This is a genomic window from Paenibacillus sp. FSL R5-0345, from assembly GCF_000758585.1.
In the GTDB taxonomy this organism is placed as follows: Bacteria; Bacillota; Bacilli; order Paenibacillales; family Paenibacillaceae; genus Paenibacillus_AQ.
Genome location: NZ_CP009281.1, coordinates 4,839,357 through 4,897,027 on the forward strand (window position 1 = coordinate 4,839,357; position 57,671 = coordinate 4,897,027).

At 43.6% G+C, this 57,671-nt stretch carries 44 protein-coding genes and 1 pseudogene (2 of these 45 cut by a window edge); 6 read left to right on the forward strand and 39 right to left on the reverse strand.

Going from position 1 to position 57,671, the window contains the following annotated elements; genetic code table 11:
* The 3 genes from R50345_RS21540 to R50345_RS21550 form a co-directional block, all read right to left on the reverse strand.
* A protein-coding gene (locus R50345_RS21540; RefSeq protein ID WP_197069700.1) for a glycoside hydrolase family 3 protein crosses the window boundary here: on the reverse strand, positions 1-1,139 show its 5' portion. 559 nt of this gene lie to the left of the window's left edge; the window shows 1,139 of its 1,698 coding nt (coding positions 1-1,139); the start codon lies at positions 1,137-1,139; its stop codon lies beyond the left edge, outside the window.
* A gap of 39 nt (positions 1,140-1,178) precedes the next feature.
* Positions 1,179-2,531, reverse strand: a complete 1,353-nt coding sequence (locus tag R50345_RS21545) for a glycoside-pentoside-hexuronide (GPH):cation symporter (RefSeq protein WP_042129991.1) — start codon at positions 2,529-2,531, stop codon at positions 1,179-1,181.
* A gap of 247 nt (positions 2,532-2,778) precedes the next feature.
* On the reverse strand, positions 2,779-5,244 hold the full coding sequence (locus R50345_RS21550) for a GH39 family glycosyl hydrolase (RefSeq protein WP_156114845.1): 2,466 nt from the start codon (positions 5,242-5,244) through the stop codon (positions 2,779-2,781).
* A 276-nt stretch (positions 5,245-5,520) separates the two neighbouring features.
* On the opposite strand from R50345_RS21550, the gene R50345_RS31720 reads away from it, so the two are divergent.
* The 3 genes from R50345_RS31720 (at position 5,521) to R50345_RS21560 (ending at position 7,881) form a co-directional block, all read left to right on the forward strand.
* On the forward strand, positions 5,521-6,825 hold the full coding sequence (locus tag R50345_RS31720; RefSeq protein ID WP_197069701.1) for a histidine phosphatase family protein: 1,305 nt from the start codon (positions 5,521-5,523) through the stop codon (positions 6,823-6,825).
* A 152-nt stretch (positions 6,826-6,977) separates the two neighbouring features.
* A complete protein-coding gene (locus R50345_RS31400) occupies positions 6,978-7,127 on the forward strand; it encodes a hypothetical protein (protein WP_156114846.1) in 150 nt (49 codons plus the stop codon).
* 19 nt (positions 7,128-7,146) lie between these two features.
* Positions 7,147-7,881: an SDR family NAD(P)-dependent oxidoreductase gene (locus tag R50345_RS21560; RefSeq protein WP_042129993.1), complete on the forward strand. Its 735-nt coding sequence runs from the start codon at positions 7,147-7,149 to the stop codon at positions 7,879-7,881.
* Between the two features lie 56 nt (positions 7,882-7,937).
* Here the strand turns inward: R50345_RS21560 and R50345_RS21565 are convergent, their stop codons facing one another.
* Entirely contained in the window at positions 7,938-8,126 is a 189-nt protein-coding gene (locus R50345_RS21565) for a hypothetical protein (RefSeq protein ID WP_042129995.1), read from the reverse strand.
* Between the two features lie 74 nt (positions 8,127-8,200).
* Entirely contained in the window at positions 8,201-8,824 is a 624-nt protein-coding gene (locus tag R50345_RS21570) for a nucleotidyltransferase family protein (RefSeq protein WP_042129997.1), read from the reverse strand.
* Positions 8,825-8,921: 97 nt separating this feature from the next.
* Here R50345_RS21570 and R50345_RS21575 point away from each other — a divergent pair, with 97 nt between their 5' ends.
* Entirely contained in the window at positions 8,922-9,122 is a 201-nt protein-coding gene (locus R50345_RS21575) for a hypothetical protein (RefSeq protein WP_042129998.1), read from the forward strand.
* A gap of 123 nt (positions 9,123-9,245) precedes the next feature.
* On the opposite strand, the gene R50345_RS21580 is transcribed toward R50345_RS21575, so the two are convergent.
* Positions 9,246-10,130 carry a LysR family transcriptional regulator gene (locus R50345_RS21580; RefSeq protein WP_042130001.1) on the reverse strand — a complete coding sequence of 295 codons (885 nt, stop codon included), beginning with the start codon at positions 10,128-10,130 and terminating at the stop codon, positions 9,246-9,248.
* 110 nt (positions 10,131-10,240) lie between these two features.
* On the opposite strand from R50345_RS21580, the pseudogene R50345_RS21585 reads away from it, so the two are divergent.
* Positions 10,241-11,630, forward strand: a pseudogene (locus R50345_RS21585) (MFS transporter).
* 6 nt (positions 11,631-11,636) lie between these two features.
* On the opposite strand, the gene R50345_RS21590 reads toward R50345_RS21585, so the two are convergent.
* The 12 genes from R50345_RS21590 to R50345_RS21645 form a co-directional block, all read right to left on the reverse strand.
* On the reverse strand, positions 11,637-11,969 hold the full coding sequence (locus R50345_RS21590; RefSeq protein ID WP_042130003.1) for a hypothetical protein: 333 nt from the start codon (positions 11,967-11,969) through the stop codon (positions 11,637-11,639).
* Positions 11,970-12,124: 155 nt separating this feature from the next.
* Positions 12,125-13,054 (reverse strand): hypothetical protein, encoded by a 930-nt coding sequence (locus R50345_RS21595; RefSeq protein ID WP_042130005.1) that lies wholly within the window; start codon positions 13,052-13,054, stop codon positions 12,125-12,127.
* A 95-nt stretch (positions 13,055-13,149) separates the two neighbouring features.
* Positions 13,150-14,361, reverse strand: a complete 1,212-nt coding sequence (locus R50345_RS21600; RefSeq protein WP_042130008.1) for an MFS transporter — start codon at positions 14,359-14,361, stop codon at positions 13,150-13,152.
* Positions 14,348-15,532 (reverse strand): MGDG synthase family glycosyltransferase, encoded by a 1,185-nt coding sequence (locus R50345_RS21605; protein ID WP_042130009.1) that lies wholly within the window; start codon positions 15,530-15,532, stop codon positions 14,348-14,350. Before R50345_RS21605 ends, R50345_RS21600 begins: the two co-directional genes overlap by 14 nt.
* Before the next feature lie 204 nt (positions 15,533-15,736).
* A complete protein-coding gene (locus R50345_RS21610) occupies positions 15,737-16,750 on the reverse strand; it encodes a zinc-dependent alcohol dehydrogenase family protein (protein WP_042130011.1) in 1,014 nt (337 codons plus the stop codon).
* The gene (locus tag R50345_RS21615) at positions 16,747-19,350 is read right to left on the reverse strand and encodes a beta-mannosidase (protein ID WP_442950196.1); all 2,604 of its coding nucleotides are present in this window, start codon (positions 19,348-19,350) and stop codon (positions 16,747-16,749) included. Before R50345_RS21615 ends, R50345_RS21610 begins: the two co-directional genes overlap by 4 nt.
* Positions 19,351-19,399: 49 nt before the next feature.
* Complete coding sequence (locus R50345_RS21620) at positions 19,400-20,461, reverse strand: BtaManbiosPhlase (protein ID WP_042130012.1); 1,062 nt, start codon at positions 20,459-20,461, stop codon at positions 19,400-19,402.
* Positions 20,462-20,496: 35 nt separating this feature from the next.
* Entirely contained in the window at positions 20,497-21,441 is a 945-nt protein-coding gene (locus tag R50345_RS21625; protein ID WP_042130014.1) for an MTP-1 family protein, read from the reverse strand.
* 17 nt (positions 21,442-21,458) lie between these two features.
* Positions 21,459-23,114, reverse strand: coding sequence for an alpha-glucosidase (locus R50345_RS21630; protein WP_042130015.1), 1,656 nt, complete (start codon positions 23,112-23,114; stop codon positions 21,459-21,461).
* Between the two features lie 23 nt (positions 23,115-23,137).
* Complete coding sequence (locus R50345_RS21635) at positions 23,138-23,977, reverse strand: carbohydrate ABC transporter permease (protein WP_042130016.1); 840 nt, start codon at positions 23,975-23,977, stop codon at positions 23,138-23,140.
* A complete protein-coding gene (locus R50345_RS21640; RefSeq protein WP_231574293.1) occupies positions 23,964-24,842 on the reverse strand; it encodes a carbohydrate ABC transporter permease in 879 nt (292 codons plus the stop codon). Before R50345_RS21640 ends, R50345_RS21635 begins: the two co-directional genes overlap by 14 nt.
* A gap of 2 nt (positions 24,843-24,844) precedes the next feature.
* Positions 24,845-26,158, reverse strand: a complete 1,314-nt coding sequence (locus R50345_RS21645; RefSeq protein ID WP_042130019.1) for an ABC transporter substrate-binding protein — start codon at positions 26,156-26,158, stop codon at positions 24,845-24,847.
* Between the two features lie 335 nt (positions 26,159-26,493).
* Here R50345_RS21645 and R50345_RS21650 point away from each other — a divergent pair, with 335 nt between their 5' ends.
* The gene (locus tag R50345_RS21650) at positions 26,494-27,504 is read left to right on the forward strand and encodes a LacI family DNA-binding transcriptional regulator (RefSeq protein ID WP_042132358.1); all 1,011 of its coding nucleotides are present in this window, start codon (positions 26,494-26,496) and stop codon (positions 27,502-27,504) included.
* 283 nt (positions 27,505-27,787) lie between these two features.
* On the opposite strand, the gene R50345_RS21655 is transcribed toward R50345_RS21650, so the two are convergent.
* The 21 genes from R50345_RS21655 to R50345_RS21755 form a co-directional block, all read right to left on the reverse strand.
* A complete protein-coding gene (locus tag R50345_RS21655; protein WP_042130021.1) occupies positions 27,788-28,417 on the reverse strand; it encodes a polysaccharide deacetylase family protein in 630 nt (209 codons plus the stop codon).
* Positions 28,418-28,515: 98 nt separating this feature from the next.
* Positions 28,516-30,000, reverse strand: coding sequence for an alpha-N-arabinofuranosidase (locus tag R50345_RS21660; RefSeq protein WP_042130023.1), 1,485 nt, complete (start codon positions 29,998-30,000; stop codon positions 28,516-28,518).
* Positions 30,001-30,029: 29 nt separating this feature from the next.
* The gene (locus R50345_RS21665) at positions 30,030-30,887 is read right to left on the reverse strand and encodes a carbohydrate ABC transporter permease (protein WP_081954147.1); all 858 of its coding nucleotides are present in this window, start codon (positions 30,885-30,887) and stop codon (positions 30,030-30,032) included.
* Positions 30,888-30,898: 11 nt separating this feature from the next.
* The gene (locus R50345_RS21670) at positions 30,899-31,768 is read right to left on the reverse strand and encodes a carbohydrate ABC transporter permease (RefSeq protein WP_042130024.1); all 870 of its coding nucleotides are present in this window, start codon (positions 31,766-31,768) and stop codon (positions 30,899-30,901) included.
* Positions 31,769-31,838: 70 nt separating this feature from the next.
* Positions 31,839-33,149 carry an extracellular solute-binding protein gene (locus R50345_RS21675; protein WP_042130025.1) on the reverse strand — a complete coding sequence of 437 codons (1,311 nt, stop codon included), beginning with the start codon at positions 33,147-33,149 and terminating at the stop codon, positions 31,839-31,841.
* A 116-nt stretch (positions 33,150-33,265) separates the two neighbouring features.
* Positions 33,266-34,846: a response regulator gene (locus tag R50345_RS21680; RefSeq protein ID WP_042130028.1), complete on the reverse strand. Its 1,581-nt coding sequence runs from the start codon at positions 34,844-34,846 to the stop codon at positions 33,266-33,268.
* Positions 34,847-34,853: 7 nt separating this feature from the next.
* Entirely contained in the window at positions 34,854-36,551 is a 1,698-nt protein-coding gene (locus R50345_RS21685) for a sensor histidine kinase (protein WP_231574294.1), read from the reverse strand.
* A gap of 661 nt (positions 36,552-37,212) precedes the next feature.
* Positions 37,213-38,328 carry a glycoside hydrolase family 88 protein gene (locus R50345_RS21690; protein WP_042130030.1) on the reverse strand — a complete coding sequence of 372 codons (1,116 nt, stop codon included), beginning with the start codon at positions 38,326-38,328 and terminating at the stop codon, positions 37,213-37,215.
* Positions 38,318-40,177, reverse strand: coding sequence for a DUF2264 domain-containing protein (locus R50345_RS21695; RefSeq protein WP_042132360.1), 1,860 nt, complete (start codon positions 40,175-40,177; stop codon positions 38,318-38,320). The genes R50345_RS21690 and R50345_RS21695 overlap by 11 nt, the downstream gene beginning before the upstream one ends.
* 29 nt (positions 40,178-40,206) lie before the next feature.
* Positions 40,207-41,829, reverse strand: a complete 1,623-nt coding sequence (locus tag R50345_RS21700; protein WP_231573862.1) for a response regulator transcription factor — start codon at positions 41,827-41,829, stop codon at positions 40,207-40,209.
* The gene (locus tag R50345_RS21705) at positions 41,780-43,645 is read right to left on the reverse strand and encodes a cache domain-containing sensor histidine kinase (RefSeq protein ID WP_081954149.1); all 1,866 of its coding nucleotides are present in this window, start codon (positions 43,643-43,645) and stop codon (positions 41,780-41,782) included. The genes R50345_RS21700 and R50345_RS21705 overlap by 50 nt, the downstream gene beginning before the upstream one ends.
* Before the next feature lie 38 nt (positions 43,646-43,683).
* Complete coding sequence (locus R50345_RS21710; RefSeq protein WP_042130034.1) at positions 43,684-45,048, reverse strand: ABC transporter substrate-binding protein; 1,365 nt, start codon at positions 45,046-45,048, stop codon at positions 43,684-43,686.
* A 139-nt stretch (positions 45,049-45,187) separates the two neighbouring features.
* Positions 45,188-45,970, reverse strand: a complete 783-nt coding sequence (locus tag R50345_RS21715) for a carbohydrate ABC transporter permease (protein WP_042132362.1) — start codon at positions 45,968-45,970, stop codon at positions 45,188-45,190.
* A 63-nt stretch (positions 45,971-46,033) separates the two neighbouring features.
* On the reverse strand, positions 46,034-46,933 hold the full coding sequence (locus R50345_RS21720) for a carbohydrate ABC transporter permease (protein WP_042130036.1): 900 nt from the start codon (positions 46,931-46,933) through the stop codon (positions 46,034-46,036).
* 293 nt (positions 46,934-47,226) lie between these two features.
* Entirely contained in the window at positions 47,227-48,609 is a 1,383-nt protein-coding gene (locus R50345_RS21725; RefSeq protein WP_042130039.1) for an MATE family efflux transporter, read from the reverse strand.
* A gap of 18 nt (positions 48,610-48,627) precedes the next feature.
* Positions 48,628-49,059 carry a MarR family winged helix-turn-helix transcriptional regulator gene (locus tag R50345_RS21730; RefSeq protein WP_042130040.1) on the reverse strand — a complete coding sequence of 144 codons (432 nt, stop codon included), beginning with the start codon at positions 49,057-49,059 and terminating at the stop codon, positions 48,628-48,630.
* A 154-nt stretch (positions 49,060-49,213) separates the two neighbouring features.
* A complete protein-coding gene (locus R50345_RS21735) occupies positions 49,214-52,144 on the reverse strand; it encodes an insulinase family protein (protein WP_042130042.1) in 2,931 nt (976 codons plus the stop codon).
* A 70-nt stretch (positions 52,145-52,214) separates the two neighbouring features.
* On the reverse strand, positions 52,215-54,359 hold the full coding sequence (locus R50345_RS21740; protein ID WP_042130044.1) for an S-layer homology domain-containing protein: 2,145 nt from the start codon (positions 54,357-54,359) through the stop codon (positions 52,215-52,217).
* Positions 54,360-54,520: 161 nt separating this feature from the next.
* Complete coding sequence (locus R50345_RS21745; protein ID WP_231574241.1) at positions 54,521-55,357, reverse strand: IS3 family transposase; 837 nt, start codon at positions 55,355-55,357, stop codon at positions 54,521-54,523.
* Positions 55,273-55,671, reverse strand: a complete 399-nt coding sequence (locus tag R50345_RS32015) for a helix-turn-helix domain-containing protein (RefSeq protein ID WP_042123336.1) — start codon at positions 55,669-55,671, stop codon at positions 55,273-55,275. The genes R50345_RS21745 and R50345_RS32015 overlap by 85 nt, the downstream gene beginning before the upstream one ends.
* A 136-nt stretch (positions 55,672-55,807) precedes the next feature.
* Positions 55,808-57,671: the 3' portion of a beta-galactosidase gene (locus R50345_RS21755; RefSeq protein ID WP_042130046.1), read on the reverse strand. Its footprint extends 134 nt past the window's final position; 1,864 of the gene's 1,998 nt are visible here — the last part of the coding sequence; its start codon lies off the right edge, out of view; it ends in the stop codon at positions 55,808-55,810.

The window sequence follows — 57,671 nt, forward strand, 5'->3', positions numbered from 1 at the left end:
CACTTCTCATGCTCTTCACATTTCATCACTGAAAGTGCGTCCAGACCTGGAACAAGCTTATCTTCTTGTTGCTTACGATGTAAACCAAGAGAAGCTTTAAGTGCTAGAATACGTGTAACTGCTTCATCGACTCGCTTCATCGTCAAAATTCCATTCTCGATTCCTTCCTTCATATACTTATAATCTTCAGGCATGTTGCGGTTAAAGAGAAACATATCACAACCTGCAGCAATCGATTTAGGAACTGCGATTTCACGTTTCATCGCCATCGTGAACCCTGCCATTGTAGCAGCATCCGTCACGATCATCCCATTAAAGCCAAGCTTGTCACGCAGTAATCCGTTTAACAATTCAGGTGACAATGTAGCAGGCATTAACTCTTCATCACGAATGTCAGGCGAGAGTGCTCGTGAATAAGCTGGCAACATAATGTGACCAATCATCACCGTCATTGCGCCTTCATCAATCAATCCCTTATATACCATGCCGTATGTTTGATCCCAATCCTCTACTGAAAGCGAATTGATTGAAATGTGTAAATGTTGATCCCTATCATCCACACCATCCCCAGGGAAATGCTTAATGGATGCAGCAACGCCGTTCTCTTGTACCCCTTTAACATAAGCCTTACCCATACGTAAAACCCTCTCAGGATCAGAGCCGTAGGTACGTATATTTGTAATCGGATTTCTAAAATTCATATCGATGTCTACAACGGGCGCGAATGCCCAGTTGCAACCTACTGCTTTCCCTTCCCGCCCTGCAATCTGCCCAAGGCGGTACCCCATCTCTTCGTTGTCAGTTGCTGCAACCTGCATTTGCTTACCAAAGTAGGTACCTTCAGAAGCGATCCCATTACCTCCAGCTTCCAAATTCGCCGATACAAGCAAAGGTATTCGAGAATTTTCTTGCAGATAACGATGAGTGGATTGAACGCCTACACCCTCCCCAGGCCGATACATAATACCACCTGGCTGATAGTTCTCAAGCATATCTTGTAATTCAGTTTGATCATCATTCATCCCTAGGGGGCAGAATAGCTGCCCAACCTTAGCATCCAAATCCATTGACTCCAGCGTGTTCTTAACCCACTGAATATCCTCATTTTGTAAATAAAATGGCTTTCCCTTCAAGTCCATTATGATATACCCTCCACTTTAATTAATTATAATTCTTATTTAGGCTTCAATTCCCGTGTTGCCTCTACGAGCTGTCAAGTCACTAATCATTTGGGGCTCATCTTTATCTAGCTTATAGAACAGGAATAATAGAATAACAACGATATTCGCAATTAAGGGTAACCATACAAAATTGAATTCAATTGCTAGCAAAGCCGATGGCGCTTGCACTTGATTCGGTGCATATTTCCCTAAGGCTAGAACCCAAGCTGCAATCGCACCCCCGAGCCCCATTCCGAACTTAGCACCAAAACTGCTTGCGGCAGATAGTAAGCCTGGTGCCCTTACTCCTGATTTCCATTCTCCATAATCAATCGTGTCAGCAATCATCGCGAACAGTAGACCAAATGCAAAGCCCCCACCAAAATTACTGATTATGACACCCGTTAATGCAACAGGAACAGACATCATCTGTGCACCTAGATAGATAATGACTTGCCCCACGATACCAATGCTCATACCTATAAAGACCGCATTACGTTTACCTAATTTCTTACTTAAGAAAGGAACTAGTACAATCGCAAGCAACATTAGAACATTAAGGCCATTAACAAGCGGAATTAAGTCTTCTCTACCTAGGTTATATTTAAAGTAATAAATCGTAGCAGGACCCTTTGCTGTAACTCCGATAAATACGAACAGCCCAGTAGCCAAAAGGATCCACCAAGGTGTGTTCCCTTTAATTGCTTTTATTCCTTCTTTAAAAGGGACTGGACGATTGCCGTCAATTTGAACACGTTCCTTTACATTTTTAAATGTAATCAGAAAAAATACGACCGCTACACCAGCATAGATCATCATCGTTAACATAAAACCCTGTTTTTGATTGCCTTTTCCTAACGCATCAACAAGAGGCAGAGTCGCAATACTGACAAATATAGCGCCTACTTGCGCCAGAATCATACGAACCGATGACACTACCGTTCTTTCCTGTGAATCACTTGACATGCTTGGCAAAATCGAAGTGAGTGGCAAGTTAATACCTGCGTATAAAACATTCAGTAGAATATAGGTAACATACGCATAAGCCAATTTTCCTGTATCCCCGAAATCCGGCGACAGAAATGCAAGAATTGCAATTGCCGCGAACGGAAACGATAACCAAAGGAACCAGGGTCTGGATTTCCCATATTTTGAAGTCGTACGGTCAATCAACACTCCAAATATCGGTCCGTCGAACGCATCAATAATTCTCGCTAAAAGGAATAAGGTTCCTACAGCTGCGACATTCAACCCATATACATCTGTGTAGTAAAACATTAAATATAAGGTAACCGTTTGGAAAATAAGATTAGAAGCCGTATCTCCTAGACCATAGCTAATTCTTTCTTTCCATGAAACTTGTTTATTCATACACATACCCCCTGTAAATATCATAGTAAGGAAGCTTCGAGAACCGTAAATGTAATCCCTTACATTTGTGATTATAGACAATTTTTATCCATTCAACTTTCCGTTTCTTAATCAAAAATAGACCAAATTTCATGATTTTTTTATCAGTAAATTAAACGCTTTCAATAAAATCATAAAAAAGGGCTGACCCAAATCCATGAAATGGATTGCTTGGGTCAGCCCTTTCTGAGTGTAATGATTAAAAGTACTATGCATCATACACAGGCCATAGTTCATATAATCGAACCTCATGAGGGTTCAATTCACATTTAATATCAAGCGAGCCTTGGATATCAATCGTCTTCCTCACTTGATTGGGTACAGCCTTACGATTCAAATAGGCCACTTCATCTGCATCTAGTGAACTTGGAGCACCCATCTCAAGCCATGTATCATAGGCGCTGCCGTGATCCCGATTTATAGTAGTTTGACGAAGCTTGTATATACCACTTGGTATTCCTTGGATTGCAAAACTCATCTCTAAATTATTCGTGTCTCTGAAGACGTGATATCGATTCAAGGCGTCAATTCCTAGTGAATCAGACGTACCATACAATCGATCAAAATGACAATAATGGTAGACCATCAATTGATAGCCTTGCGACGATTTAGTGAGACAATATCCAGCGCCAAGCTCCATTAGGCGATCACCAAGCTTACCTAACAACTCATAAGCATAATAACCTGGCTTTTGGATTCCATTGCTCGTTATTAAGCCTAATCCACCATGAAACGTTTCCTCTGCTGGTGGCAGCTCCTCCAGTAAGTCCGTCAAGGACCAGTAAGCTAAGCTCTGCAGTTCATCTAGATTCTCAAGTACATTCTTCACAATATAAGCTGCTTTATAACAGGTATCATTCGTCAAATCGCGATGAAATGGTGTTGAATTCCATTCCGTTACATGAATATCAGGCAGGTGCGAGAGCTTTGCTTTCAGTTTATTTTTTAACAAATGAATCGTTTCATTCAAATAATTATCATTACTTAAGTGTATCCAAGATATTGGTTTATCTATTAATCGCTGCTCTCGTACTGGATAACTGTGAAACGAAATAACGTCGGGAATACAATGATTTGTGATACAGAAATCTAAATAATGATCTAACCAAGACTCTTGATATACCGTTTCTGAAAAAAGATCCGGACCCCCCATTTGGAATTTAGGGCAGCTCACTTTAACAGCTTGATAAGTCTGAATATACATTTCTCCATAATCCTCAAATGTATCCGGCCAAAAAATTTGCAGATCAGGTTCATTCCAGCATGCAAAATACCAATGCTTCATCTCTTCTTCGCCATACCGGTTTTTGCAGAACAAGAGTAATTGTTCCACGAGCTTTCTCCACTTTCCTATATCCTTGGGTTTACTTAGATTACTCTTCTTATAGAAGAAAGAAGACTCACTACTCGCTAAATCTTTAGGCATGAAACCAAATTCAATATAAGGGCGAAGTCCAATGCTTCGTATGAAATCTATTAATTGTCCGACATAGAAGAAATTAAATATCGGATTGCCTTGTGTATCCTCACGATAGACCATCATCTCATCATCAAATATCCCATGAAACCTAATATGACTAAACTGGACCTTTCCCTGAATCAACTTTAAATGGGATTGCACTTCACTCATTAAAATTTCCTTCGCCTTGCTTATCGTACATATTTTTCGCCAATAAGGTTTAAACACCTTACTCTTACTGGAGAGCTGCACCCTAATTTCTTTTGTGACTACACCTTTTTCAAGCGTCTTATCGGCGATTTGCTGACCAGATGAAGGTAGATACTTGAACAACGCCTCATACGCATTCTCACGATCAAAATCCAAGTAAGTTGCATAATCATTTGAAGTCGGGCCTTCATGCGCTTCATGCCTTTGCAAATCCTTACGGTATTGGATCGGTGTTATTTTATAAACTTCCTTAAACACCTTGTGAAATGACTTCAAACTCGGAAATCCATGATCCATAGCAATTTGAGTAATAGAATGATCCGTGTAAGTAATATCTCTGACAGCATGCCTCAATCGAAGCTGATTGACATACTGGCTAAAGGACTTCCCCATACTTTTCTGAAAAAAACTAGATAAATACGGAACCGATAAGTGTTCCTGCTCCGCAATATCGAACAAGCTTAGTGATTTCATATAGTTGCCTTGGATGTAGTTCACAATACTTAACATACGCTCTGTATACTTGGAACCAATTCGACTACTACTATCTTCGCGACTCTCTCTGAATTTCCAAAGAAGTACGTATATCAGCTGTAATAATAACGACTTTATTTTGATCTCATAGCTATAATTTTCTTTGTTATACACCCACATCATTTCGGCTAATAAAGAGCGAATTTCATTAAATTTCTCTTGTTCTTCCTCTCCATATAGAAAGGATTTGCATAGGAACCTAACTTGATCGATTTCTGCAAATTCAGTTTTAATGAATGAAATGGGAATTTGCAAGGCAAGTACCAAATTATTCTCATGGGATTGGATGGAATGAACTTCATTGCTGTTGATGATCAAGACATCCTCTTCTTGTAGAGTAAATCTTTTCTTTTCAATATAGACATCGACTTTCCCTTTCAGAACGAACAGTAACTCAATGCTGTCATGCCAGTGGTCCTCCACAAATTGCGCATTATGAAGAAATATATTAATTGGTAAATCATTGTTCATTTGAATGCTTTCATAAACGTAATCCAAAGCCACCGTTCACCTCTCTTCATCCGTTGCTCGTATATTCATTTTTATATAATAGCTTTTTTTAATTTGGATATATAAGTACATCTCACATTCATACGAAACACGAGAAAATACGCCTTAATTTTGCTTAAAAAATGGATATTTTGAATTTGATCCCCTCGATATAATTACAATGTTAACGCTTTCAAAATAGATAGTAAAGGGGATATATGTATGAACAAGCGTTTATCTAAGTTATTTACTGTCATGATGACTTTCTTCGTTTTAAGTTCATTTAGTGTAGGCAATGTAGGTGCAAATGCAGATAATACCGCTAAAAAGGAAGACCAAGGGATTACTTTCTATCTGGTACGGCATGGAGAAACGATATTTAATGTACAAGAACGTATGCAAGGGTTCTCCGACTCTCCTCTAACAGAGAAGGGAATTGAAGTAGCCGAGAATCTAAGCAGAGGCTTGAAGAACATTCCGTTCGTTGCCGCGTACAGCAGTTCGAGCGAACGGGCAAGCGACACGGCCGATCTCGTTCTTGAAGGCCGCAATCTCAAGCTGATCAAAGACAAGCGTTTGAGAGAAATCAATTTCGGTGACTTGGAAGGCGCTTATCAAACAGATGTTATGAAGCATACAAATGTTGCTTCGTTCAAGAAATTCGATTACACCTCGATGAACGGTGAGAATATGCAAGGCGTGTTCGAGCGGGCTAAAGCATCGCTGGATCAAATGGTTGAAGCAAACAAAACAAAAGGCGGGAATGTGCTTGTCGTTTCGCATGGCATCACCATTCTCGATTTGGTCATGGGTCTCGACCCGAAAGCATGGGATATGAGCAAGGGCGGCTTGCCGAATTCCAGCGTAACGAAGATTCAGTGGAAAGACGGCAAATATACGGTGCAAAAAGTCGGCGATCAGAGCTATGCGGAAAATGGTCAAAACAAGCTCACGTTCTACTTCGTTCGTCACGGCGAAACGCTGTTTAACGTGCAAAAACGGATGCAGGGCCTCTCGGATGCTCCGCTCACGGAAGAAGGCATCAAGGTGGCCGAGGACCTGGCACGAGGCTTGCATGACATTCCGTTCAGCGCAGCATACAGCAGCTCAAGCGGACGTGCGATAGATACGGCCGATTCCATTTTGGAAGGCCGAAACATGATTCTGAAAACGGATAAACGCTTGAGAGAAATGAACTTCGGTGACTTGGAAGGCGCTTATCAAGCAGATATTATGAAGCATACAAACGTTGCTTCGTTCCAGAAACTCGATTACACCTCGGTGAACGGAGAAAACATGGCTCAGGTTTTTGCCCGGACAAAAGCGGCAGTAGACCAGATCATTGCCGATAACCAAGGGTCGAAAAAGAATATCATTGTCGTTTCCCACGGCATCACCATTTTGGATTTGGTCATGGGACTTGATCCTAACGCTTGGGATATGGGCAAAGGTGGTTTGCCGAATTCCAGCGTGACGATCGTGGAATGGGAGAACGGCAAATTTACGGTAGGAAAAGTTGGCGACACCAGCTATTTGGAAAAGGGCAAGGCACTTTCACATTAAGAAGTAGAACTGGTGCACACCTGTCTGCACAAGACAGGTGTGCACCAAATTAAAGGGAGGGGGCAGCTAGACTGCCCCCTCCCTTTCCCCTTCCCACTGAATTGACTTCCTGTTCATTTGAATAAAGATCTCAAGGAAATGAATTGGGGAACATGGAAATTACGGTAGCTTCAGGTGGTATATTCGGAGCTATGCTTCAACCTATGGCAGGTAACTTAATCGCTAGCGAAGGCTGGAGATATACCTACATCTTTTTGGGCATATTAGTAATGGCAGTTGTTATTCCAACAGTTATCTTTTAATTCGTTAGGAGAAAATAAAATGAGAAGATTAGATAATAAAGTGGCTATTATTACAGGTGGGGCTTCCGGTATTGGTGAAAGCATGGCAGATCTGTTTGCTCAAGAAGGCGCTATCGTTATTGCCGCAGATATCAATGAGGCAGCGCTAGAGAAAGTAAGCCAGAAACAGAATGTTTATGGAATGAAATTGAATGTTGCCTCAGATGAGGATTGGAAAGTGCTGGCAAAGGAAGTACATGATCGTTTTGGTAAGATTGATATTCTTGTCAATAACGCAGGCATCTCTTCTGAAAAACCATTTGATCAAATCGATATTGAGGATTGGCAGAAAATCAATTCCATCAATGGTTATGGCCCGTTCGCTGGGATTAAACATGTCACGCCTTATATGGCAGCTCAAAAGAAAGGTTCGATCATCAATATTTCTTCTTATACAGCTCTGATCGGTCAAGGCTTTAATCACTACTCGGCATCCAAAGGTGCAGTTCGTGCATTATCTAAAGCGGCTGCTACAACCTTCGGCCGTCAAGGCGTACGGGTAAACACTCTATTCCCTGGAATTATTGAAACGCCAATGACTCAAGCTTTAAGTACTTCAAAGGATTTGCTAGACCAATTGATTCAGGCAACACCTTTGCAGCGTTTGGGTCAAGCCATCGATATTGCCCAAGCGGCGTTATTTCTGGCAACAGATGAATCTTCATACATTACAGGTTCGGAAATAGTCATCGACGGAGGATACTCAGCTCAATAACGATAATGACAGCCCTCAAGTTAAATGAGGGCTGTCATTTTTTCATTACAAGACCATTAGAAGATCCATATGAGTAAGAAAATAACTGCAATTATTGCCACCACGATGAACAGATTGATTACCTCGCTCCAAAATCCAGGAACACCTTGTGTATGATATTTTTGCGCATTGACATCATGGTTTGCTTTATGACCGCCAGGGTCCGTCACATTCGGATTAGGTCCTGGATCAAAAAAGTCAGACATAGAAATCAACACCTTTCTCGATTATAAACCATATTATACAAGTTAATTCCCTATTTAAAAATAATCTCCATTGCTCAAATCATTTGAGAATAAAAATAAGGTAAGTGTTTCTTTGATAGAGCTTTTTCGATTAGTTCTTGATCGTAGCCATATTTTTGCAATGCAGTAATAATCGCTTGTGTCCTGTCTGATCGTTGTCTTCTTAAATTTGATTCTAGCTGTATTTCTAGAGGAACTGTAGGAATAGTATACCGTCCGATTGTCACATTCCTAAAATGATTCCAAATGAATTGTCCACCTTCCCATATTCCATCGCCATCCATAGAATCAGGAATGCCCGCTGAATTGGAGATATGAACGACTTCCACTTTAAACCCATCGATGATCCAACTCCCCTTTGTCCATGAGAAGCCCGAAGAAAAGGTCTGAGTGTATGCAGGTTCTTCTAAAGAGGATAACCAGCTCTCCCCATGAGGGAATTCACATTTATCCAGCAAGGAATATTCCTTCAGAAGTTCTGCAAATTGTGCAATCCCTTCTTTATTTTTTGTATAAATATCAACGTCTCCCGGAGTCATTTCACAGCCCTGTAAAACCGAACCCACTGAGCCCACCAAGATCCATTCTAATTTCGAATTTACTTCCGATGAAAAATAAAGCTCACATACCTTTGACAATGCTGTTTCCCAGCTATTCATAATTCCACCCCAAATTGACTAGTAAGTTCGAGTACATGAAACCTCAATAACCTCAGGTGCGTTAAAGAACTATACAAATTCACAGGAGGTTTTTAAAATGAGATACAGTGCTGCAGGCGCGCGAATAACCTGTCCTTGTTGTCAAAACGATACCTTTGATCTGGATTATAAACTGCTTAACACAAGCGGAGCATCCTTTCTAGGATTTGACTGGGCGAATAAAAACGCTGCTATACTTATTTGTAAGAGATGCACCCATATCTCATGGTTTATGGAAGAACCAACATCAGATAACTAAACACTACCAGATTTTTCTACATCTTCATTATAAAAAATTTCTATAGACTATGCGTCCTTGAGCTGGATGCAATTGTTCTTTTGCATCCAGTTAAATACCTCTAGATACCCATCCCCAATTGTCTCAAACCTCTTTGGATAACGATCCGAAATATTCTACAACTACCTCACGAAATTCCAAAGCAGCCCGAGAAATGTACCGACTCTTGTGCCATATTAAAGCAATTTCCCTTACCAATTCATGATTCTCTATCTGGAGATATTTGATGTCTTCCCTTGAATTTCTTGCTGTACTTGGTATGAAGGCAAGACCAATCTCAGCTTCCACAAGCGTGATCAACCTTGCAGGTTCATCCCCCTCATACACATATTTAGGCGTAAATCCAACCGATTGGCACACAGAGTCTATTAAATCCCGAGTTCCGTAACCACTCTTAACCCCGACGAACCATTCATCTCTTAGCTCTATCAAAGATACACTGCTTCGATCTGCCAAACGATGTCCCTTAGGAACCGCTACAAGGATAGGGTCGATAAACACGACTTGGCATTCAATGTCGTCCCCTTCTATAGGGGGTGAGGACAAGCAGAAATCCACCTCTCCTCGATCCAAAAGTGTAACCATTTCCTTGGTAGTCAGCATCTGCACGTGAAATTGAATATCAGGTCGCTTTTTCCGAAACTCGCGAAGGATGTTGGGTAATGTACTGGCGGTGGTCACCGCTAATTCGAGCATGTTATGTTCCGGGTGAGATAAATCGCTAAGCTCCTGCTTCCCCTGTTCCAATTCAAACAAGGCTCTTTCTGCACGGCGAAGGAATCTGCTTCCGAACTCATTCAGACGCAGGTTCCGCCCTACTCGATCGAATAAAGGGACCCCTAGATCCTCCTCCAAACGCTGGATTGTTTTGCTGAGTGATGATTGAGTAACGTGCAGATTCCGGGCAGCTTCTGTCACATGTTCCAGTCGAGCTACCGCGAGAAAATATTGCAGCTGTAGAAGTTCCATTTCGCACCCCATTCATTCCTTTAAGTCAATGAGAATATAACATAAAATGCGTTGGAATGAATAATTAAAATCAAGTAGGATGACATTAATACGCTTTAGGGGGACCCAAAATGAGTGTTCGGAATTGGTGGTTAATGATTTCAGTGGGTCTAGGGATACTATTGAACCCATTAAATTCTTCAATGGTTTCTGTGGCTATTCCAAGATTGCAAAATGTATTCCAACTTGACTATACAGGTGTTTCCTGGATTATTTTTTCTTTCTACATTGCTAGTAGCATCGCTCAACCTGTCATGGGAAAGGCCAGCGATTTATTTGGTAGGAGAAAAATATTTCTTTCCGGGCTTATAGTAGCCTTCATTGCCTCATTATTAGCTCCTTTCGCACCAAGCTTCGCGTGGCTCATCGTGTTTCGTATTGTGCAAGCTATTGGAACAAGCATGATGGTTGCCGTTGGGATGGCCATAGTGCGAATTCATGTAACGGAAAAACAAGCGACAGCGCTGTCTGTTTTGTCCATCTTCCTATCCGGTGCGGCAGCCATCGGCCCCTTTATTGGCGGGGTTATCATACACTGGTGGGGCTGGCCTGCTATCTTTTTCGTCAATATTCCATTTGTGGTATTGAGCTTTCTATTGTCTTGGAGAAATATTCCTAAGGAAAACTCTTCATTAACCGTTTCATCGGGCATGTCCCTTCGCAAATGGTTCAATTGGATAGATGGATCAGGGATCCTGCTCTTCACAGTGGGACTGGTTGCCCTGCTCATTGGATTACTCTCAGCAAAATCATCCGGGCACATCGCTGTAGGAAATGTCGTTGTTTCACTGATAGGACTTGCTCTGCTAGGGGTATTCGTACGACATGAGTTAAAAGCGGCTTCGCCTTTTATCCCTTTACGCACATTCGCCAAATATCCTGCGATGACTTGGGTTAATGTGGAGTTCATGCTCGTTAACGTACTTTATTACTCACTCTTTTTCGGAGTTCCGTCCTACTTGCAAGTGGTTCGCCATCAGCGAATATCAAACAGGGATACTTATGCTAACCTTAGGCCTATGCTCTCTAGTTACTTCTCCAATAGCAGGACGATGGATCGATAAATCCGGACCAAGACCGGCATTGCTAGTGTCTGCAATATTGATGACTGCGGGATCAGTATGGCTCGTGACCTTGAATCAATCTTCACCGGTTATTAGCGTGTGCCTGGCGTTGGCTGCATTCGGGATTAGCAATGGGTTGAATAATGTAGGCATGCAAGCAGCTTTGTTCCAAAGTTCACCCAAAGAAATCATCGGAGTAGCATCCGGATTATTTAATACATCAAGATATCTGGGAACCATTCTCTCTTCCTTATTGATAGGAATCATAATGAGAGGTAAGTTCAGCTTTGAGGGATTTCAAGTCCTTGGGATTATTCTCACGATCATTGCATTGGCTTTGGTATTCATGAGTCGGCGGCGCCGGAAGTCTGGGGATATGCGGGAGCAATTCAATTGATTAACTTTAACTATTAATAAGTTTGCGAATTTCTTTATAATCTTCCTCCGTTATCAGTCCATCATAACTTGAGAAATCTAAAGTGAATCGCTGACCATCTGTGTATTCATATTGAATAATATACAATCCAGAGCCTATGTCCTTGCTGGCGCCTAAAATACTAATCACTTCTTCATAAGTCATTTTAGCTGTCACTTTGCTTAATTGCTCTTTTGTAGCTGTTTTTATTTCAGTGGGTTCTGATGAATTTTGCTGTACCGGATTCTTTGAATTTTGACAGCCAACCGTGAACACCGCGAGCATTAGTAATACCATTGTTGCAGTTAATAAAACTCTCATTCAAACACCTCCGGATTGTGGGGCTTCCATAGGACTAATATATGCGAAAATAGCTTTTTAATAAAGAAAGTCCCTATGACCAATCACATCATAGGGACTTTCTAATTGCATTCTTTTAGTTGTTCCACACTTACATATTCAACGCAACGGGATCTTTAATCACGATGTCCGTATTCATCGCCCTCTTTCACCTGCTGCACTTGTTTACCTGAGAGGTCAATAGACTCTGGTGTAGTCGCATTGAATGCGGAGAGCTGAACATCCACACTAGCAGCCAAAGTATGGGAGGCTCCTTGCGCATCCTGACCCACAAACGTTAGATCTAACTGTTGGTGCTGAAGCTCATTAGCCGGAGTGATATCAGCATTCAAACGGATGCTTTGAATCTGTACACCGTTCGTCAGAGCAATTGCTTGGAAATCAAACAGGTTATGCTGAATTAAATCCTCTGGATCATTTGAATCGACAATCGTTTCTTTACTGGACTCATGATCTTTCTCTTCCCAAAGATCTTGAACAGAACTGGGGCTAACGCTGCACCACTGCCGGGATTTGTGCATTGTCAAGATGCATCGAGATATGCTTGGACCGTCTTTATCGGTAGTAGAGGTGATCTCATTCTTCAAATTGCCGATCAAAGCATCCATGATCGTCTCTTCTTGGCTGCTAAGCCAAACTGCTTCCTTCGGTTCTGCTCCTGTTTCCTGATCCTTCTTATCCTTAATATCCTGCTTTACGTAATAAATATCGGAAGCATCGCTCTTCCAGACCTGTCCGTCAGGCTGACTATAGAGGTTAAGTTCATGGGAACCTTGTGACCCACTAATCTTCACAGCGCCTCTTACGGCTTCATTCGGCAAGCTTACTTTTATACTTCCTTGTGCCTGACTCAGAATACTCCCGTTATCTTTAAGCATCGCATCAGCTTGTACGGTAACAGTTTGCATATTCTCTGCAGTATTCTTAAATGCGGCTTTGTAATCGTCATACCCAGAGGTTCCCGCAAACGCCGTCATTCCGGTAATCAGCATGATCGCCCCGCTAATCCCTGCTGCACCTCCGGTAAGTAGCCATTTCTTCTTCATTTTTGTTCTTCCCTTCATTACTTATTTAGTCTTGTATATTAAGCTTAGGTGCAATTCCTAAATTCGTTGTGAAGAGTCTATTAAATAAATCTTAACTACGATACATTTGGAAGCTTCTCCATCCCTCTGTTTCTGTGAATAAATAATCGGGCGGGGGATAGCAAGTAGACAACACTAATCAATCCAAACAAACAGGCACTGACTTGAAAAGGCAGCAATTGATTCCCTGTGCTTCCCAGCCACCCTCCAATTAGAGGACCAATAACCACCCCTAAACCTTCTATGGAAAACAATAATCCCCAGCTGATCCCCACGGAATCTTCGGGAATGTAACTGGCCATTAACGCATTCCATGAAGGAAGCAAAGCAGCATAAGCACACCCCAGCAGAAGCGCGAGCCCAATGGCAGCGGAGAAGGAGTTAATAGAAGTTAGACCGAACAAGGCAAGCGCAAACACGCCGAATCCAACGACAAGGAACCATTTGCCTCCAACTTGATCAAACCATTTTCCCATAGGGACAAGAAATAGAACTACACCTGCTCCTCCCATAAATAGCACGATAGACAGCTGTGAATGAGACAAACCCAGATGTGAGATCGCAAAGCTTGTTAAAAAAGGGACCAATATCCCGCCCGCTGTAGTCTGCAGCAGCATGCCGGGGACCAAAAATCCCCCCTTCTTCACTTTGTTCCATAGAGATACAAACTGCCCGCCTACAGATATATTCACACTCTGCACCGAGACATTTTTCATCTTTACAAGACCTACCATAATCCAGCCCGCTACAAAAAATAATCCAATGACAGCAAGGGACAGCGACAACCCGCCGCCAATTAATAAATTCATCATTACAGGACCCAGACCTAAACCAGCCATCCAGTATACGTACAGGGTTCCCATCTGCTGTGCTCGTTTTTCTTCTGATACCTGGCTCATACATAAGATCCAGATCGGTGAGAATCCGGCACCCAAGCAAGCAGAGGCTACAATAAGCATCCAAGAACTATGCGTTGTCACCATCACTAACAGTCCAACGAATCCAAGAAAAAACCCTCCATGAAGCACGGTGCGCCCAGGATATCTATCCAAGAGATAGCCGATGAAGCTTTTGATCAAGCTGTCCGTTAAATAGTGCGCGGAGACCGCAACACCGACTACTGACGTTGTAAGCCCCAAACTCGTCAATACATACGTAGGTAAGAAAGCGATCAGGACAGCCCCTCTTATCCATTCTATAAAAAAGAGAATCATTGCGAGGCAGGTAAACGTCTGCTGTGGTCTTTCTTTTTGGCTAATAATATCCATGAATTGTCTTCGCCTGCCCTTCAACAACCGCAGATTTTGCTAAAGGAACAGAAGGCTGACGCAATTTAATAGCTTCTAAAGCTTCAGTAACGATAGCATCCGAGGCTGATTTTCGCGAAAAGACCTTCAGCTGCTGTTCCCTTTCATCTCTATACGCCATATGCTCCAATCGCTGAAGCTGCTCTACTAATTGCTCCTCATTTCGTGCGATCTCAATCAAATTGTGCCCGGCTAACCATTCTGCATTACCTGCCTCCTGACCAGGGAGTGGTCGATAGACGATAACCGGAAGTGCTTGAGCCATCGCCTCAGTCAAGGTAATTCCACCTGCTTTGGTCAATAGACAGGAAGCTATGCACATCAGTTCCTGCATTTCTTCCGTATATCCCAAGATGTGAACTCGGGGGTTCTCTTGAAAAAGCTCTACCGTAGCTGCTTGAAGCTTATGATTATTCCCGCACAATACGATGACATCGAAGCTCGATTGAAGCAGTACTCGTTTTATTAAACTGCTAATGTCACTTAATACGCCGTAAGCCCCTGCCGCCAGTAGTAGATATTGACGATCTCCGCTTAACCCATGTTTGCGTAAAAGCGCTTCACGATCCTGAGTCTGCTCAAATACCTCGCGAATTGGAATCCCACTGACCACAAGCTTCTCTTCAGCGACCCCTGCCGACATCAGCGTTGTCTTCATGTCTTCTGAAGCGATAAAATATTTTGTCGTTTGTGGATGAAGCCACCTGCCATGAACTACATAATCCGTCATAACTGTGAACAGAGGCATTCTACTACCTGTTGTGGATGCTAGCTCAGCAGCAGCCAAATAAGGAAAGGTATGAATAATAATATCCGGCTGTATCTCGTCGATGATCCTTTGTACTTTTCGTTTGCCCATAGAATGGATGAGTCTACCCATGAACTGCTCTGGTCTCATCTTGCTCGTCATTGTGTACAAGAATCCATAAAATTCTTGCGTATACCCCGTGTTGTTTAAATAGAACCTTCGGGATAGCTCATTCAAGGTAGGGTGGACTGCAGCGAATAGATCCAGAGTTGTAATCCGACTAATCCCCCGACGTCTAAATGAATCTTCGATGGCCTCAGCCACTTTCATATGCCCGTCCCCAAATGCCGACGTAACAATAAGTACTTTAGGATCTGTGTTCATGACAAAGCTCCTTTTTCTCATGGCCTCCTTTAACTCTAACTCTGAATCGTAAACTGATAGTGAAGGGATTCTTAACTGAATATTAATTTCAATATTTTCTAAAAAGAGACCTCGTCACAGCCAGTTTTTGCCCACAAAAAAAACGATGACCTTTGGCAAAATAGCCAATAGTCATCGCTTGATATACGCTACTATGATTTAGCACTACCTCTCGTGCACAATAACCCCTTTAGAAACACGCAGATTCGTATACTCCTCCATGATCTCTGGAACATCTTTCAACGAAAACCGGTGGCTAATCAATGACTCAATCTGAACGATCCCCTTCTCAATTAACGCAATCGATTCCTCATGGGTATAAGGATTAATAAAAGAGCCCATGATGACCAGCTCTTTCGTGAAAATTTCGAATGGGGAGACTTGAATACATGTGTCAGGGGAAGCAACACCAAACATTAATACTTGTCCACCCTTACGTGATGCCTTAACCGCCAGCTCCATGGAATCCGCCCGGCCTACACATTCAATCACAATATCAAATTGATGATGAAGAGCTTCCATCACACCTGCTGCTGCAGGAGATACCGCTTCATCCGCACCTAATTCAACTAATCGGTCATGTTTGAACATTTCCGTCTCACTGACAATGATCCCTTTAACACCCGCAGCTTTTACGAGCTGCAAGAACAATTGACCAATAAAACCACCACCGATAATCAGGACTTGGTGAGCCCTACGAATGTCGAGCTTCTTATAGCCATGAAGAACACAACCTAGAGGTTCAATCATTGCCCCTTCGATCCAGCTCATTTCATCAGGTAACAAGTAACAGTTCGCGGCAGGTACTACGCAATATTCTCCCATGCCTCCATCACGAGTTACTCCAACAGCCTGCAAGTTATCGCACAGATGCACTTTTCCATTCCGGCAAAAATAACAGTTCCCACAATAGATGTTAGGATCCACGGATACACGGTCCCCAACCTGAAGAGCCGTAACCTCGTCACCCACAGCAACCACTTCCCCTGCGAGCTCATGCCCTAACACAACCGGAGCGGTCACCTCCGCAGACCCAGGATATCCATGATAAATATGCTGATCTGTACCACAGATCCCGCAGCATTTCACACGAAGTTTAACTTCTTTGAGGCCTACAGCTGGAGCTTCCCATTCCATAAAATCAATGCGCTTATTTCCCTGAAATACAGCCGCCTTCATATTAGTACATCTCCTTCAGTTCTAAGCTTCTGTATAGATGCATCATTCATCGCCGTCACACGTAGGGTTTCCCAAGGAAGTTCCCCTGCAGCAGCATGATGTACATGAACCGTCTTCTCCTCACCTGGGATCAGATCAAAGAAATTATCATCCATGATCACCCAAGGAGCATCCAGTTCAATCATCACCATCCGGGCAACACGATCCGAGATCAAACGGATATGTCCTTTTACTTCATCCACAGAGATCTGAATATGTGCTTCTTGATAATCCATATCTTTATAATCTCTTAAATAGAGAACATACTCTTCTGTCATCTGTTTCTTCGAACGAAGCACGGCCACAACCTCGCGCGGACTATACTGTTGCAGCACCTCAGCCTCAGGTAAATTGGCAAAATTAATTTTACCGTTCGCTTCAACGGTCACATCGAATGCACGCTGATATACAATCGTACCATCCATCTGATAGATTGTTAATTCCGCCTCATCCTCATAAATCTCACGCCGATCATTAACAGCCCATAACTGCAGCTGCCCATTCGGATCATGATCTACACATAAGAGTACCGGTGCAAAGAATTTACGCGCATAGTGATAGCTTGCTTTTGGCAAGCCATAGTAATCGATGACAGACCAGCTTGTTCCCGGCCAGCAATCATTAAACTGCCAGAACAAAGCCCCGCTCGTATCCGGCTTATTACGGCGATAATGCTCAATACCATATCTTAACCCTTCTGCCTGGGTAAGCATCGAGAATTGAATATATTCATAGATATCCTTCGGAATTCCAGTAAAACCTTCCATGAGCATAATGCCCTTTGGATAATGGATATCTTTATTACGGTATTTCATTTCATCGCTATCCCAGTAGAACTGATTGTCCGGCATGTTCTTCGCTAAAGTATAACGATTGGAAGCGGCATGCAGTCCGAATTCACTGGCGAATTTCGTGAAATCTGACTTGAATCGTTTGAACGATATCCCTTCAACACTATAATCCTGTGTCTGTGGTTCACCAAATTGACGAGGCTCATTATTCCCATGCCAAACTTGCCAGTTATGTGTATCGCCCACATCACGCGAATTATGATCATTTCCGCCAAAAGGGGAACTAGGCCAAAACGTTCGCGTTGGATCGAGCTGCTCCAACACCGCAGGCATGAGCTCATGATATATTTTCTCTCCATAAAAAGGATGTGTAATCTCGCCGCTAGAGGAGAGTGCCTCATACAACCAATCATTCTCGTTATTCCCGCACCATAAGGCAAGACTCGTACGACTGCGAAGACGTGTTACGACCTGCTCAATTTCTCGGTGAACATTATTCATGAAATTACGATTATAATCTGGATACAACGCACAAGCGAACATGAAGTCCTGCCAGATTAAGATTCCTAACCGGTCACATTCATCAAAGAAAATATCCCGCTCATAAATGCCTCCGCCCCAAGCGCGAATCATATTCATATTGGCAGCCTTGGCCATTTGAAGGAGATGCGTATATCGGCTATCCGGTACGGTCGCAATAAAGCTATCAATAGGGATCCAATTTGCACCTTTGGCAAAAACCTTTACACCGTTCAATACAAACGTAAAAGCATGGCGCCCCTCTTCATCAAGCTGCATTAACTCGATCTTACGAATCCCAAATCGCTGCTCATAAGTATCGATTGGCTCCCCATCTGCAAATAACGTAACACGTAATTGATATAAGAAAGGCGTTCCTAGATCATGCGTCCACCATAGCTTCGGATCTATCACCCGCAAAGTAACTGAATGATGAAGCGTGCGTGCTGTAATCGCCCCGTCAACCGTAATCCCTGAAGCTCTGTCTAAAGAGACATACGCTTCCGCAACGCGCTCTGTACCTTCTAAGAGTTCCACACACGCCGTATATGAACACTCGCGATCAAAGGCATGTGCGCATAAATCCACATCAACGATACCTACTTGATCCTGGATCGAAGTTGTTCGAGCAAACACATGATCTAAATGTGCATGACGGCGTTTAATTAAATGCACCTCTTTCCAAATCCCTGCACAGACCAGACGTGGACCCCAGTCCCAGCCAAAATGACTCTGCGCTTTACGTGTCCAGATCCGCTTCTTGCTAAAGCCTGACCAATAATATTGGATCTTATCGCCTGCGTGCACATGAATAGGATCAATTTTTACGGCAAGCGTATTCTTCCCTTGATTTAATTCACGGGTTACATCAAAAGAATGGCTGATGAACATATTATCCGTTGATCCAAGCTCCACACCGTTAAGATATACGGTCGCATAGGTATCTAACCCTTCGAACAATAGCTCCATCTTCTCACCAGGTTGAGGATCAGAATCGTATGAAAAGACCGTTCGATACCACCATACCTTTTCTTCAACCCAACGGCATTTCTGATCTTGGTGGCCAAAGAAAGGATCCTCAATGATGCCTTTCTCCCGAAGCGTCGTATGGATATCACCGGGCACTGTGGTGGTCATCCAGAAATAATCAATGAACTCTGGGGATGCAACTTCAAGATCCCGGACTTCCCCGACATTAAAATCACGAAGTTTCCAGTTTTCAGTTAATTTGATATTCATTATCTTCGTCATCTCTCCCAAATTAAAACGCCAAAACCACTACGGTTTTGACGTTTTATTGTTATACGTATACCAAGCTGTCTAGAATTTCTTGTACACTAAGTTCTGCGCAAGCCATTGATGTATCCGCAACTCCGTAATACATTTTGACGACATCGCCTTCCACAAGTGCACCGCAAGAGAATACAACATCTCCGAAGAATCCATTCTTCTCATAATCCGCTTCCGGCTCCATAATCGGAGCATTGGAACGCGCAATCACTTTCGAGGGATCATTTAGATCTAACAAGACTGCCCCCATGCAATAGCGATGTTCCAGTGTTGCCCCGTGATACAACTCCAGCCAACCTTTATCGGTCTTGAATGGAACCGCACCGCCGCCAATCCGGCCACTATCCCACATCCCGTCACGCAAACCGATCAGATGCTTATGATTGCCCCAATATAATAAATTGTCCGATTCTGCAATCCATATTTCAGGATTTCCCGTGCTTTTCGTCGTTGGACGGTGCAATGCATAATATTTGCCGTTAATTTTCTCTGGGAAAATCAATACGTCTTTATTATCCGGCCCAAAGATCATGCCGTGATGAGTTACATTCACGAAATCTTTAGTTGATACCAGCGATTCTCCAACGCCCACTGGGGAGACTGCCGAGAAATATATATAGTAGGTATCCGCAATTTGGGTTACGCGGGGATCTTCTACCCCGAAGGTTTCCAGTGAATTGGAAGGGTACACAAATGGCTTCTCATCCACCGTAAAATGATGTCCATCCTTACTTCGAGCAATTCGGATATAAGATAATGAAGTCAAGTACTGGAATGTAGCACTGGCGGATCTATTCTTGATCACACGCGGATCAGAGAAATCGAAACGCTCGTCATCCGTATTCAGATCCAAAATATCTAATTCATTGGTCTCCGGATTATAAATCGGAGCTTTCACAATTTTAGGGTCCTTACTGATTGGACGTTCTGCTACTCGAAGAAACATTAATATTTCACCATTATAGCTAGCGATACCGGCATTAAATGCACCGATCACTTCAAAGTCCTCGTGATACGGCTTGACGTCCGCCGGTGTAATCAGCGGATTTTGTTCATAACGATAGATTTTCATGTTGTAATAACTCCCTTAACCAAATGGATTTCATGCTATAAAATTTCAAATTGAGCAAATGGATCAGGGATTGTCGCACGTTGTGCTTCGGCATCGCTGATTCCTGCATATATGTGAGCTGTGCCGTCTTGATGACGTACGAGCCCGCCGCTGAATACGACATCTTCTAAATCAGGACGTTTGGCAACACCTGGCAAGAACTGATTGCGTACAGCGATTAATTGAATATCCGAATAATTACCTGTTTCCGGATCGATAGCGAATACCATGGGGTAGTAGTGACGATCACCCGCCTCATCAAAAGATGCGATATGCCCAAGGACACCGAGAAGCCCGTTCTTCAGCAAGTGTGCTTCATTCGCGCCGCCCCACTCTTCATCAACGAACTGCCCTTCCAACAACGGTGTTTCTTCGATCAACGGAATGGATAACGCCTCCAACGAGGCAATGCGGGTAAAACCGATTTTCCCGCGTCCTCCTTTATCTCCTTGAGGGCGGGTCAGCACTCCAATGCTATCTTTCAGGTCAACCAGCCGCAAATCTTTCATACCATCCGGACCAATAAAGAATAATTCTAAGCTAGCGATGTTCTTCCCGCGGTAGAATACTGTACGCCACATTAAGGCATCAGCTTTTACCGGATGCGGGTAAATTTGAACACCTCCAACAATTAATTCGCCATTGATTTTCGTAAAAAACGGATCTTGAAGTTTAAGAATAGGCGCTCCTTCACGAGGAGCCCACTGTCCATCACGCTCGACGAAAAAAACGACATTGGAATGCTCGCTGTCACGGGCTTCAACCCGACCTGCTATCACCCATTCACCTTCATCTTGGAAAGGTGCTGTAATGTTATAGACATCTTTGTGATCTACACCGGTGAAATTTAATTTCTGCGTATCTGTTACGAACACGTCTTTCATCGCGTATTCCATGAGCAATTGTTCACATGTTTTCACAGCAGTTTTGTGCAGCTTCATAATAATAACGATCCTCTCTAATCAAATAATAGCGGCTCGCACATCCATATTGCGGCTTCATTCGGCAATAAGGTGACCAAGTCTGTGCCGCTCACTGTCTCTCGGCGGCTTGATAATATACAGGCTGCTTGCCCATCCAACAACATACTAGGATCAATCTGTACGCTTTGCTTGTCAAAATTCAAAGCTACGAGTGCTCTAGTATTGAGTGCTTTCAACGTTCTTACATATAAAATAAGATTGCCTCTGCGTTCCAGCACGTCATAATCTCCGAACTGAAACACGTCCTGTGTATTGCGCAAGCGGAGAAGCTTTTTATAATAATGAAGTAATGAATTCGGTTGACTTGATTCGGACTGCACGTTTAATTGCTCATAATTTGGGCCCATGTCAATCCATGGTTTCCCTGAAGTAAACCCGCCCTGGGGACCTGCGTTCCATTGCATCGGAGAACGGGATGCATCTCTTCCCTTCGCATTCGCAATTTCCAAGGCTTCTGCCCGGGTAGCCCCCCGCTGTAGTGCAATTTCATATGCGTTTAATCCTTGGATATCCCGCATATCCTCCAGCTTATGGGCTACGAAATTCCGCATCCCAATCTCTTCACCGAAATATAGGAAAGGTACCCCTTTTGCGGTCAAGGCCAGCGTGGCCATCAGACGAGCCCGTTCCTCCTCAATCTCCGCATCTCCTTCGCCAAAACGCGAAATCACGCGATCCATATCATGACTGCCGAAGAATAACGTTGGAATCTGATCCTCACGGTGTACCTGCTCCATCGTCTTAAGCTCCGTGAATAAATTTTCTGGACTAAATTCCTTCTGGCTTCCCAAATTGAAATTAAAGACCACATCCAACTTACCCGCTCCGCTGTAATGCCTCAGCATGTCCATGTCTTCAGATCCGACCTCACCTACCATGAACATCCCGCTATGCGCATGAACAAACTCACTAATTTCCTCGATGGCCTCTATAATTCCATTTTGATTCTGGTCATGCACATTCTTTTGTTCACCCGTTAATTCATCCATCGGGTTATCCGGAAATTGATCGGACACCGACAAGAAGTTGATCACATCTAGCCGGAAACCGCTAACGCCTTTGCCTAGCCAATAAGCCATGACATCCTTCATCGCTTCTTTTACTTCCGGATTCGCCCAGTTCAAATCGACCTGTTCTTTCGCAAACCCATGATAGTAATACTGTTCCGTAGCAGCATCCCATTCCCACGCTGTTCCGCCAAAAAAAGACTCCCAGTTATTTGGAACCCCGCCGTTCACAGCGTCCTTCCAAATGTACCAATCCCGCTTCGGATTTGTTCTTGAGGATCGGGATTCCTTGAACCACGCATGCTCTGAAGACGTATGATTCAAGACAAGATCGGCAATCACTCTGATTCCGCGAGTCTTTGCTTCCTGAATAAAGCGTTCAAAGTCTTCCATCGTTCCATAATCCGGGTCAATCTGGTAATAATCCGCAATGTCATACCCGTTATCTACTTTTGGAGACTTATAGAACGGTGTAAGCCAGATGCCCCCGATTCCAAGATCCCTCAAATAATCCAGCTTGGAAGTAAGACCGTCGAAATCACCAATCCCATCTCCGTTACTGTCACAGAAGCTTGGCATATACACTTCATAGAATACCGCCTTTTTCCACCACGGCTGTTCCAATCGCTATCCCCTCCTGTGCTAGCCTATTTCAAGTTAAATTGCATACCTTCCTGGAATTTCTTGCCGAAGATGATGAACAAGATAATGATTGGCAAGGTGAGCATCACTGCACCGGCATACATCGGACCTGGATACGATTGATACGGACCAAACATCTGAGATAATAAAACGTTCAATGTTAACATGCCGTCACTTCGGACGACGATCATATCCCATAGGAGCTCTGTCCAACGTTCCATTAGCAGGAATAGGAATACAACGGTCGTAATGGACTTCGACATAGGCATCATAATCTTATACAGGATTTTGAAATCGGATGCCCCATCCAGCTTGGCGGCTTCAATGAAAGCGTCGGGTACCGCCTTAAAGAAGTTGGTGTACATGAAGATCCCCCATAAACTCATCGCCTTGGGAATAATGAGCGCCCAATACGTATCGAACAGTCCTACTTTTTGAATAATCAAAAAGTTAGGGATGATCAGAATGATTGCCGGGAAGAACATATGAAACAACACAAAATTGTTAATAGAGTCTCTCCCGCGAAATTTCAGCTTCGAGAGCGCATAAGCGACCATAATCGCGAACATCATCATTAAGGCTGTAGATATCAGGGAAACGAACACACTGTTAAAGAAGGCGTGAATCCATGGTCTTGTAATCCCGGTCTCACCACCTGTAAAGAGCCATTGATACGAGCGCAGCGTAAATTTCGTCGGTATCAGCTTCCGGTCTACCTGTGACCAATCTGCAAGTGAATTCAATACCATATATAAATAGGGGAATACCATAATCACGAGCAGTACGATCGCAATCAGATAGCGGATCGACAGCCGGAGCTTGATGTTTGAATTAGACCCAACCATTGCGCTTACCCCACATTTCCAGAATTTTTCGGATCACGAAGATGGATATAAATGTCGCAACCGCAGCCATAATAGCGATAGCTGATGCATAACCTGCCTGCAGGTTCTTAAATGCTTGACTGTATATTTCCATTTGCCATGTATTCGTTGCATAGTTTGGTCCGCCGCCTGTTAATTGGTAGACCTCAGTAAAGATACCGAATGTTGCACCAAAGGATAAAATTAAGGTTGTATAAATCGCAGGGTACAGCAAAGGCAAAGTAATTTTCCAGAATCTTTGGCTGTCCTTCACACCATCAATTGCCGCTGCTTCATATACTTCCTGATCAATACTTTCTAAACCTGAAGTAAGAATTAACGCATAGTAACCTGTAAATTTCCAAGCCATAATCATCGCAACGACGAATAATGCCGAAAAAGATCCGCCGAGCCAGTCAATATCAAGACCTAACCGTTCACGCAAGAACGTCTGAACAGGACTTGTATGTGACAAAAAACCTTTAACAATAAGGGATGCAACAACCCCTGAGGATAGATATGGTAAAAAGAATCCAATAAGAAATACGGATTTTAATTTAGGTAAGCCCTTTACAATTACCGCTACAAAAAGCGACATCGCTGTGACAATCGGTACAAACACGATCATAAATTTGTACGTTACCCAAAATGCCGATCTTACCCCTGGTGTGCCTAATGCTTTGGTAAAATTCTTGAATCCTACAAAATCATAAGTTGGTGAAATCAAGTCCCAGTTAGTAAAAGACAAATATAGAGACCAGATAAGCGGGCCCAAGAAAAAAACAGTCGAAAAAATAAGGTAAGGGCTGGCAAAAAGCCAGCCTAACCGATTATTATTTTTTTCAATCATTATTGAAGTTCCCCTTCAATCGCCTTCTTCATATTGTCCCAACCCGTTTTTGGATCAATCTCACCACGAACGATTTTGTTAAAGGCCTCTTGACCAATAAAGGTTTGCAATTCGTTGAATTTCGGATTGTCCATGGATGGAACAGCATTCGGGATTGCTTTTGCATACTCTTGCAATACAGGCGTTTTTTCAAATACTGGTTTAAATACTTCATTAGTACCTACATCATCACGTGCTGGAGGCAAGTTTGTTTCTTGGAAAAAGGCAACATCGTTTTGGTCATCTGAATATACCCACTTGATGAATTCTATTGCAGCAGCCTGTTGTTCTGGGCTTGCCGATGCATAGATAACAATCCCTTTAGCATCCGCAAATGTTTTAGCATTCGCTGGATCCATACCGTCAGGTACAGGAGGCAATGATACTTCAAAGTTCTCCTTGTACTGAAGCTCTGGATATTTCTCAGCCCATGTGCTGAATGTCCAAGGTCCTACATCCGTAAATACGCCCACGCCATTTTCAAAAGGTTCTGTTACATTCTGAGACAACAACCCTTTCTCCTTACGAAGATTGTCCACGAAAGTAAGAACGTCTACACCCGCTTTTTCATCGCCAACAAACTGGCTACCTTCAATGAATTTGTTGCCATCTGAAGCTGCATTGTACAGCATAAAGAAGTCGAACCATCTTTTCCAAGAGGTAGGGTCTGCTAAGTCAGGTTTCGCCCAAAGATATTTATCCGGGTATTTTGCTTTTAATTTTTTCGTTGCCTCAATCACTTCACTGTATGTTCTTGGAACTTCGTTCACACCAGCTTCTTTCAAGATATCCGTTCTCCATCCGAACAACATCGCATTCGAGTAGATCGGGAGAACATATTGATGACCATCCGCAAATTCCCAAGGCTCAATCGTTTTGGTCATATTACGTTTTGTGACAATATCACTGAAGCCTGCTATTGTATCCAAAGGAACTAACGCTTTACTGTTCGCAAGTTGTGCTGCAAAACCACGGCTAATATTCTCAGTCATCGTTGGAGCACTTCCACCCGCGATTGCAGCTTGGATACTCGCCTCAGAAGTAGGGGACTCCTTGATCGCACTTACATTGATTTTTACTTTAGGATTAACAGTCTCATACTCTTTGGCGATTTTTTGCCAATATGCTTGTTGAGTCGGGTTAGGTGCAGCCCAGAACTCAATAGTTGTTACTCCATCTGCTGAAGTGCCTGAATTACTACTCTTCGATCCACAACCGGCAAGAATCGTGAATACAAGCGTAAGTGACATTAATACTGCAAGCTTTTTCTTCATAAAATAAAACCTCCCTAAAGTATAGATGCACTTTCGTACAGCATTTAGTAATCTATAAATCAATTTTTGTAACGTTACAAAATTACTTAAAACGATGTTTTGTAAGCGTTACATTTGCTATTATTATAGTTTTAAGCGAAATTGTCAACCTGTTCTTCGATTATTTATACAATCGACACAATTACACATACTACTCATTAACTTTACAATAATATTTTGTAATGTTATAATAATTTAGAATTGTAATGTAGTTTTGCGGCATAATCTTTAGTATTATGAGAGACAGTATGGAAGAATATTCATTACACTTCTTATTAGAAAGGACGTATCTTCGCATGAAGGTGAAGGTAACTATGCAAGATATCGCCGATCGATTAAATATATCTAAGAACTCTGTTTCTCAGGCTCTGTCTGGTAAAGACGGTGTCAGCGAAGAAACAAGGCAATTAATTATCGATACAGCGAATGAGATGGGTTACATCTATTCGCGAGGGCGTAAAAGCACTGAAGAAGAAGTAGGAACCTTTGCCATCTTGGCATCGGAATTTGCATTTTCCAAACGCAACTTTTTTGGAGAAATTTATTTAAGCATTGAGAAGGAAGCAGCGAAGCGAAACAAGCGTATGGTTATTCAATCTATTGATAAGCATTCTTCTGAGAATTTAATCCTGCCTCCTATTTTATTGGATCAATCCGTTGAAGGGATCTTGATTCTGTCCCATATTACGAACCCTTATATTCAGGCAGTGACCAATACAGGTATTCCCACCGTGTTAATTGATCATCATCATCCTGATCTTATGGCCGACAGTATTCTCACTAATAATCGCTATGCCGCTTATACAGCGGTGCAGCATTTAATAGAATTGGGACATACTCATATTGGTTTTATCGGCAATATACAGTTCTCTCCCAGCTATTACGAGCGCCTGGAGGGTTATCGCCTGGCCTTATACCAGGCTGGAATTGAATACAACCCGATGTGGGTAATTGATCGTGTAACAGAAGAAATGGATGATGTATTCAACGCTGTACAAGCGCTCGATAAGCAGCCTACGGCATGGTTCTGTGTCAATGACGGATTTGGATTCTTGATCAATTCCGTTGTGTACAAGCTTGGGTATCGTATTCCCCAAGATGTATCCATTGTCAGCTTCGATAATGGACAATTGTCACGAATAACCACACCGTTGACTACAACGATGAATGTAGATTTGTCTTACTTTGGACGTAAAGCTGTTGAACAGCTCTTCTGGCGTATTGACCATCCTGATGAACCTTTTGTTGAAATTCTCCTTCCGTCTAATCTGATCGTTCGGGAATCCACACAACATCCAATTGGATAGAGATAATACATCAATCTAGTAAAAACGTATAAAATAAAAAACCTCACCCAAACCAATTCAAATGGGTGAGGTTTTTCAGATGCTTTGGAAGCGTGAGTGATAGAATATCTTAAGCAAGCAGAGAGTACAGCCATCACACAATAAAGCAGGACCCCTTCCTCGATTTTATTGAGGAAGGGGTCCTGCTAGTAGGTTATGAAGGAATCATTAATCGCTAAAAGCGAAACAATCAGAAAATCCGGAGACAAAAGCGGCTGGAAATTTGATTGCCTTCGGCTAATCTTTATAGCTGGAGATCAGCAATCCCAAACAGTTCACTTAAAGTCACGAATCGATAACCCTCGGCATCAAGCTCTTCCACCAATACCCGGACAGCTTCAATGGTTTGAGCTCGTTCGCCATACCCGTCATGAAACAAGAAAATGCTTCCGTTTTCGATGGTTGGTCTCGTATGGTCCAGAATAAAATCGACACCGGGCTGTTCCCAATCCTTGGCCTCACCGTTTACAGCGCCAATCGAATGGTATCCAAATTCTGCAGCAAGCATAAGAATATCATCGTTAACACCAAAAAAAGGTGGTCTAAAGTTCAATACATGCTTTCCCGTCACTTTACGAATCGTATCATCCGCCCGCTGTAATTCAGCTCTTGCTTCGTCTAAAGTCAGTGTTGTCAAATCAGGATGGGAGTAAGTATGATTGCCAATCTCATGTCCGGCCATATGAACCTGTGCTGCGATAGCCTCGTACATATTGAGCTCTTCACCGATCATAAAAAAAGTCGCTTTACCATTATGTTTATGGAAGATATCCAACAACTCTTTCGTATATAATGGATGTGGCCCATCGTCGAACGTAAAAGCGACTACCTTTTCCTGAGTTGGGACCTTATGAACTAATGATAATTTAGCCATTATATTACTCCTTCCGGTTCACATCCTATAAATGCTCATGTACATCCATTATTGCTGCGGTATAATGCCATGTCAACGCGCATCTAAGCGCACAATCCTTAATTGAGTGTCAACACGACCACGGACATCGGCGGCAGCGTTGCCAGTAAACCGTCGTCACTTACACTCGTAACGCCGTTAAATGACTGTGGCTTCACCCTCTCCGGTTGCCCAAATGTGTTGTGAGCATTCATATCGGTATGCGTCAGTACCCGGCCGCTAACATTCAACATCCCCCCCAACCCACGTAACCCTAGAGATACATCTACTTGGTGATGGGGGTCGATGTTACATAGGCTGATGTCGATCGTTCCGTTAGGCCGCTTCGATGCCGATGCACTGACTTGCGGAAGCGATTCATCGCCCACACGGTATTCGCCAATCTCCAGGTGAATCGCGAGCGCCTCTGCATCCTGGTGCACCTTAAACATTTCGAACACGTGATAGGTTGGCGTCAGCAACATCTTATCACCTTCCGTTAGAATCATCGCCTGTAGCACGTTGACTGTCTGGGCAATGTTCGCCATGTGGACACGGTCGCAATGACGGTGGAAGACGTGGAAATGCAGTCCCGCAACAAGCGCATCACGCAGCGTATTCTGCTGGTACAAGAAGCCAGGATTTGTACCCGGTTCTACTTGGAACCAGGTACCCCACTCGTCGACAATTAAGCCCACACGTTTCTTCGGATCGTGTTGATCCATGATCGCCGTGTGTCGGGTAATGAGCTCGTCCATGTGGAGCGCGAGCTGCATGGTCTCGAACCATTCCGCTTCATCAAAGCCAGTCGCCGGCCGCTTGATCTCAAATCCTCCAGGCACCGTGTAGTTGTGCAGACTGAGACCATCCATAAGTCCACCGGCTTCACGTATTAACGTCTCCGTCCAGTGGTAATCATCAACGTTAGCACCGCCAGCGATCTTATAGACTTGATTATGTCCGTAATTACGGACATACGTTTGGAAACGGCGGTATTCGTCGGCGTAGTACTCCGCCCGCATGTTGCCTCCACAACCCCAATTCTCATTTCCGACGCCAAAATATTTGAGCTTCCAAGGCTTCTCCCGGCCATTAGCCTTCCGCCATTTGGCCATAGGTGATTCGCCATCAAAGGTCATATACTCCACCCACTCCTGCATCTCCTGAACGGTGCCACTGCCAACATTTCCGCAGATATAAGGCTCCGTGTCCAGCAGTTCACAAAGGTCGAAGAATTCATGGGTACCGAAGTGATTGTTCTCCACAACACCTCCCCAGTTCGTATTAACCATATGCTTGCGCGCCTCACGTGGACCAACGCCATCCTTCCAGTGATACTCATCAGCATAGCACCCGCCCGGCCATCTGAGCACCGGTATGCTAAGACCTCGCAGCGCCTCTAGAACATCATTCCGAATACCACGGGTATTAGGAATCGGCGAATCCTCGCCTACCCAGATTCCTTCGTAGATACAACGTCCAAGATGCTCGGCGAAATGCCCATAAATATGACGACTGATCGTACCGCACGACTGATCAGTGTTGACAGTAATAGTAGCATTCATTAAAAGATCCCCCTTCTATTTTTCAACCCTTATCCCTTGATTGCGCCTGCGATCATACTCTTCTGTACCTGTTTGTTGAGCAACAAGTAGATTACAATCGTTGGAATCGTAGCAATCATGAGCCCCGCCCCAATAATCCCCCACTGTGTGATGTAGGTCCCCACCATGGACATCATACCCACTGTTAAAGTCTGATAGAGTGAGTCATTGATAAACGTAGTCGCAAACATCAGCTCGTTCCAACAAGATAGGAATGTAAATATCGCAACCGTTGCAATAGCAGGACTTATAAGCGGCAACATAATGGAAAAGAACGTTCTGTAAATGCCGCATCCATCAATGACCGCTGATTCTTCCAATTCACGGGGAAGTCCCTTAAAGAAGCTACTGACGATGAACACGGCCAAAGGGATACCGAAAGCAACATAAGGAATAATCAAGGACCAATAAGTATTCAGCAAATGTAAGTTCTTCAGGACCATAAACAGCGGCAGCAGGGCCGCATGAATCGGCACCATCATCCCTAGGAGGATCAGGGTCATCGTTAATTCACTGAATTTCCAGTTCATCCTCGCGACGGCATAACCAGTCATAGAAGCAAGAATCAGTACCAGAATAATGGATACAGACGTTACCAACACGCTGTTAAAAAAATAAGTTAATACATTACCGTCTGATAAGGCTTTAACATAGTTGCTCCAGAGAAATTCCTTAGGAAGGCCTACGACATCACCACTGAATATTTCACTATTATCTTTAAGCGAGAAAAATGCCAGCCAGATAAGGGGATAAATTTGTACGATTGCCACAATGATTAGAAACACTTGCAGTAGTATTTTCCCAAAATAATTCGACCTTTTTCGCAACACCACTTTTGCAGTACTCACTTTTCTCACCTCTATTCAGTCTTAAAAAATTTATTAATAACTACTGTAAACACTAAACATTCCAGAATTATGAAAACAGATACCGCACTACCATATCCATATCTGTAAGTGTCAAAAATAGTTGTATACATCAACGTGCTCGGTACTTCAGTGGAGAATAAAGGACCTCCGCCCGTCAATACATAAATTAGATCGAATACCTTAAAGGCACCAATGACTGAAAAGACAAGACATACTTTCAGAATAGGCCTCATTAGTGGAATGGTAATGGAGAATGCAGTTCTTATACGGGAAGCTCCGTCAATTTTTGCTGCTTCGAGAATATCTTGTGAAACGGACTTTGCCCCAGCATACATCAGTAACATATGATAGCCGACATACTGCCAAAGCGTTGGAATAAAGGACGCCACAAGGGCGGTATCTTTTTTACCAAGCCAATCTTGTGCCAGATTTGAAAGACCCACGCTTTCCAGTAACCAATTCAAAAGTCCGTAATCCGCATTATAAATTTTGGACCACAGTTGCGCGATTACAACGGTTGAGATAAGCACTGGAATGAAGTATATTGCACGATAAAATCCTTCACCCTTGACCGAAGAGGCCAATATAAGAGCAAGTAAAAGCGATATAGGCAACTGAATGAAAATTGATGCTGCCGCGAACAGCATAGAATTTTTTATGGAATTTAATGCTCGTGAGTCTGTGAACATTTCCACATAATTGTCTAGTCCGATAAACGTACCTTTACCGATGCCATTCCAATCTAATAAACTATAGTAACTGGAGATAAAGATCGGAACTAATACAATGGAACAAAATATGAGGAGGGTAGGCAGGACAAATATAGCAATGGCCCTCTTGTTCGAAAATACAGAGTTCATCAGGGTTCTCCTCTCAAAAATGTGGCCAGAGACAGTCTCTGACCACATCTCGCTTCATTTTTTTCACAGATCAGAGGCTTAATTCCGTTGGTTTAAGCTGTGCCATCTGTTTACAGAATTCATCAGGAGTGATGTCTCCTGCCAAGAGTTGCGCGATTAAGTTCTTGTGAGCTTCCGCAGAATCAGCCGGGAGAATATTGTCCCACCATGCAATAAAAGAAGTTGCTGTTTTCATAATATCTGCTGCTGATTTATCAAGTGTGGACAGACCAGAAGTATCAAGAGCGTCAATGTTCCAGCTAGGAAGCCCTGCTCCGGCAAGGAAGCCTTGTGTACCGAGCTGCTCGCTTAGATACATAAGAAACTCAACGGCTTCTTTGGGTTGCTTCGTGGTATTGCTGACATAAAAGCCATCCACCGCTCCTCCGAAAATTTCAGTACTCTTTCCCTTACCGTCTTCAAATACCGGGAATGGAATCACCTTGACCTTGCCTTTGACGGCCGAGGATGGATCTTCGATACCTGCATTTACCCAGTTGGCTTGAAACATCATAGCCCCTTGTCCTGCATTAAACGCTCCAAGCATTTCATCATAGCTCATGCTGAACATACTGCTATTGAAGAAGCCTGTTTTTCCAAGTTCCTGCATTTTAGTAGCTGCAGCAACGAAATCTGGTGAATTCCATTTGGAAGGATCCTTAAATGCCTCAATAACAGCATCATTTCCTGCCTGGCGCATCGCAATCATATCGTACCAATACATACCGGGCCAGCGGTCCTTCTCTCCAATGAGAGCCGGGGTGATCCCCGCTGCCTTTAGTTTCTCTCCCGCATCGAGCAGCTCTGAATAGGTTGTCGGAATTTTGGCTCCTGCTTTATCGAACAACTCCGTATTTACAAAAAGATTAGCGATATGGGTATAGACAGGCAGTGTATAGATTTTTCCATCAACCTCGATAGCTTCAGACATACCTGGAGCCATCTTCGATTTAATTTCGTCCGTTAAATAGCTGCTAATTTCAAGCACATTGCCGGATTCGATATAAGGCTGCATGAAGCTGCCTCCGCCCATTCCATAAAAAATGTCAGGTGCTTCACCTGCGGCAAGTGAAGTCTTAATTTTGGTTTTATACTGCTCGCCAGTCGTTCCTGATCGTACAACTTGAATTTCTGGATGCTCTTTGTTCCACTTCTCAACGATTTCCGGCAATAATTTTGCAGATGGATCAGTATTACCTACGGATTGGTCCCATAATGTCAACTTAACACTTCCACTTTTAGACTGAGTTCCTCCAGATGATTCGGATGAACATGCAGTTACACTGCCTACGATTCCTATAGCCAACGTTATGCTCATCGTCTTTCTTAATAACGCTTTCATCAATAAACCCCCCAAATGAAATTTGTTCTTTCTAGTATTAGTTTAGGGAAGATACCATGATAACTCCATTCAAAATACCAACATGTACCTTTCATTATTCGAACATATCCTCTTAATCATTTACCGTTTCTGTACTGATTCATCGACATCCCCGTAAATCTCTTAAACAAGATGCTAAAATAGTGCGCATCCTTGATTCCAACCTGCTCACCAACCTCGTATCCTTTTAAATCCGTATTCTTCAGCAGGCTTTCCGCCTTTTTCATACGCATGTTCGTAAGATACTCCACAAAGGTCTGCCCTGTTTCTTTCTTCATAAGTCGTCCCAAATGACCTGGACTGACGAAGAAAGTCCCAGCTGTACTAGCTAATCCTAGTTTGGGATCATCCAAATTCTTCTCGAGATACTCTTTCACCTGACTGATGAGGTCCCCTTCTTTTGTTTGGTTTTTTGAATATATAATTCTTGATACGTGTAGGACATAACTCTCCAATAGGTTCATTAATTCCGGTAAATTGTCTGCTGTGAGAATAGAGACCCATGTTTCTTTATTGGACACTTCTTCATCCTCGACCTGTTGCTCTATCGCGGCACGTTGGCATTCATTGATCACATCCATCGCTGCTAGACGAAACTGAGCTATACTGGAGAAAGCAACATCAAAGATCTGCGTTAGACTTTGAATTGCCTGCTCGCCCGAACCGACGCTGATGTAGAACTGCAGCTGCTGAAGACGATCTGGATTCGACTGGTAATGTGCCTCCCTGTTTCCTACAATATCCTCGAAGCAAACAACCTGATTATTTCCAACAAAGACCTTGTATTGCACCGCACGACATGCTTCCTGATATCCAAGGTGCGCTTCTTCTATATGTATACGTTTGCGCCCGATCCCGATGTTAACATAGCATTTGTAGGATTCGCACAGATTGGTTATAAGTGATTCACAATCGCTGACAAGATTCGTAGCTTGGTTAAATGAAATGACTACAATTTGGTTTCGAGTATCTGTTAAAATAATCACTTGATTGTCGTTCTGGAAGAACGATTCCACTTTGTATCTGCATTCCATTCCCAAGAGAATCAACTGTTCTTCTGATTGCTTCACGGATGATGAGGTAATTTCTAAAATGGCGATTTGAAAGGCCTCTTTGCTTAGGAACACCGGCAGTTTAAAATAGTCCGCTTTTTCATGAATCTCTTCTTTGGAAAGATCGCCCTTTAACCACTGATATAAATATTTTTCTCTGAGATATGGAAAATTCCGCTCTAAATCTTCTTTCAATCTCTCTAATTCCTTATCTCTCGTACGCTCCTCGTATATTTTATTTTTCAGCTTATCAATCACATTGAGCAGATCTGAAGCACGAATCGGTTTTAGAATGAAATCAGAAATTCCCATTTTGATGCTCTGATGTGCATATTCAAATTCGTCATGACCTGTAACGATAACAATTTTTATATCCGGATACTTTGCTAAAACTTCCCTGCTAAACTCAATTCCGTTGATAGAGGGCATATAAATATCCGTAAAAATAATGTCCGGTCTCTGTTCATCCACCATATCCAAAGCTTCGAGTGCATTGGAAGCTTCTCCTATAATAGTCAGGCCTTGCTTTTCCCAGTCAATACGCATCCTAAGCAGGTTCCTTATCAAATATTCATCATCAACAATCAAAACCTTTAATTTTTCCATTGCGTTTCTATCCCTTCGGTATAATTATCGTTATTGTCATCCCTTTTCCTAATTCGCTTTCGATTTTAATACAGTTTTTATTTCCATAAAAAATACGCAAGCGCTCCATAGTTCCCCATAATCCAAAGCTCTTTAATTGATCCTTTCTTTCAAGAATTTGCATAATCTCTTCTTCCAACATCCCAACACCATCATCAGATATGGATATTCTCACTTCATCTTTCATACTTCGCGCGCTGATTGTAATCGTTCCTCTCGTTCCTTTAGGCCGAATACCATGATAAAGCGCATTTTCAACCAATGGTTGTATAACCAGCTTGGGTATAGGATATTGAAGGCAGTCTTCATCCACGTCGAACTGAGCCTCAAAGACATCCTGATAACGTATATTTTGGATTTTCAAATAATTACGAACCATTTCAATCTCTTCACCGACCGTGATAACGTCTAAGCCCTTGCTGACACTCATACGATAATAGTTTCCCAATGCCTCAATCATTTCACATAGCTGATCGTTTAATCCAGACAACGCCAACGAAGTAATGGAGTCCAGCGTGTTATATAAAAAATGCGGTTTGATCTGGGATTGCAGTGTATTCAATTCAGCTTTACGAATCATCTTCTGCTCTTCGACGATTCGGGTCAGAAGCTGATCCATTTCCTCAATCATGTGATTATAACCGTTAAACAACTGTTCGAATTCATAAATATTGCGTTCTACTTTTACTTTCATAAAATTACCCCTAGGAGCTTTGTTCATGGATCGGAGGAGCTTATGTATCGGATTAATAATACTGCGCGAAATGATGAAGGAACTAAAAAAGAAAATACTTCCGTTGATAATCAATAGAAGCAATGCCAAGAGTACAAGCGATTTATTCCGCGAATCAATCGTATTGTAGGGTGTAATACTTACAAATTTCCAATTAAATTCTCCACCTGAGAGATAAGAGAATCTATACTTCTGTGAACCAGAATTCAATGTAAGAGATCCTGAGTTGCTTTTCTGAAATTGTTGTTCCAGGCTCTCTCTGTTTGTCATAAGGATCTCTTTATAGACTGCATTATGTTGATCTTGGGTGGAATCGGATACGATGATATGATTATTTTCATCTAAAATAGCAATCTCAAAGGAACTCTGATTCAGCAGATTGGAATACGCCTGTACAAAGGCGTCGTCTTTGATATTAATGACCAACACCCCTAGGGGAGAAGTGTTATCAATATCCCGAATTAATCGTATAAAAGATACGAAATTTTCATCGGCTCCCATTCTTGAAAAAGCTCCGCTGCCATTTAATCTTAGAATATATTTCCCTTTATTACTTACAACTTGCTCATACCATGAGGCATCCTTTATGTCCGCTTCCATAAAAGTTGGTAATTCCTGTGTTCCGACGGAAAAACGATGCCCCGTATTGTCGAAAATATTAACAGAATCAATTATAGGAACCGCTTGCATAAGATTATACAAATAGGCGCTAACTTTAGATTGTGTATCCAGATTGGAATACACCCCTCCCTGCCTTAACAAGTTTTGCAGATTACGATCGGAAAATATCATTTTAGAGTAATTGTTTACGTTTTCAATCATTAAATCAACGTTTGTCTGTATAGAAGTAATCGTTTGCAAAGAAGCCTCGTTAATTTTCTTTTGGGCTGAATTAGTAGATATTTGATTCAACACCCCATAACTGAAACCCACCGTAAGCAAAATGACCAAAAAATAAGCGAATGGTATTTTAAATGCTAATTTTTTTGAGTTAGTGTAAATTAGAGACTTTATACTTCTTATAATCCGTACCATCAACGTTCGATCCTCCATTTGTATACCGTAATCTATCATTACTATTCTCCTAGCACCGATAAAAGCAATAATATAACATATATTTATCCGGAGCTAGCACTAACTCATACTGTATAATCTTACACAGAGTAAGCTCTAGCGGTTCGAATGGGAGGTCCTGCATTGCAGACAATATCCAGGCAATCGTTGTTCTGTAATTCTTCATGAACAAAGGAGAAATTTACGATATCATTTATTTGTCCTAGCATATTGCTTAGAAAGCTTCCGAATCTCCGCTTGAAATTAGTACACCCATCGTACAACAAAGAAGCCCCTTCCTCGGATTATCGAGAAAGGGGCACTGCTAATAGGAAATGACGGGCTCCATTGACCGCATTTCTAATATAACTTTTCTTGAAAATAACATAGAAGTAGAGTTGCAAAGAGACCACTTGGAACAGCAGGAGCATAGCGACCGCCTAGTTAGCTTTCCGTAAGAAGGAAAGCTTGCTTCGAAAGCTTCCATCGAATAGGTGAAATTTTGTGGATGCTTTGGAAGCGTGCGTGTTAGAAGCTCATACTACCAATAGCCTCGGATGCCGGTCTGCATGCGGATCAATGCTTCTAAATAATAATAATCTCCCCAAATCATATGACCATCAGGCACGCGTCCGCCTCTGACATGATAGGACCCATGCTTTAGAAGTCCCTCCGCCTCTGGATCTTCAGATGTCTCATAATGTTCCACCAGAGATTTCATGCTGCGGAGTAATGCCTCTTCATAAATAGCGCGGTCCGGGTCATCTGCGTCCAGAATGTCCAGCAGTTCCAAGAGGCCGGAAGCCGCGATCGCAGAAGCTGAGCTGTCACGAGGGGTCCCCCCTTCCACAGGCACATCGAAATCCCAATAAGCTACACTATCCTCCGGAAGATGGCTTATAAAATAATGAGCCAGATTTTTGGAAGTAATAAGAAAATCCTCATTCTGCGTATAGCGATACGCCAGCGCAAAACCGTATATTCCCCAGGCTTGACCACGAGTCCAGGTCGATCCATCTTCATACCCTTGATGAGTTCCTCCACGAATCGCACTCCCCGTAGCCGGATCAAAGTAAAAAGTATGATAAGAGGAATCATCTCCGCGCACAAGAAATTTTCGGCTCTTTAACGCATGCTGAAGGGCTATATCATAGTAGCGATTGTCCCCCGTTTCCTCCGCAGCCCAGAACAGCAGAGGCAAATTCATCAAACAGTCAATAATGATACGCCCCCCGTTCTCAGGATCACTCTCTAGACCCCAAGCCTGGAGGATTCCAGCTGTTTCACGCCAGCGTTTACACAACGTATCTGCAGCCTGCAGACCGACAGCCCGCGCCGCTTCACTGCCTGTTATTTTCCACTCCGCTACTGCAGTTAGTGAATACAAAAAGCCAATATCATGATGATCTAAGGCGATGTGCTGATCCAAACGATTCTTGAAGTCCCCTAGCCATGAGGCTGCCGCCTCCTTAAAGAATGAATCTTTACCATATTCGTAGGCAAGCCACATCATGCCCACATAGAATCCCTCTATCCAATCATCATTGTCTCCCCATTCGTACTGTTGCCCCTCGGCGATATGGGGCAATTTGCCCGGATGGTTAGTAATGTTACTCCCAATTTTGTGAATCGCATCCTCAATGGCCTTAGTCCACATCTTTGTTGCTCCTTTCCAATAAATCAACAGTATGCAAAAGTGCATCGTTACTAGGATCGTATACAGCAATCCTTCCGTCTGACTGCCACTGAATAAGCGGCGGCGAAGCCAGACTAGCCTGATTCTCCGGAGTATTCGTTGCTCCAAAGACAGCAGATATCAGTACTTGATCTCCCGGCTCCAGTCTGGAGCATAAGCTTGGAAGAAACGTCCGCGGCTTCAGCAGATTGGTATTCGGCTCAGGCACTACACATTCCCCACGGTCAAAACCGCTTAGCATATGTATGGCACTGATTCCCCAGGGCAATTGCACCGAGACAGCAGTGTTAGATACATGAATGATTTCCCGTTCACTACGGGTGAAGCCGGCAGACTGGCCAATGGCAAATCCACCCTCCGCTACGTCGAGACACCGGGCGCTGTGAATGCTGTGAATACGGACATGCCACAGACCTGCTGAAATAATCCATGTCTCTACATGTACATCGCTCCAGGGATGCCAGCGTGAATATACATAATTCTCTCCAATTTCCCACGTCTCGCAGAATCTGCGTACCCGGTAATATTCATCGCATTCACACAGCGCTAGTGTGGAGTCATAAGCACCTTGAACTAAGCCATAACCCGCCTTCGGCACACTGAAGCCGAACAGCGTGGAGTAAGCAAACTTGGAATATTTAGCCCCACTATGGGCCATATCAAAGTTAGCCATCTGACCAGAGGTATAGGCAATAACATGCTTATTCCCTTCCGGACGGCTCACCAGCATACGTGCCTCTTCGAGTGGCAATAGCTCTTTCAATACAGGCAGTGGTTCTTCTTCCGCTTGCCAAAAAGGATGATCATCTGGCAAGGCAAGAATAAGCATAGCTTTAAAGGCCCAATACGGTGATCCGGGGGCGTTGTAGTTCTCTGTCATTACTAGGTTCGGATACGCATATCCGATACTTAGAAGTCCGTCTATTCCCACAATAGGTTTATCAAACCACCAACGAAAATGACGCATTATAATTCCTTTGAGAACGCCATATGAAAAAGGAAGTACATCGGCATATACCAGCGCACTCCAGAAAGAGACCTGTGCAAAATGATAGGTCAGACTACGTCCGAAAGGAATTGCACTTCCGTCCTCAGCAAACCAATAAATAAACTCTTTGGCAAATTGCGCGGATCTTTCCCGGTAAACTGCAGCCCTCTGAGGATCTTCATCCGCCATCAATTTAGCATATATCAACGTATAATAGTGCATAGCAAAAGCAATATAATAGTCCCTCTGATCGGTCAGCCCATCGGAATACCAACCATCACTCAAGTAGTAGGTATCAATCTTGTCCAAATAATCATCCATTATCTCTTGATCGTAGGGTAACCCAAGCTTCTTAAAGCCCACATTCACAAGTACCGTGAACATTAGCCAGTTATTCGGGTTAGATCGATCGACATGGTTGATCTGATTCAACCAGTTATATACATGCATTTTCTGTGTATCATTCAATGGCTCCCACATCTTATGTGGTGCAAGAGCAAGCCCCAGTCCTAGTACAGCTTGCTCAACCATTCGCTGATCTTTAGTCGAGAATTCACCCCAATATTCATCATGCTCTGGGTCTGTCCCGTTGATGATCCCCTCGAGGAACATCGGCCAAAGTACACTTTCACCGCCGCCGCTAGCATGGGGGACAAGCCCCCATAAAGGACGGGCAAAGGCTTCCATAAGCGCGGTAGCTTCATTGTAAATAGATCCTGTAGCCCCCATCTCAATTCCTGCACATCCAGCAGTAAATCGACTCTCTAGCGGAGCATATAGATCATTTAGGAACATCTGTAATTCCTTTTTAGTACCCTTCATTTCCACAGCTGGGTCCCTCCTATCCACACTCAATGCCAAGCTGCATATTCACTTGGCCTCATGCCCATTTCCCGTTTAAACAACTTAATGAAATAACTTTTATTCGCATATCCCAGATACTCGGAGATTTCTTCCACAGTCTTTCCTGACTGATTAAGCAGCTCTTTTGCCTTCTGAAGCTTTAGCATATTTACATATTCAATGAAATTCTGGTTTGTTTCCCTTTTGAAGAGGCGGCTGAAATAGCTGGCATTCAAGTTCAGGCGTCCAGCCATGTCTTCTAGTGTTATTTTCTCCGTTACATGACTAATCACGAACTGCTGGGCTTTGATAACCTCACTCCGTTTGGACTTAATGGAGAATATACTTATTTTCCGAGCTAATTCCTCCAAGTACTGAACTAACCAATCTTCCAAGTGCTCAAGAGTTTCAATGTCACCCACCACGTTAAACAGCTTCTCTTCAGCCATAGGCAATGGTGATTGCAGCAGTTGTTTCGTCTTCATCTGCAAATCCATCAGCAAGCGGAGTACACATTCCTTGACTTCATTTGGATGGAATTTTTGCGAGGCCACCCATTCTCTCCATTCCTTGATATGAACGCGAAGCTCCGTGTCCCTGTTCAGAGCAATATCATCATTGATAACAGCGTACACACTTCCATATTCGGCATAAATATCTTCCTTTGAAAAGCAAATCTCTTCAAAACGGTGGATTCCTGCCGTAGGAAGATAAAAGCGTTGAATCTTCTCCCTTAGCATCCGCTGCAGTGTTCCTCGAATCTCTTCAGGACTGCGCGCCTCAGCGCCAAAGATGCAAGAGACGGACAGCTTTAGATATTTCTGCACGGCAGAAGCTGCATTTTGAATAGAATGATAGATTGCTTGGTGGTCTTTAGATGGCTTGTCACTGCAAAAGAGAATGACAATTTCCTTATTACTGTATCTCGAAATAAATAGACTGTGATCAGCCTCAAGCACTTCCTGCATGATATTCTCAACTGCAAAAGAAATCGTATATTCACTCATCCGGCGTACCCTTGAAACTTCCTCCGGACGGTCAATCACAATAACCAGCGGAATATAATTTTTGGCATGGATCATAATTCCGTTTGACCGGGCCTGTTCGATCCAAGCCTCCTTGTCCCAGGATTGATACAGTGTATCTTTTAGAAACTTTTCCTTAAGTGCGGCACGGTTTTGAGACTGCTTTTGCTTATAAACGAGCATCTCTGTATGCTGCTGCCTATTCAGACCCACTTCCGTCACAAGCGTTCTGAGTGCTTGCACCAGCTGATCGATATCCAGTGATTCCTTTAAAATATATTCTCCTACGTTTAATTTCAGCGCCTGCTGAGCGTATTTGAATTCGTTGTGGCAGGACAAAATAATCGCTCGGATTCCAGGATTCACTGCTCTGAATTTCTCAAGCATCTCCAGTCCGTTCATCTTGGGCATACCAATATCGGTAATAATCAAATCCGGTGGATTCTGCTGTGCTTTTTCCCAAGCCTCAAGACCGCTATAATAACTTCCTATGAGTTCAATACCGATCTCACTCCAAGGTACGGCCTGCGACAAATAACGGATAACCGGATAGTCATCATCCACCAAGATTGCCGTCAGCATTCTCCACACCTGCCTTTCCATCATCCAGAGGAAACTCCAAACAAATCTCCGTACCCACATCAGGTTCGCTTTGGATATTCAGCTTGAAAGAAGCGCCATAAATCATACTGAGACGTTGGGCCACATTGCGTAAGCCTATACCGGAGAAACCTTTTCTGTCTTCTTCTGCTATTTGCTCGCTGCTGTATGCGGTTTCATGAAGTCTTTTTAAATTTTCCGGTGACATGCCGATGCCATTATCCTTAATCGTGATCACCAGCGTTCCTGTAGTTGCAATTATATGAGCACCAATGTAAATCTCACCACCAAACTGCTCGAAACCATGAATAATAGCATTCTCGATCATAGGCTGAATCATAAACCGGGGTACCAGCGCTTCAGCACTTCCATCCGCTAAATTCATCTCTAGTCTGACCTGATTCGCGTGGCGAAAATTCATCAACGTCACATAATGAGATATCGTGTCTGTCTCCTCGCGAAGCGGGATAAACTCATTGTCCCTGTTAAAGGTCATGCGGAGCAAAGACGACAGCGAACCAATCAGCTCAGCGTTCTCCTTGTCTCCTTGCATCAAAATATTTAACCGGATCGAATTCAGTAAATTAAACATAAAGTGTGGATTGATCTGTGCCTGCAGCATTTCTAGCTCGGCTTTTCTTTTTCCCATTTGCTCATAAGTGATTTGTTCAATCATAGACTCGATACGGTCTAGCATTTGGTCGATGGTGCGGGCAAGCTGAGCTGCCTCATTCTTCCCTCGAATGAAGGAACGTTCGTCCAATTGACCACGACCTATTCCCTTTACAAAAGCACTTAATTTTACGATAGGTTGAGTTAGTTTAGAGATAAGGACGGTTAAGAGCACGGAAAACAAAGTAAAGAAAAGAATCTGCACAGCCAAGCTGATAAATAAAATCTGTTTATTCTTCGACAAAGCAGCCTTCATTGGAATAATGCTTACCATCCGCCATTTGTTGCTGCTCAGCTCCTGGTCAACATATAAGAATTTCTCCCCATCGATTTCGACAGTGTCAAGCCCGCCATCTTTCTTCCACCATGTCGTCAATTCACCAATTCGGGCCTTGTCAGCATGCGACACGACAGTGCCTTTATCGTCCAAAAGCATCATTTCTTTACCGTTATCATTATTTAGATAAGGGCGGAGTTTACGCTCATTGATGTTAATAATCATATATCCGATCGTACTGCTGGAAGTTGATTGAATGGGTCTCGCAATGGTTACCCAATTAGTTGAGCCCTTATCCGAGTAATTATAGTAAGTATCGTGTTCTGCTTTCCAATAGGTCGAGATAGGTTGAATTTGTTTCATCAGCGACATCCATTGCTCGTTATAAAAGGTTGTCGGATTAAAGTCACTATAAGGATAGCTGGTATAAATAAATCCATTTTTTCCGATTAGCGTCACTTTCAAATATTCGGTTAATACGAACATATCATCCAGCATCCGCGACATACGGTTATACTGGATGATCTCCTTCGCTGAACGTAGCGACTCTGGATCAGCGGACATCATCTGCCTAATTTCATTGTTCTGGAGCACGAAATTGGACTGCTCTAGCGTCTGTTCAAAAATGGCATTCATATTGGCACTGGACGCATTGAGCGATTCTCTTGCGCTGCCAACGGCCTTCTCCAGAATCAGATCCCGAGTTAAATAATCTGTAACCATGTAAATACAGACCAGTGGAATCAATACGCAGATCAGTGAAGACCAGACAAGTTTCATTCGAAGTGATTGATGCTTTCTAAACACGGATGACAGGCCCCATATCTGTTTGAATTTGGAGCAGGAGGCAGAAATGCTTTCCTGCCCCCACATTATAAGCCCCCTTGGGGAAGCGTACAATCAGTCTCCGCCTACTTTCCGCTGTTGTTCTGAACGACTTCCGAGATTTTTTTATCAATATTGTTAACTGTCACATCCAGATCCTGTTGGCCAAGGAGATACATCTCTGCTTCTGGAATAACGTTGTTCTTAGCTTCATCCGCATATTTAGCGGGAACTTGCGTCGCACCAGGTGTCGAGTTCTCCATCGTAAATTTCAGGGAATCGACATCAATCTTAGATGGATCCTTGGAACCATTCACAATCGTATCCACCAATTTATTCGTATCTGATTTCGCCCAGCCAGAGAAGACACGCCCTCCAATTTCCAGTCCTTCTGAGGTATACCAGCGCACAAAGGTATAAGCAGCTTCCTTATTCTTCGATTTAGCAGCTATCCCCATATAAGTCGGCTGCACAGGTGAGTAATGTTTGCTTTCACTATCCAATCGAGGGATTGGAGCAAACGCTGTAACGAAAGTTGCCGGAATAGCCTCCGTTCCTCCCGATTCCGCAACCATCCAGTCTCCCATCGGAAGCATCGCTGCTAAACCATTGAAATACTGATTCCGGTAGGCAAGCTTCTGCGAAATAATATCTTCATAAGGAGTGGCACTCTTATCTTCGTACATCATTTTCTTCATCATCTGCAGATTAGCCTTAAACTGCGGGTCTAGCGCATTCGAGGTTCCGTCAGCTTTTAGGAATGTATTATCCTCAGGCTTACTCATCAGCTGGAGCTGGAAATAATCCGGCCAATTATGCAAATATGCGCCAAAACGCTTCGTTGCACCCTCACCCTTGGTCAATTTCTTCGCATACTCTTCGAAATCAGCCCAAGTCCAGTCCGTCGGAACCGGCAGACCAGCCTCATCTAGCATTTCTTTGTTAAGGAGCACGAACCAGCGTTGCATAGAAGACGGCAACGCATAGATTTTGCCATTGACCGAAGTGTCTACCAGATATTCATCGGAGAGCTTATACCCTTCTTTCTGAATATATTCATCCATTGGTGCTAACAAACCGATATCTGCACGCTGCGAATAGTTGGTATAAGGCAGTTCGACAATATCCAGCGGGTCACTTGCAGCAGCCATCAAGTCCAGCTTTTGCATGGAGGCTACAGAATCACCTTTTTCATTCAGTAGATCTACTTCTACATTTATGTCGGGATGCGTCTTCTCAAACTCTGCGATAATCGTGCTCCATTTCGCTTTCGCTTCCGTCTGCCAGGTACTCAGCTTCAGCGTAACCTTCTCTGCAGCAGGCTCTTTATTCCCACCAGCTTCAGGTGCATTTGTCGCCCCTGCATTATTGGTTTTCGCATTTCCACCGCATGCGGTGAGTGACAACGCCATCGATGAGATAACAAGCACGGATAATAATTTCTTTTTCATATAGACCCTCCTATAAATGTGTTGGGTATACCTCGCTTTACAGCTAGTGCTATGTAACTGCTTACAAGAACATCCTAACATGCGGGATAGTCGAGGAAAGTTCTCATATTCTACCGAAGAGAAACTATTTTGACTTTTATTATCCCTTCACGCCTCCGAGGGCAATTCCCTCAATAACTTGCTTCTGTCCGAGAGCAAAAATAATTAACAGAGGCAAAATTGCAGATACCGCACCAGCCATCATGAGTGAATAGACATCCCCGTATTGATCCCCAAACAACCGAATACCTAACTGAATCGTAAACAGCTCTTTAGATTTCAAAAAAATGAGTGGATACTGATAGTCGTTCCAGGTCCAGATAAACCGCAAAATAGCATAAGTGGCTACAGCCGGACGGATTAACGGAAATGCAATTTGTAGAAAAGAGCGAAAATGACCTGCTCCATCCATCCGCGCCGATTCAAGATACTCGTTGTTTACCCCCATAAAAAACTGCTTGAGCATAAACGCACCGATAATACTAAAGCTGTTAATTAAGATCAATCCTATATGCGTATCAATCAGATTCAGCCAGTTAAACAGTAGAAACTGTGGAACTAACGAAGCCTGCGGAGGTACCATATAGAGGGCTAATACTACTACAAACATCGCATCTCTACCCGGAAAACGCAGCTTGGAGAATCCATAAGCAGCAAGTGCGCATATCAGCACATTAATTATAGTCGTCGTCAGCGTAATATAAATGGAATTTCCGTAATAACGAGCGAAATCACCTGACCACACCTGTTTGTAATTCTCAATAAGATTCCACTGCTGCGGCAGCCATTGTATTGGAAAATTAAACACATCTTTCTCCAGTTTAAAGGAAGTAGATAACATCCATAGAAACGGTAAAAGAAATGCAATACCTAGCAGTCCCATTGCGATTGTCCAGAAGGTTCTGGATAGAAGCTCTTTTCTCACTGTAAATTCTCCTTTCTGCCTTTAGTAATTGACCCATTTTTTTTGCGCTAACATCTGCAGGGCTGTAATGATCAGGCAGATGAGGAACAGGACAAGTGCCATACTAGAGGCATAACCCGTCTTCAACTGGTTGAAGGCAGTGTCATATAGCTCATATACGATAACTGTCGTGGAGTTAGCAGGTCCACCTTGTGTCAGTACTTGTATTAGATCAAAGATCTTAAAGGAGCCAATGACCCCAGTAACCAGCAAGAAAAAGGTGGTCGGCGAAATGCAAGGCACTGTGATATTGCGAAATTTCCGCCAGACATTGGCGCCATCAATATCAGCCGCTTCATAAAGGTCCCTTGGAATACTCTGTAAACCCGCGATAAAAATAATAATGTTATACCCGAGCTGAATCCAAATCTGGATGAGCATAAGTGACGGCAGAGCATAATGAATATCAGCCAGCCATTTCGGCGGATTATCCCATCCCAGCGACATCAGAAATTGATTAACAGGTCCCAGCGAGGGATGAAACATAACCTGCCAGACCATAGCGATAGCAACTACGCTGGAGATGTATGGAAGGAAATATATTACTTTAAACAAATCCTTCAGGAACACCTGTTTATCAATCAGGATAGCCAGCAATAGCGCAACGATGATCGTAACCGGAACTGTGATAATAAAGAGCAGATTGTTCAGCAAGCTTTTCATAAAAGCATCATCATGAAACAGCCTTATGAAATTATCCACGCCCGCGAACTTAATCCCCCCTAACCCAGCCACAAAGTTCCAGTTCGTGAAGCTTAACAACAGTGAGCCCAGCACCGGGATCAACGTCAAGATGATCAGCCCCAACATCAGTGGAGCGACGAATAAATACCCGGCGATCGCTTCGCGCGTATCCATTTTAAGATGAAATTTTCGTATCATAGTTCTCCTCCTTTACTTATCCATAATTGTAGAAAAAGTAAGCATTGATCATAAGAACTATAATTGTTCATTTTGGAACTAATTTTACCGATCCTTTAGTTGCGAAACCTTTTAGACTACCAAGTAAAAACACCTTTGGCGTCCTTATAAGGACGCCAAAGGTGTTTATGCGAGAAATATAAGACATAAAGTATATTGTAAAACTTATACTTTCTTATAATTGCAAAAAAAGCGCGAGCCAAGCTCCCGCCATCCACTACATTCCTATTTTTCCACGTATAGTAGAGATCGTTTTACACGGACGCAACCTCTACAACACCTTTTCCATCCCCACCCGTACTTTTCAGCTTTTTACTAAAAATAATAAACAAGATAACGCCCATCAAGCTCGTTATAACTTCTGTTATGGTCATAGACCAGATCACGCCGTGAAGTCCAAAGACAGAATGTAATACGATAATCATAGGGATAAACAGTACGCCTTGTGTGATGGCCATAATGTTAGTTGGAATCCCCTGTCCGGTCGCTTGAAAAATACTCATGAACAAACCCGTAAATCCATTAAATAAAGCAGAAATCAGCATGGCTACCAAAATATAAGTTCCCATACTTAACACCGAAGGATCATTAGAGAAGAAATGTAGAATCGTTCCTCTGAACAAAAATACCAGGCCTACAAATACAACAGCAATACCTCCGATATAGGCAAAAGCATGTTTAATCGTTGATTTAAGTCTCGCCATATTTTGACTAGCAAAGTTAAACGCAAACAGTGGAATCAATCCTAAGAATAAACCCATTGATAAAAATTCCGGAACCTGCACAATTCTTAAGGCCACACCAAATCCAGCAACCACATTCTCCCCATATTGAATCGCAAAGTTATTTAACAAAAGCGTGCTCACAATCACAAAACTAAATTGCAATAACTCCGATACACCTATTTTGTACACTTCTAATTGATCTCGAACAGATATCTTGAAATGCTTCAAAAATCCTCTTAAGTGCTCACTTTTCGTTTCTAAAAAATAGACATAATAAATCGCGGAACCCACATTCGCTAAAACCATTGCCAACGCAGCACCTGCCACATGCCAGTTCAACACTAGAATAAAGAGGGGATCAAAAATTAAACTTAAAGCCGTACTGATGAAGATGCCATACATCGATTCCTTCGAGGCACCTTCCGAACGGACTAGCTGCTCCAAGGCAAAATTAAGTACAATCGCGAATCCACCGGCAAAAAGAGTCAAGGCATAAGCCTTAGTAAAGTCTAGAGTAGCAGCATCCGCCCCCAGCAATCGCGTAATTGGATCAATCGCTAACATCGCCATTAGAGCAATAAGAATACCCACTATAATGCTTCCATAAAAAGTGTATCCGGCAACCTTCTTTCCCTTCTCCGTATCTTTTTGCCCTGCCAGCCTTGTAATAAATGTTCCTCCGCCTACGCCAAGCATATTCCCAAAGGCCATTAAGACTGTGAAAATGGGCAGACCCAGCGTAATGGCCGTCAGCATACTAGTATTGTGGAGTAAGCCGATGAAATAAGCATTGATTACATTATAGATGGTACCTACAGACATCCCGATCATCATAGGAATAGATAAATGAGCAATTGCCTTCTTGATCGGCGCCGATTCTAAATAATATTGATTTGAACCTTCTGTTTTCATGATTCTTCCTCCAAACTTTTATAGACTTGAATTAACTTTTTGCAGTAAAGACTTTAAGGTTGCAGTTTCTTCCGGACGGAGTGCTTTTGTAATGCTTGCTTCTACCTCAGAAAATATTTCATTGAACTCCTCGACCAAAAGAGCACCCTTTTCCAAAACAAAAATACTCTTCTGTCGTTCATCATTCTCAGGTGTGACACGTTTGATATAACCTTTCTTTTCTAAACCTTGGAGCATGCTGGTGATACTTGCCCCTTTTCTATTAAAGACCTCCGCCAAATCCTTTTGAATAACACCTTTTTCTTGATGCTCAAAAATATAGCCGATCATGCGCCCTTGCTGTGAATTCAGACCTAACTCATTTAGTCTGGCATCGGCTGTACTTTTTAGTTTCATCCCGATCTCTCGAATCAAATTAGAAAAGGGTGTGTTTTCAACGTGTTTATTCATAATTACTTCCTCCTCAATCGAATTAGTTAGAACTCTAAGTAACATCATTATCATAATAGTTAGAACTCTAACTGTCAATGTTCTAACTAAATAAAAAAGCCCCTCTCCAGCCCATGCCCGTAGACATGTACTGAAAAGGAGCAATTAGAGAAGCTTACTTCACAAGTTCCTCCAGCTTTCCGAATAAAGCGGTTTTCGATTTCAGCTTGGACGCGTTGCCGACCACAGCGAAATAATTCTGTTCCGTCACAGCCTTAAGTAAGTCGGTGTACTGTCTGATGTCTTCCGGTGTTGTCGACAAGATTTCATCCCGTTCTTGCTGGAGTTCGGCCTCCGTCACCTGTTCGAAATAATGCCGGTCCGCCCTCCGCCCCTGAGCACTCGGACTTAGCGGCTGGTCCAGCATGGACAAGGTGCCGATAATCGCTTTGGTCATCTCGTCGGCATCTGCTTCATACCCCTCAGCAAAACGGTACGCCTGATCATACACCTCCAGCGTCTCCTGCAAATTCGGATCACGGTAGGAAGTGAACATCATTATCCCGTCTCTGCGCAGAATCAGATTTCCGCCGTAAGCACCACCCTTCACACGCACCGCATTCCATAGATAGGTGAGGCTCAAGATTTTTTTGAGCACCTGCATTTTGCCTGAATATGTGAATCCTAGCTTAGTGAAGTTGTATCCCTTGACCACATACTGCACCTGACTGGAAGACATGAATCCTTCATTGTCCGCATGGCCTTGCGCGGTAATCTTAGGCATATCCACTACCGGTTGGTCCTGGATATCCAGCTTCGCAACATTATTGGCGAGTTCCTCATACAAATCAGTTGTTCCGGTCACGCTGATGATCAAATTCTTTTTATTAAATAAAACCGCACAGATATTCTTCAGTGTGTCTGCTAGCTGAGCTCCCTGCTGATCGAACGTCTCGGCAAGCTCGCGGATAAAGCGGTAATAAGTTACGCCGCCCTGTTGTTCCTGATACGCTCCCATATCCGAGAAATAGGACATCAGGCGGCTGGCCGCAATATCATTCCCTCTTTGGTTCAGAATCGATTCCATCTGCGAGGCTTCCCGGCGGACGATTTCCTGCAGCTTAGTCAGATTATCGAGCGCACTAGTATAAAGCATCTCTCTCAGCAGATCCAGCGACTCACCAATATGTCCTGCCATTACTTTCACCAGCGCACTGAATTTGGGCTGATAGCTTGCCCCGTTGGTTTTTGCTGCGCCAAAGATCTCATTCCTGAAGTAAATGCCCCCAGTTTTGATCCCGATTTCACTGGTGAGCTCTTCGATGCTGTAGGACGCAGTCTCCATTTGACCTAATACCTCTGCCAGCAGCACTAAATAAGGGATTTGCTCAGGAGCGACAACACTCGTATCCCAATAAAACTTGCAGTAGGCAATCTTCTGGGTAGCTACCTCATGATGAATCACCGTTATGTCCTGATGGGAATGTTCATAGGTAGGTACTTGCGGTTCTATACTTCGGTTAATATCCTGTAGGGACAAGCTTGGCAGCTTCTGCAAATCCTCGGCTACATCTGGACGGCTCTGCCGTGCCAAGAGGTTCTGTGTACGCTGAACCAGCTGCGCCAACTGATCTGGTTGCAGTGACGCTTTGTATTCACTCAATTGATGCTGAGCGGATGCTTCCTTTTCAGCGGCGATCGTCTTGGACGGGTTCAGCACCACCACACTGCAATGATCACTGTTCAGCAAATAGACTTCAATCAACTTCTCAAAATAACGATCCGCCAGCTTTTCCCGAATGGCAGTGAACGCCTCTTCATATCGCATATGATTGGTAGGCTGACCGTCATAGAGCCAGGATTTCATCACTTCGATATTGTAAGTAAGACCTTTCGGATACTGATTAAAGTCCGCTTCCCTCAGTTCAAATTCCTTGCTGTTGACTGCTGCCAGCACCAGCTTCTCATCCAGTCCGTCCTGAGCCAAACGCTTTAATGTAGTCTTCACCAGCTCCACGAAGGCATCTTTGGAGGAGGCATTGGAATGCGTCAGTGTAATGCCAAGCAGCGGCTGAACCATACTGTCAGAATAAAAAGCAAACGCATCCTTACCCAGTCCGCTTTCGAGCAGGGCTTGCTTGAGCGGAGCTGCATTGCTGTCCATCAGCATGCTTTTTAAAATATCAAAAGCCAGGTTCAATTCCCGATCTGTAGAGGTTCCAATCACATAATTAAGACTCAGATAAGTCTTATCTGTAGCAGATTCTGCTTCCAGGATCGGATAATCCGCTACCAGCTCCGTCATTCCAATCGGCTTTTGCAGGGGGATGGATGTATCAAAGCTGTTTCGTTCATAAGATCCAAGATATTCCTGATCTATAAATTGCAGCTTTTCTTCAATATTAACGTCTCCGTAGAGATAAAAATAACTGTTCGACGGATGATAATAATTGCTGTGCGCCTTAAGAAACTGCTCATAGGTTAGTGCTGGAATCTCCTGTGGATCTCCACCTGAAGAATGACGGTAGATCGTGTCCGGATACAATGACTTTTTGATTCTATCCATCAATACCGTTGTCGGTGAGGAATAAGAACCCTTCATCTCGTTGTAAACCACGCCTTTATAGATAAGCTCATCTTCGGGATGCTGAAGCTCGTAATGCCAGCCCTCTTGCTCAAAGATTTCTTGCTGCTTATAAATATTCGGCTGAAAGACACTATCCAGATATACCTCCACCAAGTTGGAGAAGTCTTGATCGTTCCGGCTCGCCACTGGATACATCGTCTTATCCCCAAACGTAAATGCGTTCAGGAACGTCTGCATCGAGCCTTTCAGTAATTCTACAAAAGGTTCCTTGACCGGATATTTCTCCGACCCACATAATACGGAATGCTCCAAAATATGAAAAACACCCGTGCTATCCTCAGGCGGAGTTCTGAAGCTTATGCTAAAGACCTTGTTGTCATCCTGATTCTGCACGAACAGCAGCCTGGCGCCACTCTTCAAATGTTCCATCGTGAATACGGCGGAATCGATCTCCTTAATAAATTCCTCATTAATGACCTGAAATCCATAATAAATGTTCCCTGTGATCAAACGACTCATAGATTTCCCTCCTCTGTTTAGGGATATGTAACTCTACATGAGCTTATCATATCCCTGGACATTAATTCCATCAGTAGAAGGTTTCCGGGATTAATTTCTGCAATCTGATTAAAATTGCCGCCGCTTGCTCACGCACCAGAATCTGCTTTGGATCAAAGCGACCTCCGCTGCCGGTCATCACTTCATGTTCATTCACAGCCTGAATCGCATGGCGGCTTGCCTCTGGTAAGCCCGTCGTATCAGTAAACTTCACACGGTCTGGGCTACCGTAGGTAGCTAACCGTACGGCTTTAGTAACCATAACTGCCGCTTCTTCCCGTGTAATACCACGGTCCGGTTCGAACTTGCCGGATGAAGGGCTAACGATCCCCAGTTCCACAGCCTTGGCGATAGTACCGCTGTACCATTTGCCTGCCTGGACGTCCTTAAAGCTGGAGACGGCCTTGGCATCGGGAAACTCATGCAATAGCCGCAATAGCAAGGTTAGGAATTCAGCTCGGGTCAGCTTCTGCTTAGGAGCAAGTACATTCCCGCTGGCACTCACGCCCTGAATATATCCGCTGCTAAGCGCCATCGCAATATCCACGCGTGCCCATTCCGCGGCTTTCCCCGCATCAGTAAAGCTAGCTAGTTCAGGGGAAGAGACATGCAGCGCAAACGTTCGTTTGGATAGCGCTGGTGCGTCATCTTTGCGATATTTGGTGACTAGCACAGGATAGACACCGGGCTTCATTCCGGCAAAAGACACCATCCCCGTGCTGTCAGCCACTACGCTTTTTCCTTGAAGGGTCACGGTAACGCCAAAGGCAGGAAGACCGCCTAGTTGGTTGTTTGACTTGGTGATACGGAGGGAAAAAGGCATATTGGCACTTGCGTATCCCCCCATTTCCTGACCATTCTTGTCTTTCCATTTCACTTCCATCCGATCAAGCAGCTCTGTATCATTCGCGTAATAGACGAGCAGCTTGTCTCCATCACCAATCGTCAGCCTAAAAGGACTATTCTCGGGATATAACCACGCACTGCCCCCGCTGAATACAGCAATTTTCCATTCTCCGCGCCCATTGTACCGCCCGTTCTGAATCCCCTCTATAGCGGTGAAGGCTGGTTTAGCTGCATCCCCATTTAGCTTATAGGCAAGACCTTTCGTCTGTAAAAATGCTGCGGCTACCTTCACTGCATCACCACCGGCAACACGCCCCTCAGCAAGGGTGCCGCCACCAGGACCTTCAACTTGAATCGTTGCCCGGTCAAGGCCGGTATGATGCAATCCGCTGTACAGCAATCCAGCCTGCTTGGATAATAGCTTATACGAGGTCAGGGCTAGATAGGCTTGCGCAGTCGCAGGACCCTCTTTCCCCCCGCCTTCTATCTGTGCAAAACCGCCATCAGAAAGATTCCGCTTCATTAAATGCTCCAGCAGCGAGACCCCTTTTTCCTTGGCGAAATTCGCTGCATCAACTCCCTGCGACGATAAAGCAACAATCACCTGCGCTGTCGTTACAGTCTTACCGTCGAATCCACCGTCTAGCTGCTGCTTATCTTTCAGCCACTGCAAAGCCTTCAGGACAGGCTGCGCCGTTTGTTCCGATCCCATTTCCGAAGCGAGTGCCGTTAACGCTAAGGCAGTTGCTACCGGATCGCCTTGCTTCTGCCCGGCCAGCGGCCAGCTGCCATCCGCCAATTGCATAGCGAGCAACTGAGAAAAGAGCATATCGGGATAACGGTTTGTCCACTCCATTGAATTGGAAATAGAGTTTTTCGAGGTAATATAGACGGCTGCCAATGCGGCTGCCCCTTCCGAATCGATTCCCGCATGGTTCATCAGGAATGGATATAAATCAATACCAGCGATATTGTTCATGTTGCCACCCGCAGCACTATAAGCTAACGCTGTCCGGGTTAAATCAGCCACCTTGGCGAACTTCCCCCGCCGCTCCAAAATCTTGTCAGCCGTCTGCCCCAAATACCCATCAGGCAGACCATGCCCATTCTTAAAGAAGCCTACGGCTGCTTCGTCCGGAAATGGCTGTATCGTCATCAGCACATTCTGAGCCCCTTCCAAGGCTCTCTGCATCTCCGCAGTGAACAAAGCAGTTGTCTTCTGAACCGTAGACGTCTCTGCCATTACCCTGCCATTCAGCAGTATAAGTGATAGACACAAAGCAATAAGCGTAAACTTCCTTATCGTCCGGTTTAATTGTGTTGCTCCCATATCCATTCTCCTCCAGTGCAGCTTGTTAGAACCTATAAAGATTAGACGCAGCTAAATGGAATTTTGTTACTATCTGTGTTATGAACATACAGCCATTACAAAAAAAAGACCGCAAAGCCACCCTGGTCAAGCCCCCATTTTATAGACACTGAAAAAAGACCCTAGGCAATAAGCTGTTTCCGGTACTCTACCGGAGGCAGCTTATTTAACCTTCGTTGTGGCCGATGTTGGTTATAAAATCGAATGTAATCTTCAATTTTCCTTTGTGCCTCATCCATATTTCGGATATCATAAGGATAGAGTCCTTCCGTTTTGAGATGCGAGAAGAAGCTCTCCATAGAGGCGTTGTCATAACAATTGCCTCGGCGAGACATGCTGATTCGGGCCCCAACCTTTGGCAGCATGTCGTGGTATGCATGAGACGTGTATTGGAATCCCTGATCGCTGTGAACGATCAGTCCAGTCACGTCTTTTTGCTGACTCCACGCCTGCTCAAAGGTCCGGAGAACCAGTTCGTTGTCGTTCCTAGCGCTCATTTGATAAGCGATAATTTCGTTATTGAATAAATCTTTAATCGCAGAAAGATAGAGCCACTTTTCGCCTACACGATATTGCGTAATGTCTGTCACCCATTTTTGGTTGGGAGCATCCGCTTTGAAATCCCGTTTCAAAATATTTTTCGCCACACGGTCTCCTTCAGAAGTAGCATAATTACAACGATGTTTTCGGCGGATCCTCGAACGAATGCCTAAATCCTGCATAATTCTGAGTACCTTCTTATGATTCATCCAAACCCCGTGGTCTTGTAGCAAGAACAATTGAATTTGGCGATAACCGTAGACTCCTTCATACCTTTCATAGACCTTCTGAATGAGCGCCTTTGCTTCCTGATCCCGATCTGTTCCTTTGCGCTTCAGGAAAGCGTAGTATCCACTTCTAGAGACCCTAAAGAGTTTACACAGGTTGCTAACGGCATACTCTTTTGCAGCGTTCTCAATGACTCTATATTTGTGCGTTTCACCTCCTGCATCCAGATTTCCAAACACTTTTTTAGCATTTCATTTTCCCGTTTGAGCTTTTGAACATACCTATCTTGATCGATATATTCAATACGACGCCCCCGTTGATCTAGTAGCCCAAATTCCCCTAGCTCTCGGTATTTCTTCATCCATCTCTTTACCCGTCCTTGATCTTGTATCTCAAAATGCTCCGTAATTTTCCGATAAGTCCATCTTTCCTCCACATGTAAACGAATGGCCTCTTTTTTAATCTCATCTGAGTAATTTTTAAACTTCTGTCCTTTAATCGCCATAAAAATGCACCCCCTAGAATTTCATCGGATAAACCAGGGGTTTTTTCCAATGTCTATTCTAAGGGGTGCACTTCACCCACTGATGTAGTAGCCCTGCGATCTTTTCAATTAAATACCTAGAATGATGAAATCCTAATTAAAATCCCGTTTTTGGAATCTCTACTGGCACAATATTATAGGGTGCTGCCCTCCCCATCCGAACCTGATACATCTGTTCATGAGCCCTTTTTGCTGCTTGAACGAAAGGTATATAGGGCTGGTTACAGACATCCACTACACCGATTTGATAGTTTTCTCCATCATAACGTCCGAGCACCGGCTGATCATTCCACTGAAAATAATGAACTCCGATGAGTTGTGGGATGGTTGCAGCCTGTTCCACAAAATAACGATACGCTCCCCCCCGCTCTTCCTGAGTTGCCACAGCTCGGATTCCATAAGCCAGCATGCCTCCATCGGCCGCACCAAAATGATATTCTCCAATCATCACTGGTTTGTTCAACCTGCTGCTAATATGTGCGATTTGCTCCTTGTCTGGGCTGAACTGATAACAGTTTAATGAAAATACATCAAACCACTCACAGCCCTCCAGCACATCGTCGCTTCCCACCCAGGCATAGCGCATGCCTAGATTAAGATGATTTGGGTCCACCTGCTTGCAAAGACGCGCTGGAACTTCCACATACCGACGAATCATGACCCGGTTAAACTGTGAATAGTCTGCTTCACGTACGGAATTAGTAGTAATCTTCATAATATTGCTTACATCGTATAAGGACTCAAAATCCTCATAAGTACTCTCCCACGCTATGTTCCATTGCTCCACTGTTCCGTACTTTTCACCAAGCCATTTGATAAACTCCCTCTTACTGGCATAACAGACCGGAGAGTTCAGCATCAGTTCCGTCAAATCCAGATCATCCACGAATGCCCAATGTGGCTCATTGCGCATGAAATAACCGACCATTCGCTGATCATCCCTAAGAGGAAGAAGCTGTTTTGCGAAACGCTCCGCATTCCGCTCATACTCTTGACTAAAGACATCCGGGAAATCACGGAAAATGGTTTGCTCCGTCGTAGGAAAGTCCTCCAGCGGGTAAACATATGGAAGCTCTGATCCACTAATAAATCGATCATTGGACCAGTTACCGATCGTGTTAAATCCCCATTGTCTTAATCGGTAATCCGTCAAAGCCTCCCAATCAGAGCGCCACCGTTCACCGAATGCCGTGATCAAGTTGGCAATCTCAAAGCTAAACTCGCGACCTTCTTGGGACCAGGCTTCTTTATAACTTCCTTCCTGATCCGGCAAAGGTGGGACCAAGTGCTCCATACCCTTAATCCGCATCGGACAAGCTGGACCTACACAGTCCATCCCCGTACTGAACAGGGCATATCCATCTGGATCGACAAACCACCAGCGGCTGTCATCAAACTCTGTACGGAAATATCCGGTTGCTTCGAATCTCAACCCCTTCCAGCCTCCGTAACGGCTGAGGTCCCCTCCACTGAAATCAGCTTCAGCGGCAAGCTGTCGCTCCGCATGCAGCTGATCTCTCAACGCCTCTAAATCAACCGTTTTTCCTGGCCATTCCCTGCTTTTTAATTGTCCCATCTCATCTATAAAAGGGTGATACTCATACTCGAAGATTGGCTCAGATTGATCAAGAGCGAGTCCACTGATTTCCACGTTTCTACTCGTTGTCGAAGGAATTGTCTCAACGGTGAATCTAGTGATTTGGTTACGAGCGATACCCGCATCTCCTCTCAGGACCGTCTGCATCACGCCTGGATATCGAGGGAGGAACAGCTTTTCCCCATTTAAATGGGTTAACGGTAAACAAATTTTCGTTCTTACACCAGGTAGAATGCCTAAATGATAAGTTATATAGCGATTATCCTGATCATAGAAACTGAACAGCAAGACCAGAACGTCATGAGACTCATGATAAACCTCTGCGTTAACGTAACTATAGTCAGACCAAATAGAACTGTCCAAA

What these genes read in the sequence shown, in the direction of transcription:
- R50345_RS21670 (WP_042130024.1), bottom strand. Translation starts at nt 31,768, where the DNA reads ATGAACTCTGTATTTTCGAACAAGAGGGCCATTGCTATATTTGTCCTG.
- R50345_RS21725 (WP_042130039.1), bottom strand. Translation starts at nt 48,609, where the DNA reads ATGAAAACAGAAGGTTCAAATCAATATTATTTAGAATCGGCGCCGATC.
- R50345_RS21570 (WP_042129997.1), bottom strand. Translation starts at nt 8,824, where the DNA reads ATGAATAGCTGGGAAACAGCATTGTCAAAGGTATGTGAGCTTTATTTT.
- R50345_RS21740 (WP_042130044.1), bottom strand. Translation starts at nt 54,359, where the DNA reads ATGGGAGCAACACAATTAAACCGGACGATAAGGAAGTTTACGCTTATT.
- R50345_RS21620 (WP_042130012.1), bottom strand. Translation starts at nt 20,461, where the DNA reads ATGAAAATCTATCGTTATGAACAAAATCCGCTGATTACACCGGCGGAC.
- R50345_RS21560 (WP_042129993.1), top strand. Translation starts at nt 7,147, where the DNA reads ATGAGAAGATTAGATAATAAAGTGGCTATTATTACAGGTGGGGCTTCC.
- R50345_RS21655 (WP_042130021.1), bottom strand. Translation starts at nt 28,417, where the DNA reads ATGGCTAAATTATCATTAGTTCATAAGGTCCCAACTCAGGAAAAGGTA.
- R50345_RS21695 (WP_042132360.1), bottom strand. Translation starts at nt 40,177, where the DNA reads ATGAAGGGTACTAAAAAGGAATTACAGATGTTCCTAAATGATCTATAT.
- R50345_RS21715 (WP_042132362.1), bottom strand. Translation starts at nt 45,970, where the DNA reads ATGGGACTGCTAGGTATTGCATTTCTTTTACCGTTTCTATGGATGTTA.
- R50345_RS21690 (WP_042130030.1), bottom strand. Translation starts at nt 38,328, where the DNA reads ATGTGGACTAAGGCCATTGAGGATGCGATTCACAAAATTGGGAGTAAC.
- R50345_RS32015 (WP_042123336.1), bottom strand. Translation starts at nt 55,671, where the DNA reads ATGGCGATTAAAGGACAGAAGTTTAAAAATTACTCAGATGAGATTAAA.
- R50345_RS21680 (WP_042130028.1), bottom strand. Translation starts at nt 34,846, where the DNA reads ATGGAAAAATTAAAGGTTTTGATTGTTGATGATGAATATTTGATAAGG.
- R50345_RS21645 (WP_042130019.1), bottom strand. Translation starts at nt 26,158, where the DNA reads ATGAAGAAAAAGCTTGCAGTATTAATGTCACTTACGCTTGTATTCACG.
- R50345_RS21720 (WP_042130036.1), bottom strand. Translation starts at nt 46,933, where the DNA reads ATGATACGAAAATTTCATCTTAAAATGGATACGCGCGAAGCGATCGCC.
- R50345_RS21650 (WP_042132358.1), top strand. Translation starts at nt 26,494, where the DNA reads ATGAAGGTGAAGGTAACTATGCAAGATATCGCCGATCGATTAAATATA.
- R50345_RS21575 (WP_042129998.1), top strand. Translation starts at nt 8,922, where the DNA reads ATGAGATACAGTGCTGCAGGCGCGCGAATAACCTGTCCTTGTTGTCAA.
- R50345_RS21675 (WP_042130025.1), bottom strand. Translation starts at nt 33,149, where the DNA reads ATGAAAGCGTTATTAAGAAAGACGATGAGCATAACGTTGGCTATAGGA.
- R50345_RS21550 (WP_156114845.1), bottom strand. Translation starts at nt 5,244, where the DNA reads ATGAACAATGATTTACCAATTAATATATTTCTTCATAATGCGCAATTT.
- R50345_RS21580 (WP_042130001.1), bottom strand. Translation starts at nt 10,130, where the DNA reads ATGGAACTTCTACAGCTGCAATATTTTCTCGCGGTAGCTCGACTGGAA.
- R50345_RS31720 (WP_197069701.1), top strand. Translation starts at nt 5,521, where the DNA reads ATGACTTTCTTCGTTTTAAGTTCATTTAGTGTAGGCAATGTAGGTGCA.
- R50345_RS31400 (WP_156114846.1), top strand. Translation starts at nt 6,978, where the DNA reads ATGGAAATTACGGTAGCTTCAGGTGGTATATTCGGAGCTATGCTTCAA.
- R50345_RS21625 (WP_042130014.1), bottom strand. Translation starts at nt 21,441, where the DNA reads ATGAAGCTGCACAAAACTGCTGTGAAAACATGTGAACAATTGCTCATG.
- R50345_RS21700 (WP_231573862.1), bottom strand. Translation starts at nt 41,829, where the DNA reads ATGATGGAAAGGCAGGTGTGGAGAATGCTGACGGCAATCTTGGTGGAT.
- R50345_RS21595 (WP_042130005.1), bottom strand. Translation starts at nt 13,054, where the DNA reads ATGAAGAAGAAATGGCTACTTACCGGAGGTGCAGCAGGGATTAGCGGG.
- R50345_RS21600 (WP_042130008.1), bottom strand. Translation starts at nt 14,361, where the DNA reads ATGGATATTATTAGCCAAAAAGAAAGACCACAGCAGACGTTTACCTGC.
- R50345_RS21660 (WP_042130023.1), bottom strand. Translation starts at nt 30,000, where the DNA reads ATGAATGCTACTATTACTGTCAACACTGATCAGTCGTGCGGTACGATC.
- R50345_RS21545 (WP_042129991.1), bottom strand. Translation starts at nt 2,531, where the DNA reads ATGAATAAACAAGTTTCATGGAAAGAAAGAATTAGCTATGGTCTAGGA.
- R50345_RS21635 (WP_042130016.1), bottom strand. Translation starts at nt 23,977, where the DNA reads ATGGTTGGGTCTAATTCAAACATCAAGCTCCGGCTGTCGATCCGCTAT.
- R50345_RS21710 (WP_042130034.1), bottom strand. Translation starts at nt 45,048, where the DNA reads ATGAAAAAGAAATTATTATCCGTGCTTGTTATCTCATCGATGGCGTTG.
- R50345_RS21735 (WP_042130042.1), bottom strand. Translation starts at nt 52,144, where the DNA reads ATGAGTCGTTTGATCACAGGGAACATTTATTATGGATTTCAGGTCATT.
- R50345_RS21590 (WP_042130003.1), bottom strand. Translation starts at nt 11,969, where the DNA reads ATGAGAGTTTTATTAACTGCAACAATGGTATTACTAATGCTCGCGGTG.
- R50345_RS21610 (WP_042130011.1), bottom strand. Translation starts at nt 16,750, where the DNA reads ATGAAGGCGGCTGTATTTCAGGGAAATAAGCGCATTGATTTTATGGAA.
- R50345_RS21705 (WP_081954149.1), bottom strand. Translation starts at nt 43,645, where the DNA reads ATGTGGGGGCAGGAAAGCATTTCTGCCTCCTGCTCCAAATTCAAACAG.
- R50345_RS21605 (WP_042130009.1), bottom strand. Translation starts at nt 15,532, where the DNA reads ATGAACACAGATCCTAAAGTACTTATTGTTACGTCGGCATTTGGGGAC.
- R50345_RS21565 (WP_042129995.1), bottom strand. Translation starts at nt 8,126, where the DNA reads ATGTCTGACTTTTTTGATCCAGGACCTAATCCGAATGTGACGGACCCT.
- R50345_RS21730 (WP_042130040.1), bottom strand. Translation starts at nt 49,059, where the DNA reads ATGAATAAACACGTTGAAAACACACCCTTTTCTAATTTGATTCGAGAG.
- R50345_RS21615 (WP_442950196.1), bottom strand. Translation starts at nt 19,350, where the DNA reads ATGACGAAGATAATGAATATCAAATTAACTGAAAACTGGAAACTTCGT.